Raw genomic sequence first — 56,437 nt, 5'->3', positions numbered from 1 at the left:
TATATCAATTATAAATAAAACAGGCAGACCTAAGTCTGCCTGCACAGGATAAACCTTGCCATAAAAACCAGGTCTTCCTTAAAATAAAGTTCTGCTTTTTTTGGAAATCAAAACAGTACCTCTTTTTATTCGGGGCCCTGATGGAGTCGTGCACTCACCTGAGTAATTCTCAGGGCCTTCGTTTAGTTTTGATACATCCGGCCATTTTTATTTTCATTCAGGGGTTACAAATGTAAAAGTATCACCGTCAAACAGTCCGAGGTCACTCAGCTTCAGATGTGGAATTACCAGCAAAGCCATGAAGGATAAGGTCATGAAAGGGGAAGCCAGCGGTGATCCCAGTTCTTTTGCTGCTTTGTCCAATGCCTTGTATTGTGCAGCAATCGTATGGCCGTCGAGGTTACTCATCAAGCCGGCTACAGGTAATGCCAGTACTTCCGCTTTACCGTTACGTACGAGGCTGATACCGCCTTTGGCAGCTATTACGGCATTCACTGCCGCGCAAATACTTTCATCATCAGCCCCTACTGCGATAATGTTATGGCTATCATGCGCCACCGAAGAGGCAATTGCCCCTTCCTTTAACCCGAATCCTTTTATGAAACTCAGTGCCGGTGCAGCATTACGATACCTGTTAACTACCGTGAGTTTAAGTACATCCTGGTTGATATCACCAGGGAGATGGCCATCCTCCGCTTTCAGGATAGCGCTGAGTTTATTGGTAATCAGCTCGCCTTCAATAGCACCAATTACAGGTACTTTCTGTGTGCTGTGCAGGGCAGGAATCATGAAGTCCTCCGTGGTTTTGGGGGTACAATCGAAGTTGTTGATTGTGTCCGCAGCTACTGACTGGATGAGGGTTTTACCATGCTCCGCTACTTTGATTCCGTTGATCCAGGTACCGACTATATTGAAATCTTCCAGGTTATCCACCATAATGAAATCGGCAGCGTCTTCTTCTCTCAATAACCCATTATCCAACTGATAGTGCAGTACTGGATTTACGCAGGCTGCACGCAATGTTTTGAACAGGTCCATTCCCTTTGCCAGCGAGCGTTTTACGAGCAGGTTGATGTGGCCGTCTTCGAGACTGTCAGGGTGTTTATCATCACTGCAGAACATTATTTTTTCATAATAGTCAGGTAGCAGCGGAATGAGTGCTTCAAAGTTTTTGGCAGCGCTTCCTTCGCGGATAAGTAAATGCATGCCATAGGATAATTTTTCCCTCGCTTCTTCAATGGTAAAGCACTCGTGATCAGTACTGATACCGGCGTTGATATAATTGCGGGCATCTTCGCCGCGCAGGCCTGGTGCATGGCCATCCACGGGCTTATTCATGGATTTCGCGGCAGCTATTTTGGCCATTACCTCCGGGTCATGATGCAGCACACCCGGGAAGTTCATCATTTCAGTGAGGTATTTAATATCGTTGCGAAGCAGGAGCTGCGCTACGTCGGCAGCCGTCACGGTGGCGCCGGCTGTTTCAAAAGTGGTGGCCGGTACACAGGAAGGTGCACCAAAATTAAATTTAAAAGGAACCGTTTTGCCATTTTCGAGCATATACTCCACACCTGCCACACCCAATACATTGGCTATTTCATGTGGATCACTGATGGTGGCCACGGTACCGTGCACCACCGCCATACGGGCAAATTCCGAAGGTATGAGCATGGAGCTTTCCACGTGTACGTGCGCATCTGTAAATCCCGGCATAATATAGCCATCACAGGGCTTTTCCAGGCGTGTTATCTTATTGATCCGACCGTCTTGCACCTGCAGGGTAGCAGGGTATATTTCCTGTTGAAGTACATCTACCAGGTTTCCGGTAATTTCAAATTTATTCATATTGTAAATCTAATCATTAGCACGGAGTTTGACAGAAAGGATAGGGGGAGAATTTGGTGGAAACGTTTTTATGTTATCTTTATTCGATAAATTATGATTATGAAACCAGTTAAGTATCTAAGTGTGTTGGTGTTGCTGATGGTGATGGCCGTAACGAATTCCTTTGGTCAGTCGCTCACCGACGTTTTAAATAAACACTATGCAGCAATGGGTGGAGTAGCTAAAATTTCAGGCGTAAAGACCCAGTATGTAGAAGGTGTTACCATGGCGCAAGGCCAGGAAATTCCCTTCAAAAAATGGGGACAGAATAATAAGTCAATGCGACTTGAATTTGAAGTGATGGGGACCAGCAATGTGCAGGTGCTGAATCAGAAATCCGGCTGGATCTGGATGCCGGTAATGGGCCAGCTGAGCCCGGAGGATATGGATTCTGCCACTTACAATGCAATGAAAGGTATGCTGGATATTTCCGGTAGTGAACTGTATGATTATGCAGCCAAAGGTAAACAGGTGGCGTTGGTAGGAAAAGATACCGTAGAAGGTAAGCCTGCTTATAAGCTGAAGGTTACTACCAAAGAAGGAAATGTAGGTTATGTGTTCCTGGATGCCAACTCTTACTACATTGTACGCGCTTTAAATTCTGTAAAGATTCAAGGCAAAGAGCAGGAGCTGATATCAGAATTTGCAGATTACAGCAAAAATCCGGAAGGTTATGTATATCCTGCTACCAGCACGCAAGGCGGAGGTATGATGACGCTGAAGATCAACAAAATGACGGTCAACCAGCCGGTGGCCGACAGCCTGTTTACAAAGCCGAAGCAACAGCAACAATAACATATATTGCATTAAATTTTTAAGGGGGAGAACGTAAGCTTTCGGCTTTCGTTCTCCCCCTTAAATTTGGGGCCACCTGCGGTGGTTTATTTATAATTCTTCAGCATCTGTGTTGCCTCTTCCTTCATTTTCCCGGCCAGCGATTGTGGCTGTAATACTTTCACGTTAGCGCCATAGCTCAACAGGGTCATAATCAGCTCCGGATTTACTACTACCTGCAGGGAAATATGGCATTCTTTGTCTGTGTCCTTTAACACTTTCTGCGAAGCATGTATGGGCTGTGATTTAATGTATTTGGCCTGTCGCGGCGTAAATGACAACAGCACTTCTTCCGGATCACCATCTGATACCGTGATGCCGATGGCATGTTTGAAGTAGCTGGCATCGTCGAAGTTCTTTTGATCAAAGTGTTTCATGGTGGGCCATATTTCCACTACGCGATCCAGCGCGAAGGTAAGTACTGCACCACCGCGCGTTTGCTGACTTTTACCGATGAGGTAAAACCGGTGCTGGTATTCCCGCAGGTGATAAGGTTCTACCCAGTGTTCTTTAGGCTCATCGCGCTCAAAGCTCTGGTAGGCGACGCGGATTATCTCCAGGTTTTTAATAGCATCTACGATAAAAGGTATGTGTTCGGCTCCTTTATACTGTGTGGTACGCGCAAACTTAATCAGTCCCTGGTTTTGCAGGGCTTCCCTGTTTATTTTAAGGCTGGCAGCTATTTTCAGGATGGAATCTTCAAATTGCTGTACTACAGGCAGACTTCTGAACTGTTCCAGGATACCGATAGCGATTTCGAGGCCCTGGAGGTCAGCTTCTTCAATAGGGAGCTGGCTGATGGAATAGTTTTCATCAGCATAGCGGTATGTTTTGGTGGCCCGGTCGTATACGATGGGCGCCATGTAGTTGAGTTCCGGGCCCTGCCGCATATCCTGTATATCTTTCTGTATGGTACGGGTAGACAAAACGGCATCCATTTTTTCAGAAACGTACTCTATCAGGTTTTCCAGGGTGGGCTTTGGCAGTCGTTTATTGCGTAATCGCTCATCTATCCAGCGGTATCGCGATACTGCATCTTTATTCTTTGGCACTAACAAAATAATTTGGATTAAAAATACAGAAATGTTTTCACTACGCATATCCTCTGCGTAACGGCCGGGTACTTTTGTATAGTAATTAAATCTGAAGGCAATGAACACAGCACGTACAATCAGTAGTCGGCAGCCGCTTCCAATTGGTGCTATTCTGCAGCGGGTTAACTGGCTGGAGATGGAGGAAGTTGCAGAAGAAAAAGGCAAAATAGTCGCTTTACCAGCAACGCCGCAGGAGCCGGAAAAACCCGTGCTACCGCCAGCGGCCCGCAAGGATATCAACAAGCGGATCCGGCATTGTGTCAAAGCTTTGGAACGTAATTACGACCTATACCTGGGATACCTTGAATTGGAGCTGGAAGATGCAGCTGCCCGTCAGGAGGCAGATCTGACAGATGATATGAAGTTCAGCCTGGCCTATTATGCCTGGCAGCTGCATCATGCCGCCTCCTGAAAATATTAATGATTTTTTAAGCCAGGCTGAATTCGCCGGCAGTGTACAGGCCTGACTGCAGCCAAATGTACCACCGGATCTTGTTAACCCCACTAACGGCCTGGCTGTCAAAGCTTTTATCCAGATGAATTAACCCTTATTTGTCCTTGTTTGATAACCCCTGTTTGTTAACCCCATTTGTTCCGCCCATCACAAAGGCTTGAAAAAAAAGAAAAAGTTCCCTTAAAGTCTATAACTTTTATAGGAAAATACTATTTTTGGTCAAGTAAATCGTAAAACTATGAGTTTAAGACTGGGCGATACAGCTCCCAACTTTACAGCTAGAACGACATTAGGAGAAATAAATTTTTACGATTACCTTGGAGACAGCTGGGGCGTACTTTTCTCGCATCCTGCAGATTTTACACCAGTATGTACCACCGAGCTCGGAAAAACAGCATTACTTAACGGCGAGTTTGCTAAACGCAATGTTAAAGTGCTGGCCCTCAGCGTTGATCCATTGGATAAACATCAAAGCTGGATAGGTGATATCAACGAAACACAAAACTGTGACGTTACTTTTCCTATTATCGCTGACGAAGACAAAACAGTGGCTAACCTGTATGGCATGATTCATCCTAATGCCTCAGAAACTTTTACTGTCAGATCCCTGTTTATCATCGGACCAGACAAAAAAGTTAAACTCACAATCACTTACCCTGCCTCCACTGGCAGAAACTTCTTTGAAGTACTCAGAGTGATTGACTCCCTCCAGCTCACCGCGCAGTACAGTGTTGCTACGCCTGCGGACTGGAAAGACGGTGAAGATGTTATCGTTACGGCTGCAGTGCCTACCGCCGACATCCCGGAACGTTTTCCGAAAGGCCATAAAATCATTAAGCCTTATCTGAGAACAACACCACAACCAAACAAATAATATTACCGGAATCTTTACTCCACCACCAGGTAAAGATTTTATCCGATAAAGATTTTTTAATGGTTGGTTTTTGATTTTTACGAAACGGGGATTTTTCCCCGTTTTTTTTATGCCATATAAAAGCGCATGAGTGATGCTGTCCCGCTTTATTGACGGGCCACCGGCCCGTCAATAAAGCGTAGTCCCCTGACCGCAGGCCAGGGGACTGCGCAAAAAAAAGACCGCCATCAGGCGGTCTTCTAAAAATATATAGCTCTTATACTAGCTTTTATGTTTACGTAGCTGATTGAGCAACGCCGCCATATCCTTTGGCAACGGCGCTTCCACCAGTTGTACATTCCCCTGCTGGTCCTTAAACTCCAGCTCAGCAGCATGCAATGCCAGCCTGCTCAGCAGCGGACGTTCTTCTTCCACATACTTACCCAGCTTGAACTTTTTCTTAATAGCGGAAAGCCTGATCGGCTCACCCGTGCCATACATCTCATCCACAGCCACCGGATGACCCAGGTGTTTCATATGCACCCTGATCTGATGCGTACGGCCGGTATGAATCTGTAATTTTACCAGGCTCAGTAATCCAAACTCTTCCAGTACTTTATAATCCGTCAGAGAGGCTTTACCGCGTCTGTTAGTTACCATCTTACCTTTCACCACCGGATGCTCCATAATGGCTTCATCCACACTGCCCTCCTTAGGAACCAGCTGTCCGGTAACCATCGCCAGGTAAAACTTTTTCACCTCCCTGCTCTCGAAAAGTTGGGAATAGTATTTATGTGCCGCCTCGTTACGGGCAAACAGGATAATACCACTCGTGTCACGATCCAGTCGATGTACGGTGAAAATTTCGCCATAATGCTTTCTCAACAGCCCCAGCAACGATGTTAACTCGTTATCATGGCGATCGGGTAATGTCAGCATTCCCGATGGCTTGTTGAGGATAACGAAATCCGGTGTTTCTAAAATAATATGCTCTTCTATACGCATCTGTGCCAGCCAATTATTTGAAGTGTTTCAGCAGTATGATTTCTTTCTCAGTGAGGAAACGCCACTGGCCACGGTTCAGGTTTTTCTTGGTGAGCCCCGCATACATCACGCGATCCAGTTTTTCTACGTTGTACTCCAGGTGCTCGAAAATACGGCGTACGATACGGTTCTTACCACTATGGATTTCGATACCAACCTGTTTTTTATCCTTAGGATCGATATACCCCAACGCATCTACGAAGGCAACGCCATCTTCCAGTGTCAGGCCCGCCACTATCTTTTCAGAATCAGCTTTGGTCAACGGTTTGTCGAGTTCTACCTGGTAGATTTTTTTGATGTTATGTTTAGGATGCGCCAGTTTCTGCGCCAGTTCACCATCGTTGGTGAGCAGCAGCAAACCGGAGGTATTGCGGTCCAAACGGCCCACAGGGTACACTCTTTCTTCTTCTACTGCATCTTCGATAAGATCCATTACAGTTCTGCGACCTTCCGGATCATCGGTGGTGGTGATATAACCTTTTGGTTTGTTCAGCAGGATGTAAACGAGATTTTTCTGTATCGTCAGTTTCTTGTCCAGCAGCGCTATGTTATCTTTTGCTGTTACCTTGGTAGCAGGTTCTTTTATTACCTCTCCGTTAACGGTTACTTTTCCTTCGCGGATATAGTCCACCGCCTTTCTGCGTGAGCAGAGGCCGGAATGGGCAATGAATTTATTCAGCGGCATTTCACCAGGGCCGAAAATGCTTTCCTTTTTCTCCTTTCCTTCTTTTTTAAAGGCGGGAGCAGCGCTTTCTCCTTTTTTTATCGGTGTCCTGCGGCGTTCGTGCTTATCCGTGAAACGATCGTTGGTACGATCAAAGAATTTCTTGCGGTTAAAGCCACTAGGTGTTTCTTTAGCAGATTTGTCGCCATCAAATTCACCATGGAAGCTACTTTCGCTGGAAGTTTTATAGTTGTCAGGTTTTTTGCGACCTGGTTTGTCAGACTCAAAAGAACGTTTACCACGGAAAGCAGGCTTTTCATCCTGGCCATCTTTGTTGAACGGACGTTTACCGCGGAAGGCAGGCTTTTCATCCTGGCCATCTTTGTTGAACGGACGTTTACCACGGAAAGCAGGCTTTTCATCCTGGCCATCTTTGTTGAACGGACGTTTACCGCGGAAAGCAGGCTTTTCGTCCTGGTCGTCTTTATTGAACGGACGTTTACCACGGAAGGCAGGTTTTTCGTCCTGACCATCTTTGGTAAAGGTGCGTTTACGGAAAGCAGGTTTTTCGTCCTGACCGTCTTTAGTAAAAGTGCGTTTACGAAACGCTGGTTTTTCATCCTGCGCATCTTTACCGGCGGTACGTTTGCGGAAAGGGGCGTCGCCATCTTCCGCTTTGCCGAAGCTGCGCTTGCGTGTATCATCGTTTGCAGATGCTCTTCCAGGCCTTTCACCATCGAAGGAAGGGCGGTTGCGGTTGCCTGCTGCCGGTTTTTCTGATTTGCCGGATTTGTTTTCTTTGAAAGGAGAGAACCCTTTACCAGCAGGTATTTTTTTCTTCATAAATATGTGTTGATTGAGGCCATCAGGGATGGCCGGCTTGATTGCATTGAGTTGAGAATATTATCCTTTGTTTGCCAGTTGTCCGCAGGCGGCATCGATATCTTTACCACGGCTACGGCGTAACCTTGCATTTACACGGTTTTTTGCGAGGTATTCCATAAACTGCTCGGCTTTGAGGGCGTCAGGCTTGCGGAATGTTGCATTATCGATCGGATTGTATTCGATGATGTTTACCAGGTCAGCGGGTACCTGGCGGTAAATTTTGATCAGTTCATCTGCATCTTCTTTACTATCGTTGAAGTTATCGAAGAGGATGTATTCAAAGGAGATCTCATTACCGGTGGCCTTGTAAAAATAATTCAGTGCATCTATCAGCTCTTTCAGACTATTGGTGTCGTTGATAGGCATGATTTCACTGCGTTTCTTGTCATTGGCCGCATGGAGGGACAGGGCGAGGTTAAAGCGCACTTTATCATCTCCCAGCTGGCGGATCATTTTTGCTACGCCGGCAGTGGAAACGGTAATTCTTTTGGGGGACATACCCAGTCCATCCGGAGAAGTGATTTTCTCGATGGCCTGTAATACGTTTTTATAGTTAAGCAGGGGTTCACCCATGCCCATGAATACGATATTGCTGAGTTTTTTGCCATAGGACTCCATGGCTTGCTGATTGATCAGGGCTACTTCATCATAAATTTCGTCGTAATCGAGGTTACGTTTACGGGCCATATAGCCAGTAGCACAAAACTTACAGCTGAGGCTGCAGCCCACTTGTGAGGAAACGCAGGCGGTTTGCCTGGATTCAGTAGGGATGAGTACACCTTCAACGAGGTGATTATCATGCAGTTTGAAACGACTTTTTATCGTTCCGTCGTTACTGTGCTGGGTAGCATCCACCTGAACGGCAGGGAGGACGAAGTTTTCTTCCAGCTTCTGACGTAAATCTTTGGAGATATTGGTCATAGCGTCAAAAGAGCTGGCATGACGCAGCCACAGCCATTCGTACACTTGCTTTGCACGGAAGGCCTTTTCACCTATTGCGCTAAAATATTCCTGTAATTGTGGCAAGCTAAAGTGCCGGATGTTCTTCTTGTCAGACTTCATTATTGACTATTAAATAAGCAATTGGCTGCCTTACGGCAGTCGGAAAGTATCTGCAAAGGTACTTAAATTCAGCGACAGTTAACGTTAATGCGCTGTAAATGGTTGTGTCTGTTAAGTTTTAGCCGTTTGCCACCTTTTGTTGGCGATGTTGGGGGAATTGGTTTACTTGCAGCATTACATTTTATCTTACCAAAACAAACAGTTTTATCAACATGCAGTCAGCCTATATCGTTGATGCGGTACGTACGCCTGTAGGGCGCTATGGTGGCGCATTGAGCAATACCCGTCCGGATGATATGTTTGCCCACGTAATCAAAGCTTTACTGACCAGAAATCCCGGTGTTGACCCGGCGGCCATAGAGGATGTAATTGCCGGTGCTGCCAACCAGGCTGGGGAAGATAACCGGAATGTGGCGCGTATGTCGGCCCTGCTGGCTGGTTTGCCGGTTACAGTAGCTGGCACTACGGTTAACCGCTTGTGTGCCAGTAGCTTACAGGCCATCATGGATGCGGCCAGGGGGGTAATGTGTGGAGATGGGGCTGTTTTTATTGCGGGTGGTGTCGAAAGTATGACTCGTGCCCCTTTTGTAATGCCCAAGGGAGATGCGGCTTTTCACCGCAAGCCGGAGATATATGATACTACCCTTGGCTGGCGCTTTGTCAACAAGCAGCTGGCTAATATGTACTATCCGTTTTCCATGGGAGAAACCGCTGAAAATGTAGCCCGGCAGTGGAATATCAGCCGGGAGGACCAGGACATATTTGCTCTCGGCAGTCAACGTAGGTACAAGGCTGCATTGGATGCTAATAAATGGGAGAGAGAAATAGTGCCGTTGCAGGTAGAGAAAAAGGAAGGGCCGGAGTCCTTCTCTAAAGATGAGCATCCCAGGGAGACCTCACTGGATAAATTATTCGCCCTTAAGCCTGCATTTGCCAAGGATGGCACTGTAACGGCAGGTAATTCCTCCGGCATTAACGATGGTGCAGCTGCCTTACTGATAGTATCGGAACAGGCGCTCAAAGATTTTGGCCTGAAACCTATTGCCAGAGTGGTATCCATGGGTGTTGCCGGTGTAGATCCTTCTATCATGGGGGTGGGCCCGGTGCCAGCTACCCAAAAAGCCTTGAAGCGTGGAGGTCTCACCGTGGCCGACCTGGGGCTGGCAGAGCTAAATGAAGCTTTTGCATCACAAACACTCGCCTGCATGCGTGATTTACATCTCAACGATGAAATAGTTAATGTAAACGGTGGATCAATAGCCATCGGACATCCGCTGGGTGCCAGTGGTGCGCGTATCAGCACTACGCTCCTGCATGAGATGCAACGCAGGCCGGAAGTGCGCTATGGGTTGGCTACGATGTGTATTGGTGTAGGGCAGGGAGCGGCGATTGTTTTTGAGAGATTGTAACCCAAACTGTTATAAAAAGAACGAGCGGTCGGACATTACATCCGGCCGCCCGTTGATGGCAAGCAAAAAAAGGGTCGTTCATAGACAAATTTGCTTCTCCGTCATCATTTTACGGAGATTGATCAGCCCATACCGCATACGACCGAGGGCGGTATTGATGCTAACCTGAGTAAGGTCGGCGATTTCCTTGAAGCTCAGTTCTGCGTAATGGCGAAGGATGATTACTTCCCTTTGTTCCTCAGGAAGCATATCCAGCATGCGTCTTACGCGGTCGTGGCTTTGCCGGGTGATGAGCTTCTCTTCAGCACAGCTGTCGCTGAAGCCCAGTACGTCGAAAATATCTTTATCGTCGCCCGTTTTGATCATGGGCGTCCGCTTTATCTTTCTGAAATGATCTACGCAGAGGTTATGTGCAATACGCATGGCCCAGGGAAGAAACTTCCCCTTCTCTGTGTAACGTTCTGCGCGAATAGTGTCAATAATTTTGATGAAAGTGTCCTGGAAAATGTCTTCCGCAAGGAATTGATCCTTTACCAGCAGCAGGATGGAAGTAAACACTTTATCCTTATGACGGTGCACCAGTTCTTCCAAAGCCGAAGAATGGCCTTTCTTAAAAAGGGTAATCAATTGCTCGTCGCACAATTTGTACATTATTTGCATAAACTTCTACAACTAGACGGGTTAGTAAAATGATTATCTGGACTTTACAGCCTCTTGGTTGTTGTAATTTTTGTTAAGTAGAGTTTATGCGATAGTGTGCAGTTTTAGGTTGAAAGTTGAATGAAGCCGGTACGAGAATATATCAAGTCCTATGCAAATATAATAGAATAGTTCAATAAAACAAATAATAAAAAAATCGCCTCAATATCACTGCAATAGCTCTCTCACGGCGGATTGGGGTGCGCCAAAGTTACCCAGTAAATGCCCTCTGGGAATTAGTAAAATGCTAATTACTTTAGTAACATCTTTTACCTTAAATTTGTTCTGTAATGGGAACAAAAGTAAAAAAACAAGCAAAAACCGCGGTCCCTCAGGAAGTTAGCCCTCAGGACAGCATTTTCATAAAAGGCGCCCGGGTACACAACCTTAAAAATGTGAGTGTATCCATCCCCCGTAACAAACTCGTTGTAGTAACCGGAGTTTCCGGGTCAGGAAAATCTTCCCTGACCATGGATACCCTCTACGCCGAAGGGCAGCGCCGCTACGCTGAAAGTCTGAGCTCCTACGCCAGGCAATTTCTCATGCGTATGAACAAGCCGGATGTGGATTACATCAAAGGTATCTGCCCGGCCATCGCTATCGAACAAAAAGTAATTACCCGAACGCCACGCTCCACCGTTGGCTCCATGACCGAGATATACGATTACCTCCGCCTCTTCTTTGGTCGCGTAGGTAAAACCTATTCTCCGATCTCCGGTCAGGAAGTGAAAAAGAACGAAGTGAGCGATGTGGTAGACTTCATCAGCAAGCTACCCACCGGCGCTAAAGTATTACTGCTGGTACCTTTCCGCCGCCACGCCAAACGTGATGCAAAAGAGGAACTCAATATCCTCATGCAGAAAGGTTTCTCCCGCCTGTACGTACCCGGTGGTGAAGGCAACGGTCTGCTCCGTATAGAAGAGCTGATGGAAGCCAAAAAAGTAACGGTGCCTAAAGAGGCGTGGGTACTGATCGACCGCCTTGTTGTTAAGGAATTTGATGAAGATGATAAACATCGTATAGCCGATAGCGTACAAACACAGTTTTACGAAAGTGAAGGCGATAGCTTTGTAGAAGTAGACGGTCAGGAGATGAAACATTTTTCCAACCGCTTCGAACTGGATGGTATGCAGTTCGAAGAACCGGTTCCCAACCTCTTCTCCTTCAATAATCCATACGGCGCATGTCCCACCTGTGAAGGGTTTGGGCAAGTGCTTGGTATCGATGCGGACCTCGTTATACCCGACAAACGGTTAAGCGTATACGAAAACGCCATTGCGCCATGGCGTGGTGAAAAAATGGGTGAATACAAAGAAGCGCTGATCAAAGCATCCCGCAAATTTGGATTCCCTGTTCATAAGCCCATCGCCGACCTGACAGACGAACAATACAATTTGCTGTGGACAGGTAATGAACATTTTTACGGGTTACATGAGTTCTTCAAAATGGTGGAACAAAACCTGTATAAAGTACAATACCGTGTGCTGCAATCCCGCTACCGTGGCCGTACTACCTGCCCCGATTGTGGTGGAGGCCGCCTCCGCAAGGAAGCCCTCTACATCAAAATAGGCGGAAAAAATATTGCCGAACTGGTAGATATGCCTGTTTCCGATCTGAGTAACTGGTTCAACGCGCTCGAACTGAGCGAATTTGATCAGCAAATTGCAAAACGTATACTCATAGAAATTTACCATCGACTTAAAACATTACTGGACGTAGGCCTCGGATACCTCACCCTCAACAGGGTAGCCAACACCCTCTCCGGTGGTGAAAGCCAGCGTATACAACTGACCCGCTCACTCGGCAGTAACCTCACCAACTCCATGTATATCCTCGATGAACCCAGCATTGGGTTGCATGCCCGCGATACACATCGGCTCATTGGTGTACTCAAGGAACTGCGCGATCTCGGAAATACGGTAGTAGTAGTGGAACACGATGACCTCATGATGCAGGAAGCGGACTATATCATCGATATGGGACCGCTGGCCTCACACCTGGGTGGCGAAGTGATTTTTGCAGGTACCTATCCGGAAATACTGGAAGATCCGAAAAGTCTTACCGGTCGATATCTCAACGGTACACTCACCATTGATCCGCCGGTGAAAGTGCGCAAATGGAAAAAGGCGATTACCGTTGAAGGTGCACGCCAGCATAACCTGAAAAATGTAACGGTTGATTTTCCGTTGCAGGTACTCACCGTTGTAAGCGGTGTGAGTGGCTCCGGGAAAACCACGCTGGTAAAGCAAATACTGTATCCTGCGCTAATGAAACTGAAAGGTGAATTTGCAGAGCGTGTAGGGAATCACAGGGCCATCACCGGCGCTATCGATGATATCACGCAGATTGAAATGGTGGATCAGAACCCGATTGGAAAATCTTCCCGCTCCAACCCGGTTACCTACATCAAAGCATATGACGAAATCCGCGACCTGTTTGCCAAGCAGCCGCTCAGCAAAATGCGTGGATTCCAACCTAAACATTTCTCCTTTAACGTAGACGGTGGCCGCTGCGATGCTTGTAAAGGTGAAGGTGAAGTAGTAGTGGAAATGCAATTCCTTGCAGATGTACACCTTACCTGCGAAAGCTGCAATGGTAAACGCTTTAAGGACGAAGTGCTGGAAGTAACCTACAAAGGGAAGAATATTTATGACGTGCTGGAACTTGGTGTGGATGAAGCGCTGGAGTTCTTCAAGGATGAGAAAGACGTATGTAATAAAATACGCCCGCTCAGCGAAGTAGGACTCGGCTATGTAAAACTCGGACAAAGCAGCGATACGTTGTCAGGTGGTGAGGCACAACGTGTGAAACTGGCGTCGTTCCTGGGTAAAGGGAAAGCGCAGGGGCATATCCTTTTCATCTTTGATGAGCCAACCACAGGGCTGCACTTTCATGATATCAAGAAATTGCTGGCTTCATTCAATGCATTAATAGAGCAGGGACATACAGTGCTGGTAATTGAACACAACCTGGATGTGATCAGAAGTGCCGACTGGTTAATTGACCTGGGACCTGAAGGCGGTGCCGGTGGTGGTAAGCTGCTGTATGCAGGTGTGCCGGACGGGCTTAAAAAAGTCAAGGAAAGTTATACAGGCCAATACCTTTAACATCTCCCTAAAAAAATAACAGACTAAGGCTGCACTACACCAGTGGGCAGCAATAAGTTTCTTCGCTACGGAGCAATTCCTGAAAGTACAAAAGCCGGTTCTGTGAAGTGAACCGGCTTTTGTTATAAACAGTAAGATTTATCGCTTATCTCAAACGATCCAGTGATTTGATCAGTTTCTCATCTTTATAAATACCTCTCGCAGCCAGAAATAGTAACACTACCATCACAATTGGCAGGAAGGAAGCCGGGAGATAGGACGCGTTCGCAATTACTTTTCCACTGGCAACCAATGCGTTAGCTTCTTTCTGGACCAAAGAATATTGGTAGATTATTGCACCGAGGGTCAGCAGGATGTCAATAACCGTTAAACGGAACTGTAATTTTCTCTTTTTATACAGAAAAATACATGCAAAAGCCATTAATATGATGATGATATAAAGCACATACATCAGGTAATTATTAGAGGCGTTTACGTAAGATATTTCAGGGGAATTAGAAAAAGTTGCTTTCCATAAGTTGCTGAGAAGCACTCCCACGCCAGCTCCGGCGGCTAAAAGCAAGTAAAGACTCTGGATGCGTTGTATCATATTATTTGCAAATGTTTAACGCCGTAAAAGTAAGGAAATTTAACTGTTATTTATGAGTTGCGTCGTATAAGCCCGGGGGATTAACTGGCGGTGATACTGCAATACTTCGTATATTGCACGCCCAATTACAACAATCTAAACTTGATATGGCAAAAAAACTGAACAAGCAGGATGCATTAGACTATCATGCAAAAGGCAGGCCGGGCAAAATTGAAGTAGTACCTACGAAAGATACAAAATCACAATGGGATCTCTCCCTCGCTTATTCTCCGGGTGTAGCCGAACCTTGTAAGGAGATTTACAACGATCCAGAGAATGTTTACAAATACACCGCCAAAGGAAACCTGGTAGGGGTTATCAGCAATGGTACCGCTGTATTGGGTTTGGGAGATATCGGGCCGGAAGCCAGTAAGCCGGTGATGGAAGGAAAGGGTGTATTGTTCAAAATCTTCGCAGACATTGACGTATTCGATATAGAATTAAATACAAAAGATCCGGACAGCTTCGTGGCTGCCGTGAAAGCACTGGAACCAACCTTCGGTGGTATTAACCTGGAGGATATCAAAAGTCCGGAGTGCTTTGAAATCGAGGAGAGACTGCGCAAAGAGCTGAAAATACCTGTTATGCACGACGACCAGCACGGTACGGCGATCATTTCAAGTGCAGCCCTGTTGAACGGTCTGGAGCTGGTGAAAAAGAAAGTGGATAAAGTGAAGATCGTAGTAAACGGTGCCGGCGCAGCCGCTATGGCCTGCGTTCGTTTATACCTGGCACTGGGTGCGAAACTGGAAAACTTCATCCTGTTTGATAAAGATGGTGTGCTGAATACAGAGCGTAAAGATCTTACGCCAATGCACATGCAGTTTGCTACCAAATCAAAGGTTAAGACCCTGGCAGAAGCGATGAAAGGCGCCGATGTGTTCCTGGGCCTGTCCGTTGGTAATGTGGTTACCCAAGACATGATCAAGAGCATGGCCAAAAATCCGATCGTAATGGCGATGGCAAACCCTGACCCAGAGATCGCCTATGATACCGCCGTGGCAGCACGCCCGGATGTAATCATGGCTACCGGCCGCTCCGATTATCCTAACCAGGTAAACAACGTATTAGGCTTCCCTTATATCTTCCGTGGCGCCATGGACGTGAGAGCCACTCAGATCAATGAGGAAATGAAACTGGCCGCTGTGCGCGCGCTGGCCGAACTGGCCAAATCGCCGGTGCCGGATATCGTAAACCTCGCCTACAACGAAAAGAATATTTTCTTCGGTCCAAAATATATCATTCCAAAACCACTGGACCCACGCCTGTTAAGCACCGTAGCACCAGCTGTGGCTAAAGCAGCGATGGACAGCGGTGTGGCACAGCATCCAATCAAGGACTGGGAAGCCTACAAAGTAGAGCTGAACGGCCGTCTGGGACTGGATAACCAGCTGTTCCGCGTTATTGGTACCAAAGCACGCCGTGATCCAAGGAAAGTGGTATTTGCGGAGGCTGATAACATTAAAGTCCTGAAAGCTGCACAGGTAGTGAACGACGAAGGTATCGCCATTCCTATCCTGCTGGGTAACGAAAACCGTATCCGCAACCTCGCCGCTGAACACGCGATCGATATCGAAGGTATTGAGCTGATCGATCCTAAGAGTGATGATATGCAGGAGAAACGCCACAAATTTGGTGAGCTGTTCTTTGAAAAACGTAAGCGTAAAGGCTTTAACTTATATGAGGCGAAGAAAGTAATGCGTGAGCGTAACTACTTCGGCTGTATGATGGTGGAAACCGGTGAAGCAGATGCGCTGATCTCCGGCCTTACCCGCAAATATCCTGATACCATCCGTCCGGCACTGCAGGTGATCGGTATGGAAGACGGTGTGAAGAAAGTAGCAGGTATGTACATCATCCAAACTAAGCGTGGCCCGCTGTTCCTGGCTGATACCACTGTCAACTTCAACCCTACCGCGGAAGAACTGGCAGAAATCACCCTGATGGTGGCAAAAGAAGTGCAACACTTCAATATCACGCCGCGTATCGCTATGCTGTCGTACTCCAACTTCGGTTCCAGCCCTACTCCTGAGGCACAGCTGGTAGCCAGGGCACGCGATATCGTAAAACAAAAAAATCCTTCTCTGATTGTAGACGGTGAAATTCAGGCAGCAATGGCCTTTAACAAGGAAATTCTGAAGGACAACTATCCTTTCACGGAGCTGATGGATGGGGAAGTAAACACCCTCATCTTCCCTAACCTGACGGCAGGTAACGTAGCCTATAACCTCCTGCAGGAGGTAGCAGGCTTTGATGCCATTGGTCCGGTACTGCTGGGTATGAAAAAACCTGTACACATTCTGCAACTGGGTAGTACCGTTCGGCAGATTGTGAACATGGTGAATATTGCCGTGGTAGATGCACAGGAAAAATGCTGCCGCGATAAAAAAGCGGAAGAGAAATCCAAAGGAAAGAAAAAGAAATAGTCTAGCCAGATTAATATAGCCATCAGCGTGGGGATGCGGTATAACTACTGCCATCTTCGCGCTGATGGCTTTTTTGCATGAATTGTGCTATATTTAAGTCATGCAGCAGATCTCCAGAAAAAAGATATTTTTCCCGATTAATCAGGCCTTCAGGAACTACCTGAAACTGTACGAACGGGAAATGAAATTGCCGGTGGACTACCAGGAACTGCGTTATTATGAATACGCCATTCCTGTGTATGACAAGCTGGGGAAGGATACACTCTGGGAAACAGTGTTCTATCCCCACAGCATGCAGGAGGCGATCCATGCCGGGTTAAAACGTATCTATTCCATATTGAAAGCGGGTGGTGATCAGTCGGCCGAGGAGCACCTCCACATTGAGCGCATCGATTACTGCACCTTTGGTAACAGTCATCCTTTCCGGATTAAAATCGTCAATAACTACAACGAGGTATACGATTATTTTTATGTGAAGATAGCAGATGCCTCAAGGATCTATGGCCTCGAGCTGGAGCATATTCTCTCGCCCTACTGGATGAACTTCCTCATAGACGGGAACACGCTGGTAGAAGAACATATTGCCGGCGTACCCGGGGATCAGTTTATTGAACAATACCTGCAACGGCCTGAGTTTAACCCTAAGCGTATTGCCAAAGAGTTTGTGAAGTTCAACGAGCGCTGTTTTGTGCGGCTCCTGGGGGACATGCGCAGTTACAACTTTGTATTTGATATTACGCCCGATTTCGATGACGTGCAGTTCCGCATCAGGGCGATCGACTTTGATCAGCAGTTTTATGAAGGCAAACGCACTTTGTATATGCCGCAGTTTTTCAAGGAAAACAGGGTATTTGTGGACCTGGCGATCAAGCACCTGAATGCAGAGGTGGTGAAACAATATCAGCAGGAGGAGCGTGCGCTTATAGCCCGGCGTATTAAGGTGCAGCGGCATCGCATCAAGGACCTGCGGGATGTGATCATGACGGATCGTGTATCCTTTCCCGAGAAGATACACCAGCTTGGTAGTGAGCTGGCGGAATATTATCATGACAAGGCCTTTGCCCGATGCAAGTCCATGGGGGAGATTGTGGAGCGCAGTCTGAAACGGCTGTTAGTTAGCAGTTTGAAATAGGCGGCTGAATTAATCGGAAATTCAGGCAGGTTTGACAAAATCTGTCATATCTTTGGCCGGTTATGGAATTCAGATTTTTCTATCATTTTGGAAACTATTTGCTGATGCTCAAAGGCATGTTTTCCCGCCCGGAAAACATGAAGATGTACTGGAAACAGTTTATGCAGCAGTGTGTGGATATTGGCGTAGGGTCGTTTGGGATAGTATTTATCATTTCCCTGTTTATGGGTGGGGTTACTACCTTACAAACTGCCTACCAGCTTGTAAACCCGATCATTCCCAAGAGTACTATTGCCCAGGTAGTACGGGATACCATCATTCTCGAATTTGCGCCTACCCTTACCAGCATTGTGCTGGCAGGTGTGGTGGGCTCCAAAATAGCCTCCGAACTGGGGAATATGCGTGTGTCCGAGCAAATCGATGCTTTGGAGATTATGGGTATAAACACCAAGGGTTATCTCATCTTACCAAAAATAATGGCAGCCGTGCTGATGATTCCTGTACTGGTAATGATTGCCGGGTTTCTGGGGGTTTGGGGTGGTAAAGAAGCCGGTGTATTATCCGGTATTATTTCTCCCGATGAGTTTATCCAGGGGTTACGGCAGGACTTCAAGGCATATAACGTATTTTTCGCCCTGGCTAAGTCATATACCTTTGGATTTATTATATCCAGTGTATCGGCCTATTATGGGTACAATGTGAGAGGCGGCGCCCTGGAAATCGGTAAGGCCAGCACTACCGCTGTAGTGGTGAGCTGCGTGCTGGTGTTGTTTATGGACTATGCACTGACAGCCATTTTACTGTAAGCTATTTCTACTAATCATGATCGAACTGCAAGACATAAAAAAAGGCTTTGGCGATAAGGAGATATTAAAAGGCGTTTCGGCGGTAATGGAATCCGGTAAGGTAAATCTCATTATCGGCGCCAGCGGCAGCGGAAAAACCGTGATGATGAAGTGTATAGTGGGGCTGATTGAAGTGGATGCAGGTAAAATCATCTACGATGGTAAAGACTTCACCTCCATGGATACTCATGAGCGCAAAGCTATACGACAGGAGATCGGAATGTTGTTTCAGGGGTCTGCCCTGTTTGACAGTATGACGGTAGAGCAGAATGTGATGTTTCCACTGGATATGTTCGGGAAGGGCAGCTACCGCGAGAAGAAAAAGCGGGTGGCAGAGTGCCTGGAGCGTGTGAACCTGAAGGATGCTGCTAAGAAATTCCCTGCGGAAATCTCCGGTGGGATGAAAAAGAGGGTAGGGATTGCCCGTGCCATCGTGCTGAACCCTAAATACCTGTTCTGTGATGAGCCTAACTCGGGGCTGGACCCGCAGACCTCCCTGCTGATCGACCAGCTGATCAAGGAGCTGACAGTAGAATACAATATTACCACCGTAATGAACACCCATGATATGAACACCGTGATGGAAAGCGGCGACCATATTGTATATATGTACCAGGGACAGAAGCAGTGGGAAGGCTCCAATAAAGAAATTGTGTTTAGCGACGACCAGTTGCTGAACGACTTCATTTTCGCCTCCGAATTCCTCCGTGAAGCTAAGGAAATGCGTCAGCATGAGCTGTTTAGCAGTGGTAAATGGAAGGAAGACTTGAAGAATAAAGGAGGCAATGAGGGGGGCAATGATAAAAAATAGTTAGATAAACAGTGTTTAGTACCCAGCTTTATCTGAAAGGTGCTAAATTGCAGAATTGTTTAAATCAGCTTATTTTTGCCACACCGGAAAAAATAAACATTATAAAATAAACCAATAAAACAAGCGCGATGAGTGTTTTAGTTAATAAGGATAGTAAGGTGATTGTGCAAGGATTTACCGGTACCGAAGGTACTTTCCATGCCACACAGATGATCGATTACGGAACCAATGTAGTAGGTGGTGTTACACCAGGTAAAGGTGGATCTACTCACCTGGAGCGCCCGGTATTCAATACCGTTGCGGATGCTGTAAAAGCAACCGGTGCTAACGTTTCTATCATTTTCGTACCGCCGGCATTTGCTGCTGACGCTATCATGGAAGCTGCTGAAGCAGGTGTTGCCCTGGTGGTATGTATCACTGAAGGTATCCCTGTTCAGGACATGGTGAAAGCCAAAAACTTCCTGGTAGGTACTAACACTCGCCTCATCGGACCTAACTGCCCTGGTGTTATCACTGCGGAAGAAGCAAAAGTGGGTATTATGCCAGGTTTTATCTTCAAAAAAGGTAAAATCGGTATCGTATCTAAATCCGGTACCCTCACTTACGAAGCTGCTGATCAGGTAGTTAAAGCGGGTCTGGGTGTTTCTACAGCTATCGGTATCGGTGGTGACCCAATCATTGGTACACCAACCAAAGATGCGGTAGAACTGCTGATGAACGATCCTGAAACTGAAGGTATCATCATGATCGGTGAAATCGGTGGTAGCATGGAAGCTGAAGCTGCACGCTGGATCAAAGAAAACGGTACTAAACCTGTGGTAGGTTTCATCGCTGGCCAAACTGCTCCTCCGGGCCGTCGTATGGGTCACGCAGGTGCAATCATCGGTGGTGCGGAAGATACTGCTGCTGCAAAAATGAAAATCATGGCTGAATGTGGCGTTCACGTTGTAGAAAGCCCTGCCAACATCGGTAAAACTATGGCGGAAGTGCTGAGCAAAAAAGCTGCACTGGCTTAATTTTTCCGACCAGTTAATATATTCTGAAAAGGTGGAGAGTAATGGGGATTTCCCTATACTTTTCACCTTTTCCTTTTACTCCAAATTCCAAATAAACCCAGTATGCGTACCCTGTTAGCATTATGCATTGTTTTAACCTTAACCGTTACCAACACCATGGCCCAGTCAGATAATAATAATTTATGGAGAGAAGTAGAACAGCTGGAAAAACAAGGCCTCTCCACCTCCGGCGCCAAAAAAGTGGACGAGATTTTCCGAAAAGCTGCGGCCGATAAAAACCAGGAGCAAAAAATCAAAGCCCTGGTATACCAGCTGAGATATGCGGCTGCGTTGAAGGATAGCAGCCTGGATTATGGCCTTGAAAGGCTCGATAAAGAAACTGCTGACGCACAGGGCCCCGCCAAAGCGATCCTGTACAGCATGAAGGCGGAGGTACTGTGGACCTACCTGCAATCCAACTCCTATGCTATTATGAGTCGCCTCGATGTGGTGAACGACCAAAGCAAAGATATTCGTACCTGGTCCGCGCAAAGGCTCACCACCGCTATCACCCAGGCATACGAGGCCTCTCTGACCCACCCGGAATTACTCAAAAAAGCCCCTATATCTGCCTATAGCCAGATAATAGACAAAGGGCAAAATGCAGATGGCCTGCAACCTACCGTGTACGATCTCCTGGCATATCGCGCCATTAATTATTACCGCTCCGGTTATAACAATATTAATAGACCTGCCAACCAGTTTGAACTTACTGACCCTGCCGCATTTGCCCCGGCCGGAACATTTGCCGGACATGCCTTTACATCTCCCGATACCACCAGTCTGCAATGGAAAGCCTTGTTGCTGTACCAGGACCTGATTGCTTTTCACGGGAATGATCCACAGAAAGCAGCACTGGCAGAAGCAGACGTACAGCGATTGAAATATGTAAAAGAGATCAGTGTAGCCGCCAACAAAAATGAACTATACGCCGCTGCGCTTACGCATATGCTGCAAGCCTATCGCTCCGGCCCCGCCTATGCCACTGTTGCCGCTATGAAGGCAGAAAACCTGCTGGAAGATATGCCCCTTGGCCTCTACGATATTAAAACAGTTACTCCTGCCCAACATCAGCAAATTGCCCATGTGCTGGAGATCTGTGAAGAGGCAGTGAAGGCTTTCCCCAAAGCCCCGGGCGCCGCAGAATGCCAGAACATTAAAAACCGCGTACTGTTCCCCGAACTGGAGCTGACCACCGAAAAGGTGAACGTGCCAGGGCAGGCACTCCGCATACTCACCAAATACAGGAATACCGGCACAGCATATTTTAAATTAATTCCGGTATCGCAAAGCCAATGGAGCAAGGCCCTGGCTGAAATGAAATGGTATGATGAATCTCAACTGGTACGGCAGATTATTGGGAACACGCCTGCCACCCGTACCTGGAATCAGCCACTGCCAGCCGGTACAGACCATTTCGGCCATGCTGCAGAAGTAAAGGTAGACGCGCTGCAGCCCGGCATGTACCTGCTGCTTATGAGCACCGAAGCAACCTTCGGGACCAGCGATAACCTGATGGTGGGCAAGTTTTTTGACGTGTCCGATATCGCATTCCTGACCACCGATTCTACCTTGTATGCCCTGGATCGTACTACCGGACAGCCTTTGTCAGGGGCGCGACTGGACATCCAAACCATGACACCCAACCCGGATTCAAAACAACTGGATAAGATATTTTCAGGTACTACCGATAATAACGGAAAAATAACGGTGGGGTATACCACCAAACGCTATGCAGATAAGTGGATGCTGTGGACTTACAACAATCAGCAGCTGATTGTTTCGCATATTAACGACTATAGCTTCCAGATACGCGGAGGTAAAGTTGAGCCGGTAAAAGAAGATAACCGTAAGGTATTCTTCTTTACAGACCGGGGACTGTATCGCCCAGGGCAGGTAGTGTATTTCAAAGGGATAGCGCTGGAGAAGGAGAAAAATAACGATAGTCGCGTACTGGCAGGCTTCAAAACCACCGTACAACTGCGTGATGCTAATGACGAAACAGTGGATTCCGTAGTAGTAACCGCCAATGATTTTGGTGCTTTCTCCGGTAAGTTTACTTTGCCACTTGGCCGCATTACCGGTAGTTACCGCATTACAGAAACTAACACCAACGCCAGTACGAACTTCAGTGTGGAAGAGTACAAGCGTCCTAAATTTGAAGTGAAATTTGATCCGGTGAAAATCGCTTATCGTGTAGGCGATACCGTTACTGCAAATGGTAAGGCAATTGCCTTTGCAGGTAATAATGTAGATGGTGCCGCGGTGAGTTACCGCGTAGTACGTGTGCCACGCTTCCCTTATCCGTGGCTGGCTTACAAGTATTACATGCCAAGAGGAAATAGCCAGGAAATTGTGAGTGGCAATACTACCACCGACGCGCAGGGAAAGTTCAGCATTCAGTTTACCGCCATCCCAGATAAAACAATCGACACTGCATTGGCGCCATTTTTTGTGTACCAGGTATCCGCCACGGTGACGGACATCAACGGTGAAACCCGTAGCCAGACGCAGGATATCAACGCCGGTTACAATACCATTTTATTATCCTTACAGGTGGATGCGTGGAACAAAGTAAGAATTACCACCACCAACCTGAACGGTGAATTTGAAGCAGCGAGCCTGCAACTGAAGCTACAGCCGCTGAAGCCAGCGGAACGCCTGCTGCGCACCCGCTACTGGGAACAACCAGACCAGTTTATTTACAGCGCAGAAGAATACGCCAAGCTGTTTCCACTGGACGTATATAAGGATGAAGACCAGTTGGAAAAACGGCCGCTATTGCCGGCAGTATTTGTAAAGCAGCTGAACAGTGTGAAAGAAGGAGTAACCGATCCGGGGTATTCCAAACTCAAGCCTGGCTTCTATCAACTGGAGGTAACTGCTACACCTGCTAACGGTAAGCCGGTAGTACAAAAAGAAATTTTTGAAGTGACCGAACCCGGTAAGGAAACCATGCCGTATCCGATGTACAGCTGGCACTACACCGAAAATAAATCCTATAAGCCCGGCCAGCAGGCAGTTGTAAAGATTGCCTCCGCTAAAGAGGCTTATGTATTACAGGAAGAAATGCGTGGTGAACAACCAACGGTAATATCTGTTTTTAAACTAACTGGTACGGATACACGTAAATATGATTTTACTCAGCGTGACCTTGGCGGTGCGCAGGTAAACTACAGCTGGATCAGGGATAACCGCTTTCAGCATATTGCCCTCATCTTCCCTGTAGCTACGGACGATAAATCTTTAAAAGTAGAACTGGCATCTCACCGTGATAAACTGGCCCCTGGTGAAAAGGAAAAATGGTCAGTAAAAGTCAGCGGGGAAAATGCACAGCAAGTGGAAGCCTCTTTACTGGCCGGTATGTATGATGCTTCGCTGGATGCATTGCGACCATTCTCCTGGAATCTGCCAGTGCTGGGTGTTACGAATTATATGCGCGGTGGATTGAGTATGCGTGATAACAGTGGTTCGGAAACGGCTTCTATTATCAGTTACCTGGTAGATAAAAACAGGTATACCAATATGGTGTATCCTTCCTTAAACTGGTTTGGATGGAGCCTGGATTTATCAGGTGAACAGAGAAGACATACGATGCGTGAGCAAGCTAGACCAGCGGCGGCCATGATGATAAAAGAATCAAGCAGTGCCAAACGTATGGTGACTGGCAGGGAGATGGCTAATAAAGCTAAGGCAGATGCGGACGGAGAATGGAGCATGTTGCCACCTGCGCCACCAGCACCTGAAGCACCAGCGAACTCACCTGCTGACGCTCCCGCTAAAGCACGCACCAATTTCAACGAAACTGCTTTCTTCTTCCCTGACTTAAGAACGGACGCTAACGGCAACGTATCATTTGAATTCACCATGCCGGAAGCCCTGACTAAATGGAAGTTCCAGGGCCTTGCTCATACAAAGGCAGCAGCCTTTGGTTTATTAAGTACAGAAATTGTAACGCAGAAAACACTGATGGTGCAGCCTTTTGCACCAAGGTTTATGCGTGAGGGTGATAAAATCAATTTCACTGCTAAAATCAGTAACCTGGCGGATTCACAACTCATTGGCCAGGCGCGGTTAGAACTGCTGGATGCTGCTACCATGCAGCCGGTGGATGGCTGGTTCCAGAATATATTCCCGGTGCAGCATTTTACTGCGAAAGCAGGTCAGAGCACACAGGTAGCTTTTCCATTGCAGATTCCTAACGGTTTCGGTAGTACGTTAATATATCGTATCACCGCACAAGCGGGTAACTTCAGCGATGGCGAAGAAAATGCACTGCCAGTGCTGACTAATCGTATGCTGGTAACGGAATCGGTGCCACTGTCCATGATCGGTGATGGTACCAAGGCGGTGAACTTTAAAAAACTGGAAGAGAGCGGTGCCTCTGAAACACTGCAGCAGCATGCGGTTACAGTGGAATACACCAGTAATCCTGCATGGTACGCCGTACAGGCGTTGCCGTACCTGATGGAGTTTCCGTACGATTGTGCAGAGCAGGTATTTAACCGCTACTACGCCAATGTGCTGGGTTCCTGGATTGTGACGCAGCGTCCTGCTATTCAGGAGATTTTTGAGAAATGGAAAACAACAGATACCGCTGCGCTGATGAGCAATCTGGAAAAGAACCAGGATCTAAAGTCGCTGTTGTTACAGCAAACGCCCTGGGTGCTGGATGCTAAAAATGAAAATCAGCAGAAACATAATATCGCCAAACTGTTTGATGCTGCCAATATTAAAACCGGTGCTGATGCAGCGTTGCAGCAATTAGCAGCTAAGCAAAACCACAATGGGTCTTTCTCATGGTTTGCCGGCTTGTCTGATGATCGTTTTATTACGCAGTATATTATAGCAGGTATAGGGAGATTGAATGGCCTCACGGGCAACCGCAACAGTCAGGCCAATACAATCGCGGAAAAAGCGATCAATTACCTGGACGCTAAGCTGGTAGCGGATTACAAACGAATGATGGCAAGTAAACCTAAGCCGGAAAATCAGCACGTTTACGGCATTGATATCCAGTATTTATATGCACGTAGTTTCTTTGATGTGAGTAAGAATGCGGAAGTTACTACGCTGCATAACTACATCCTGAAGCTGGCTAAGAAAGACTGGCTGAAATTTACGCTCTACGAAAAAGCGATGACGGCATTGCTGTTTCACCGGCTCAATGATAAGGTAACGGCAACGGCTATAGTGAAATCACTGAAAGAGAATGCTATCGTGTCTCCTGAAATGGGAATGTACTGGAAAGCTAATACCGGCGGATACTTCTGGAGTCAGGCACCGGTAGAAACACAGGCCATGCTGATTGATGCTTTCACTACTGTTACCGGCGACAAGCAATCAGCCGCACAAATGAAAACCTGGTTGCTGAAAAACAAACAGACCAATAACTGGAACACAACCAAAGCTACTGCTGATGGTTGCTACGCCATGCTGATTGGTGGTGATAACTGGTTGTCGGCAGCACCAACAGTAGATATTAAACTTGGTGCAGTGGATATAAGTACTGCTACAGAAAATACCGAAGCAGGTACAGGTTACATCCGTAAACAGTTTAATGGGAAAGACGTTAAACCTGCGATGGGCAAGATCGAAGTAGCTGTAAAAGGCAGTAAGGGACAGCCTTCCTGGGGAGCGGTGTACTGGCAATACTTTGAGCAACTGGATAAGATCACAGCGGCACAAACACCACTGTCAATAGAAAAACAGTTGTATAAAGAAGTGAATGCAGCGAATGGCCCGGTGCTAACGCAACTGAACAACGGTAATCAACTGCATGTAGGTGATAAACTGAAAGCCAGAATCATATTGCGGGTAGACAGGGATATGGAGTATGTACATCTGAAAGATATGCGTGCCGCGGCTTTTGAGCCACTGAATGTGCTGAGTACTGCTAAGTATCAGGGTGGCCTGGGGTATTACGAAAGTACGAAAGATGCCAGCACTGACTTCTTCTTTAGCGCATTACCGAAAGGTACCTGGGTGTTTGAATACCCGATGTATGTAACGCATGAAGGTACTTTCTCCAATGGCGTAGCTACGGTGCAATGTATGTATGCGCCTGAGTTTAATGCACATAGTGAAGGGATTAATGTGAAAGTGGTGGAGCAATAATTTTTTACTAATATATCAAATAGACAAAGGGCCGAAAGGCCCTTTGTCTATTTGATAACGCCAGATATTAATTTCCAGGCCCCGCGCGAAGCGCTGAATCAACCTCAATGACAGCGAAGCTGTCATTGAAAGAAAAGCAATCAATCAGTTTTAATACCTTCGTACCTGCATGAAACAAGTAGATTACATAATAGTAGGGCAGGGGATCGCCGGCACTATGCTCAGCTGGTTCTTAATGAAACGAGGTTTCAGTGTAGTAGTGATAGATGATGGAAAGAAGAACAGCGCATCGCGGGTAGCCGCCGGGATAATCAATCCCGTATCTGGCAGAAGATTCGAACCTGCATGGCTATACGAAGAAATTTATCCGTTTGCCAAATCGACATATGACGAATTGTCGGACCTGCTTAAAATAAATATATTAACGGAGCGTAATTTGTGGACAGTTTTCCCCTCCGCTCAAATGCGTGATGCCTTCAAAGCTAAAGCAGATAAGGAAACCAACGGGAAATACGCAGTAATTCCACAACAACTACAATATGAGGAATATCTGCAACAAGATTTTGGTGCTGCAGTCATTAAAGGGGCTACGGTTAACTTAAAAAATCTGCTGCCTGCATACCGGGAAATGTTGATTAGTAAGGAAGCCTTACTGGATGAACACTTTGAATTATCGCAATTGCAGCTGGTAAATAATGTACAAGTTACATACCATGATATAGCAGCAAAGAAAATAATATTTTGTGACGGGGCTGCTGCGGCTACAAATCCATACTTCAGTGCCATCAAATTTCTGCCGAATAAGGGCGAAGTATTATTTATCCGTGTCCCCGGATTGGAATCATCGGATATTATTAAAAAAAGTATTACGTTAGTACCCCAGCCGGACGGGCAGTTTTGGGCGGGAAGTTCCTTTGCTTGGGATTATGCCGATGAGTTGCCCACGGCAGCACAACGGGTGGTGCTGGAAGAAAAGTTACAGCAGTTGCTTAAAGTGCCCTATGAGGTAACGGACCAGCAGGCGGCAGTAAGACCTTCGGGGCATGACCGGCGGCCCATTGCCGGCTTTCATCCGGAATATCCATTAATAGGCATTTTTAATGGACTGGGAACCAAGGGGACTTCACTGGCCCCGCTGATGGCGGACCATTTCAGCCGGGTAATAGCCGGAGAAACGGAAATAATGCCCGAGATCAGCGTAAACAGATATTTTAACATGCTCCGGCAGTAAAATCCAGCGATCAAAACGTATCTTTGCCCCCCTTGCGGGCATGGCTGAATCACTGGAAGTAGTGGTAATCAACAGGGTACGGCTTTCCCGGGAATTCAACCATATAATTTTAAAAATCAACAATTTACGCATGTATAGGACGCACACTTGCGGAGAACTCAGAATGGAACAGGTTGGTCAGCAGGTTACGCTGGCCGGCTGGGTACAAACGGTTAGGAAATTTGGCAGCATCACTTTCGTGGATCTGCGCGACCGTTATGGTATTACTCAGCTGTTATTTGGTGAAAACCTCAATGCCCGACTGGATGACCAGCCTTTAGGCCGCGAATTCGTGATCCAGGCTACAGGTGTGGTTACCGAGCGTTCTAATAAAAACCCGAATATCCCTACCGGCGATGTGGAAATCACCATCGCTGACTTTAAGGTGCTCAACGCAGCTAAAACACCTCCTTTCACGTTAACAGATGATACAGATGGTGGCGATGAGCTCCGTATGAAATACCGCTACCTCGACCTGCGTAGAAATGCCGTTAAACAAAACCTGGAACTGCGCTACCGCGTAGGCCGTGCAGCACGTAATTTCCTGCACACCCAGGGCTTTATGGATATAGAAACCCCTTTCCTGATTAAATCCACTCCGGAAGGTGCCCGCGACTTCGTAGTGCCAAGCCGTATGAACGCAAACGAGTTCTACGCCCTGCCACAGTCGCCGCAAACCTTTAAGCAACTCCTCATGGTGAGCGGCTACGACCGTTACTACCAGATCGTGAAATGCTTCAGGGATGAAGACCTCCGTGCCGACCGCCAGCCGGAATTTACCCAGATCGACTGCGAAATGAGCTTCGTGGAGCAGGAAGATATCCTGAATACATTTGAAAGTATGTTCAAATTTATTTTCAAGGAGATCAAAGGGTTAGATATTGATTATGGGTTCCCTCGCATGACCTGGGACGATGCCATGGAATACTATGGTAACGATAAACCGGACATCCGATTCGATATGAAACTGGCTACCCTCACCGGTACCGTTCAAAATAAAGGCTTCAAAGTATTTGACGACGCGGAGCTGGTAGTAGGTATCGCAGCCAAAGGTTGCGCTGAATACACCCGCAAACAGCTGGATGAACTCACCGACTGGGTAAAACGCCCGCAAATCGGCATGAGCGGACTCATCTATGTTAAATATGGTGCAGACGGCAGCCTGAAAAGCTCCGTTGATAAGTTCTTTAATGAAGAAGAACTGAAAAAATGGGTGGCCGCAACCAAAGCCGAGCCAGGCGACCTGATCCTGGTACTGGCAGGTAAAGAAAGTCGCACCCGCCAGGCCATGAGCGCCCTCCGCCTTGAAATGGGCGAACGCCTCGGTTTCAGAGATAAAAATGTTTATAAACCACTGTGGGTGATCGACTTCCCACTGTTTGAATATGCGGAAGAAGAAAATCGCTGGGTAGCACGTCACCATCCGTTTACTTCTCCGAAACCAGAACATATCGCCCTGATGGATGATCTGTCGCAGTACGCCAACATCAAGGCTAACGCCTATGATATCGTACTCAACGGTACCGAAATCGGTGGTGGTTCTATCCGTATCTACCAGCGCGATCTCCAGGAAAAGATGTTCGCTGCGTTAGGTATGACCCCGGAAGAAGCAGATCACAAGTTCGGCTTCCTGCTGGGTGCATTTGAATATGGAGCGCCGCCTCACGGAGGTATCGCCTTCGGGTTCGACCGCCTCTGCTCCCTGCTGGGTGGCAGCGAAAGTATCCGCGACTTCATCGCCTTCCCGAAAAACAATTCTGGTCGCGATGTAATGCTGGATGCGCCCGCTGCTATTGATCAACACCAGCTCGATGAGTTACGGATCAGCTTGATAAAACAGGATCCGGCATAGTATTTGCAATTTCCGGGCATTCCCAAATAAAAAAATCCCCTTTGATATGGCTGAGGCCGCATCAAAGGGGATTGGTGCAAATAATAGAACAATATTTTTTAACAAGATCTTAACGGAAAAGAGTAGCGAGTAGACGAAAGAAACGTATTATCTAAATTTTTAAAGTAATATTGCGGTGTAGGGACATCGTTGATATGTGAGGTAAGAAAGTGATGCTGAAAACAAACAACAATCTATCACCTGTAACAACAACTAACACTAAGCTTATGTGTATGATTAACTCTACTATGAGCAAAGCTGCGGCTTGTATTTGTGCGGTGTTTTTATTGCTAATGCTCAGCAATGTTGGGTATGCTCAACAATCGACAAGCAATTATTTGAAAAAATTCAAACCGGTATCTGTGGAATTAATGCAGGAAACCGGAATTCCTGCCAGTGTTATTCTGGGCATTGCGATGCTGGAATCTGGCACTGGTACCAGTAAAAATGCTAAATTGCTGCATAATCATTTTGGCATCGTTGGTAAAAACAATCTGCAACAGACAAACGCAGGATACAAATCCCGCTACAAACAATATCTGTCAGATGTGGCTTCCTACGAACACTTTGTGCAGCTGTTAGCTAAAAAGAAGTGGTTCTCAGATATGAAAGGAAACATGGAATACACTACATGGCTTCATAAAATGAACCATAGCGGGTATTCAACTGCGGGCCAGGAATGGATAAGACGTGTGACTTCTATTATTAACCGTTATAAATTGTATAAGCTGGATGCGGCCATAGGCAGCGTTGCAAGCGGTTCTTAAGCATTGATGCACTATGCCACTTGTTGCCAGGCGCTCCGGTAATATGCCTGACTATACATGAATAATTTGCCTGGCAAAAATAAGGCTGCCTACCCATTTCTGATTATCGCGGGTTCATTGGCATGCCTGGTGGCTTTATCCCAGCTGAACTACAGCTTCTCCTACAAGGATTTCCAATTCAGAAAACTGGATATGCTGTCCGAAATCAGGACCTCATCTCCCGAACAAGATAAAAATAATCCCGCCCTCGCCGGTAAATCCGGCAAGGGCGGGTCTGTTACAGATACCGCCGTTACCGTGGTAGACAGCTCCGGAACAGTGACCACACTGCCTAATCCGGATGCACATCACGACTACATGGAATACTCCGGTATCATGCAATATGCCTCTGCGCAATACAGCGAAGATGCCGCCGGCATGCATAAATTCCTCCAGGCCCTGGCGGAGCTGAAAGCAGGCAAAAGAAAAAAAGTACGCATCGCCTACTTCGGCGATTCCATGATCGAAGGTGACCTGATCACCGGTGAACTGCGCGATAGTCTGCAACATTTCTTCGGCGGACAAGGCGTAGGGTTCGTGCCCATTACCTCGGTAGTGGCCAGCTTCAGAACCACCATCACCCATACCTACTCCAAGGACTGGACAGACTATTCCTATAAAAAACTGCCCCCATCCAATATTCCGCTCGGTTTATCCGGGCACACCTTTATCCCGTCAGCTAACAGCTGGGTGAGATACACACCGGTGAAAAAGCCGCGACTGGATAAGTTCAATGAAATTTCCATCCTGTATGGTCCTGCCTCCGGCACCGGCCTTACGGTAAACGATAAAAGCTATACGCTCGACGGCAATGCCGCTGTAAACAGACTCGATCTGCGTCAGGATACAGGACTGCCATCGGTAACTATCAAATACGCCGGAGGCGCCGCAGGGCCCCTCTTTGGCGTTAGCTTCGAAGACGATAACGGTATCTATGTGGACAACTACTCCTTCAGAGGTATCAGCGGTATCGAACTCGGAAAGCTGTCGGCAGATATGATCCGCCGTATGCAGCAGGAACACACTTACGACCTGGTAGTATTTCATTACGGCGCCAACGTATTATGGCGTCCGGAACTGACCGACTACAGCTGGTTTGAGCGCCCGATGAAAAAGGTGCTGGATTCGCTTCGCAACGATATCCCGGCTACCTCATTCCTTATCATCGGTACCGCCGACAAATCCTATCGTAAGGGCGACCAATACGTTACCGCGCCGGGCGTACCAGCGCTGTTAGCTGTGCAACATGATCTGGCGGCAGAACACGGAACTGCCTTCTGGAACCTCTTTGCAGCAATGGGTGGAGAAAATTCAATGGTGAAGTGGGTCGAAAGTGATACCCCAGGTGCGAACAAGGATTACACACATTTTAACAGGTTAGGAGCGTCTAAGGTAGCGTCGCTGCTATACAAAGCTATCATGAATGAATATAGGCAGACAAATACTGTTCAGTAGTTTAGCCCTGCTGTTGTTGCTGGGAGGTAAAAATGCAGTTGCACAAGGATTTAACGGTGATAATACCATCACCCAGGATACAGCACTGTACCGGTTCTTCGGTTTACTGGATCACGCGGATACCAGCGTGATCTCCATTTTACACCTCGGCGATTCACACGTGCAGGCAGGCTATTATCCACAAACCAACGGAGCCATGATGCAACAGCAGTTTGGTAACGCAGGCCGTGGATTTGTATTTCCCTATAACCTGGCAGGTACCAACGGCCCGGAAGACTACCGCTGGTCAAGCCCCATCAAATGGAATGGCGAAAGAGTAGTAGATCGATATAAATCACCTATTCTCGGTCCCGGCGGTATTGCTATTACCACCAACGCCACCACGCCATCTCTCAGCTTTATTGGCAAACAGGATTCCTTCCAGGAAACATCATTCAATGAAGCAGAATTACTGTATGATCCCGGAAACGACTCTACCACCGTTTTTGCTGCCACTGCCGATGTGATCATCACCCCGCAGCCATTTACCGGATCACCTACCATTCAGAAAGCCACGCTGAGCTTCAGGGATCAGCAACAGATATTTTCTGCCCGTTTTGATAATACCGCTAAAGGGCCATTCCGTTTCTATGGTGCGTTTTTACGTAACGGAGAGAATGGATTGATCTATAGCAGCGTAGGTGTCAATGGCGCCATGTACCAGCATTACAACGAATACAGCAACATACTGCTCGCCCAGATGTCGGTCATGAAACCGCAGCTGGTGATCATATCCCTCGGTACCAATGAAGCCTACGGCCGATTTGATGCCCTTGCCTTTAGAAATGAAATTGATAAAACCGTTTCACTTTTAAGAGAACAAAACCCAAACGTATGTATCTTGCTGACTACTCCTCCGGATTGTATGAGGGTAATCAAAAGTTCGTACCGTAAAAAAGTGAAAGGAAAATGGCGTAGATACAGCAAAACCTCCGTTACACCTAATCCATACATCGCGATGGCCACCGCCCAGATTGAAGGCTACGCCCGCGAAAAAGGATTGGCATGCTGGAATTTCAACGCAGTGAATAAAGTACAGAAAGCCCGGTTTAACCCGTTCTGGGGCGCCGATCATGTACACTTCAGTGCCAAGGGATACCAGCTGCAAGGGCAACTGCTCAACGAAGCATTAATGTCTGCCTACAAAAAATACCAGGCTGAAACCAAGAAAATATATTAACATCCAATGATCGACGTCAATAAGCTGTTTGACCTGTTGCTTTACGATCCTAATGATCCGGTGCTCTTTAACAGTGCTTTCTTTTTCTATTATTTTGCAGTATTTCTGCTCTGTTACCTGGCAGTCCACAAAAGCAAAGCAGGTAGGGTATGGGTTTATACCCTGTTTTCCCTGTTTTTCTTTTATAAGGCCTGTGGCTATTATGTAGGATTGGTCATACTTTCCGCCATTGTGGACTTCAACCTTTCCAAGTGGATTCATCGGACACCGAAAAAGTCCACCAAAAAACTGCTCCTTATTTTTAGCATCATCCTCAACATAGGATTGCTGTTCTATTTTAAGTACACCAACTTCTTCATCGGTATCATCAACGATTTTGCGGCAGGCGGTATTCCACTGCTGAAGCTGACTTTACCGATCGGGATATCCTTCTACACCTTCGAAAACCTCAGCTATACGATCGATGTATACCGGGATGAAATCGAACCCGTGGATAACTTCATGGACTACCTTTTCTTCTTGTCCTTCTTCCCGAAGCTGATGATGGGGCCGATCGTACGTGCGGCCGACTTCATTCCGCAGATTTCAAAGCCCTATGTCATTGATTCGGATGATATCGGAAAAGGGATGTACCTGATCATAAGTGGGTTGTTTAAGAAGATAGTCATATCTGACTTTATCTACCTCAACTTTGTACAATACATATTTGATGACCCGAGTAAGCACACCGGCCTGGAATGTTTGCTGGGCGTGTATGGCTATGCCCTGGTGATTTATTGCGACTTCTCCGGATATTCGGATATGGCGCTGGGTATTGCCCGCTGGACCGGCTTCAAGATTCCGCCAAACTTTAACTCTCCTTATCAAAGTAGCTCCATTACAGAGTTCTGGCGCCGCTGGCATATTTCATTGTCCAGCTGGCTGAGGGATTACCTGTATATTCCTTTGGGTGGCAACCGGAAAGGCAGGGTAAGACAATATGTAAACCTGGCCCTGACCATGCTGATCGGAGGTTTCTGGCATGGGGCGAGCTGGAACTTTATTTTCTGGGGCGGAATGCATGGTACTATGCTGGCCATTGATAAAGTAAGGCTCGATTACCTGAAGAAACGGCAAATCCAGTTTGGTGGCTTCTCTGGTGGCCTGTTGAAAGTGCTGGGCGTCCTGTTTACCTTCCACTTTGTTTGCTTCTGCTGGATCTTCTTTAAGGCGGCTACCTTCCATGATGCGTGGGCGCTCATACATCAGATTGCGTACGACTTCCAGCCTGAAATCTGGCCGGAGCTGTATACCGGTTATACCGCAGTTTTCTGGGTGATGGTGATGGGCTTTGTGCTGCATTTTATGCCGGCAAAAGCGGAGCTGTCTATGGAAAACATCTATTCAAAACTGCCCGTTGTGGCCAGTGTAGCCGTAATGGTAGCATTTGTATGGTTGCTGGCGCAGGTGAAGAGCACCCAGCCAATGATTCCGATTTACTTCCAGTTCTAACAGCCGTACCGCTTTTCACACGGAATGAATACTTCGCAGGTATTTATTCCGGTAAGGGAAATAAAAAATTGATTGCTATTCATCTTGAAATAACTCACCCTGCAACAATGGTTAATAAAATTATACATGGGCAAGCCGGCTTCGGCGAAGCCCATGTTTAGTTTAAGGTGTTTATAATTATTGGCAGGTATATGCTTTTCCAGGAGGTTCATGTCATTGAATCCGGCCCTGAGCCGCTGGTGCATAAAATTATATGCATTAGTGGTTGGTACCAACAGGCCAACATACATCATCATTTTATCGTAAGCAGTAACCGGCACCGTATCCAGGGTTCCGGTAATGATCCTTGCCTCTGGCATTAGCAAGGTAGAACGGGCTACTCTGAATTTACTGATATACGCCATCATATATTTTACCATGTTCCGTATCGGATCATGCTGGCTGGGCAAAAAGGTATAATAAAGCGTAAAGCTGCCTTCGTATATTTCAGTTGTATTATCCATACAAAAGATATCTCTCAGATCATTGGCGGATGAAGTGATCAATTTGGTGATATACAGGGTTTCCTCCTCATTTGGCAGATAGAGTTTATTCCTGTAAAATGCCGGCGTTTCACCGTATTCCAGGGCAAAAGCTTTCGTAAAAGATTGAGGGCTGGCATAGCCGCAATAGGCCGCAATCTGGCTAATGGAAAATGCCGAATGCCTTAAAAGACCACCTGCCTGTTCTAATTTCCTTCGTTTGGTAAATTGTTTGAACGATTCCTGATGAAATATTTCGAATCGCCTGCTTAGCGTTTGCGCATCCACGCATAGCATATCGGCGATGCTGATAATGGAAATATCGTCGGAAAGGTGGTTGTCACTGATCGCAATCGCATGATCCACCTTCTCTTTCCAGAAGGTATACGTATTAGCTTGCATAGTTGGGATTTATATCCAGAAGTTCGGATAAAGCGTCCGCTGAAGCCTTAATTTGTACTGTTAAGTTTTTGGATTAACGAACGATTAACATAAATATGAACAGGGGATTCTCAGGGTGTGAAATTCCCCCGCGATGCTGTACTTTTGCGCCAAATCTAGATTGCGGATGCGCTTCGATAAATTCTTACTGGTAGCCTGTGTATTGATAGTCACCTCTTTTGCCGCCCGGGCCCAGTTCCTGATGGACATGATTGATACCACCTCCAGCCTTGGAAAAGGAATGCTGTCTATGTACCGGAAATATGATGCGCTCCGCTTTAGTGGCTATATTCAGCCGCAATTTCAGATGGCCACCGCCAGAGGAATCAATACCTATGCCGGCGGTAACTTCAATAAGGAATCCGATAACCGCTGGATGCTCCGCCGTGGCCGTATCCGCGTGGATTACGAGCATTACAACGAGCAGGAGATGCCGGTACTGCAATTCGCTTTCCAGTTCGACGGAACAGAAAGAGGCGTAAATATCCGTGACTTCTATGGTCGCGTGTTCGATACCAAATACAATGTATTCGCCTTTGCCGCAGGTATGTTTGCCCGTCCGTTTGGCTGGGAGGTAAACCTCTCCTCCGGCGACCGGGAAACGCCGGAACGTGGCCGTATGTCGCAAATCCTGATGAGAACGGAGCGCGACATCGGAGGAATGCTGTCCTTCGAGCCCCGGAAAAAAGACCACCCGCTTAGTTTCCTGAAGATAGACGCCGGTGTATTCAATGGCCAGGGCCTTACCGGTCCGAGCGACTTCGACAGCCACAAGGACTTCATTGGCCGCATTTATATCAAGCCCAGAAAGCTGAATGCACAAAACTGGCGACTGTCAGGCGGTGTATCCGTGCTGATGGGAGGCATGCAGCAGTTTACCAATGTGATCTACACCATGGACGATGCCCATGCTTTTAAAGTGGATTCTACCCCCACCAATGCCGGTAAAATAGCTCCCCGCCACTACTACGGTGCGGATATGCAGTTGAAAATACCGAATGGAAAAGGAAAAGGTTTTACCCAGTTCAGGGCAGAATATATCCGTGGTAAACAAACAGCTACGGCCTTAACTACCGAAACGCCAGGAATTATTCCATTGACTCCCGATGGGAAATATGCTCCGCTATATATCCGCAAATTTGATGGCGCCTACCTGTATTTCATACAGCACCTGGGTAGTGATAAACACCAGGTAGTAGTGCGTTACGATTGGTATGACCCAAATAAAGACGTGAAAGGAAAGGAAATTGGTGCGCCGGATGCAGGGTTAACGCTGGCGGATATACGATATAATACACTGGGCTTTGGGTACCTGTATTATTTAAACGAGCACCTAAAGCTCAGTGTATACTATGACTGGGTGAAAAATGAAGCAACTGCTTTGCCTGGTTATGAGCAGGACCTGGACGATAATGTGCTGACCTGCCGCCTCCAGTACCGTTTTTAAAATTCTCCTCTGCCGGCTTCCAGTGTGAAACCGAAGGTGCTGCCTATTTCAGGCTTACTCCTAACGGTAATTGACTGGTCGTGCGCTTCCACGATGTGTTTTACAATGGCCAGTCCCAGACCGGTCCCGCCAATATCGCGGCTCCGTGCGCGATCCGTACGGTAGAAGCGCTCAAACACACGTGGCAGATGCTCTTCCGACATACCGATGCCGTCGTCGGAAATTTCGATCAGTACCCGCTTGCCATCCATATTGTAGATGCTGGCGATGGTATGCCCATCCTGCTTGCCGTACTTGATGGAGTTATCCACCAGGTTGATCAGCACCTGCCGGATCTTTTCTTTATCCGCCACCACATGTAACGGCGTTTCACAACCTTTTTTAATGCTGAATTTAATGCCTTTGGTATTGGCCTTCAGCGAAAGCGTATCGAATACATCCTTCAGCAGGTCCTGGATGACGAAATCCTCTACATTAACCGTCATTTCCCCGCTTTCGAGCTTGGATATCTCATCCAGGTCGTCCAGCAGGCGACATAGGCGATCAATATTTTTGGTGGCGTTTTTCAGGAACATTTTATTGACACTGGGATCTTCCAGCGCACCGTCCAGCAAGGTGTGGATATAGCCCTGTACCGCAAAAATGGGGGTTTTGAGTTCATGGGAGAGATTTAAGAGAAACTCTTTCCTGAACTCTTCGTTACGGCGCAGGTTATCCAGCTCTTCTTTCTTCTGGCTGGCCCACTTTTCCACATCTTCGCTTACCTCTTCAATGGTTTTCAGCGGAAGTATGTTTTTATTGAAAAACTCTTCCCGCTTAGAGGCCTTTGTCTGATAAATGAATTTGTAAATGAGTTTTATTTTCCGGTAGATGAAATTCTGCAGGGTGTACAGATACAGGTAATAGGAAACCAGAAAAGTAAGCACAAATGCGCCGGCAGTAATTTTATAGTCGCCCGATACCAGGTAACTAAACAGGGCAATCACAAAAGAGATAACCAGGGCTGTGAATCCTGCGAGTTTCTGTGGCGAAAGGTTTTTAGTTTTGAACATACTCCAGAGTGAGTAATTATTGTAATAGTGGGAAATTACTTTAAATTTTTTACTTGCCATAAAATTGTCTGGTAATGTAGGTGCCCGTTGGGCTTTAGCTGGTGATCCGTGGCCTGTGGCCGTGCTCATTTCCGGGAAATACCTTGCCGGACGACTTTAGCATCTCCCTAAAACAAAAGATAAAACAAAAAGAAAGCCGCCAGCGGCGGCTAAATAATATGGTGGGAAAAATTACATCTCAAATTTATACCCCACACCTTTAACGGTAGTAATGAGGTCAATCCCAATCTTCTGGCGGATCTTACGAATATGTACATCGATGGTCCTGTCGCCCACAATCACCTCTGTACCCCACACCTGATTCAGGATTTCATTGCGGAGAAACACGCGGCCTGGCTTGGATGCCAGCAATTGCAGCAGTTCGAATTCCTTCTTAGCAAGGATGATCTCCTGGCCTTTATAGGTAACAGTGAATTTTTCACGGTCGATGATAAGGTCGCCCAGCTGCATCTGTTGCTCTTCCGGCTTGTGCAGGCGGCGGAACAGGGCATTGATACGACTCACCAGTAATTTCGGCTTAATAGGTTTCGCGATGTAGTCATCAGCGCCCATATTCAGTCCGTCAATTTCTGACTTTTCATCATTGAGGGCCGTCAAAAAAAGAACCATGGTATCTTTGAACTCCGGGAATTTCCTGATTTCCCGGCAGGTATCGATACCGTTTTTGTTAGGCATCATGATGTCGAGCATGATCAGGTCCGGACGGAAAATTTTAGCTTTTTGGATAGCCTCATTGCCGTCTTTCGCAATTACAGTGTCATACCCGGCAGACTTGAGATTATAACTGATGATCTCAAGAATATCGATTTCGTCATCTACTACCAGTATTTTTCCAGCTACGGCTTGGTCTATCATATATTGTTGCTTTTATAAAAGACGCCACAAAATTAGATGCTGCGCGCTGTGATTAATGGAAAAATAACATTATGAAATTGTTAATTCACCATAATAGGCCATACCGGCCTACACTCCTGCAAGGTAAACTAAAATCACGGGGTAGTATTTATTAAGGTTGCTTACTATCCGTATCCTTATGGTTTTGAATAGTTTTTACTGCGGCAAGCAGCTGTTTCATCATTTCCAGTTGGGCCTGCTGGAGCTCCAGCATATCCTGCTGCTGGGTGATGATGAGGTGGTCAATTTTTTCGTGCAGAATACGTACTTCCAGCTCAGATTTCAGGTTTATCATGTAATCGTTCTTTGCTCTGCGCCGGTCTTTTTCCTCCTGGCGGTTCTGACTCATCATGATCACCGGTGCCTGCAAAGCGGCCAGGCAGGATAGAATCAGGTTCAGCAGAATGAACGGATACGGATCAAATCCTTTGTCGAGCAGAAAGAAAACATTGACCGCCATCCACACCAGGATGAAGGCCAGGAAAGAGATGATGAACGTCCAGCTACCCCCGAAGTCAGCAATTTTATCCGCCAGCTTCTGGCCATAGGAAAGGTCGGAAATCAGGTTGTCTTCCTCCAGTTTGTCGGAAAGCGTACGGTTGCTCTTGAGGTTTTCCAATACCTGGCGCTCTACTGACGATAGTTCCCCCATCTCCTCAGAAAAAAGAGATTCATAGAATTTTTGCCGATAGTGGGTAAGCTCTGAAAGCGCAATATGGCACTTGTGGTTAAAGCTGGGATGATCTGTTTTGATCATTCGCATCAACGAAGGACGGATCAGTTTAGCGCTGACTTTTTCTGTTTCCGGGAACTGTTGCCCGGATATGTCGCTGGTAAATGTTTGCATAAGTGATTTCCATTTAACAGTTATCCGTGATTATTTGTTACTCCTTTGGCGGTATTTTATACCGCACTTTATAAAGATATAGGAAAAACATATTTATTTGTGCTTAAAAGAGAGCCCCTAATGGCATTTGCACCGTTGGTTGCTAAATTGGTTGTAAATTTGCTATCAGGTTGGCTGAAAAGGAGAATTATAATGAGGAAATTTTTAATCATTTTCTTGCTGGCGGCTTCTCAAAGCAGCTGGGTATACGCACAGAGCGGACATCTGCAGATACCTATAAGCAGGCAGGGATTCCATGATAATATTGACAAAGAACAGGCAGCAGCAGCGAAGTTCGACGGCAAAGCCGATGATCTCGTGCGCGTGTCTGATGATCAAACCATCAATTTACAGGTTACCAATGCGCTCATCAAGCAGGTAGACAAAATCCAGGAAGAAATTGAACGGGACAGCTCCCTCGACCATCGCCTGAAAGTGAAATACCTCACCGGCATCTATTCTGTGCTGAAAGATTATAACTACAAAAGAGCCCGTACCCTGTTGCAGCCGGAGGAAGCACCGGCCATCATCAACGCTTACCAGGATATGATGCACGCCGATATCAAAGGCAAAAGCATCTTCCCGTATATTAAGGGCCTTTCATTCGAAGGCTCAGAAAAACTGATTGAAATCTTTAAAGATAACCCGGGCTATAAAGAGGCCAGGGGATTGGTGTTTACCAAATATGCCTTTGATAACCTGGAGACGGTAATGCCGAAGCTCAGCGATTATCTCGGATATCCTGGTACCGACTCCATAGTAGCGGCTGTGGCCCGTAAGTATCCTAACCAGGTGCTTACCTATGCTACCTCCTACACGCCGATGGCTACGGCTATCAAGCGCAATCAGGACCCGATAGTACAAACCATCGTAAGGATTGGTAAATCATCCCAAAGCACCCGTATATTGCCATTTATCGATGAGATCCTCGCCGGTACCACCACTGTGGAAGACCTGGAGAAAATCACCGAAAATGATCGCCAGTATTACCGCCAGATGGTGAAATCCACCATCAACCTGCAAAAGATGAAAAGTGAAGGCCATCAGCCGATTGGTATGAAAGCCATGATGGAAAACATGCAGGCCAAATCACTGATTTATATCCGCGATGTGAATGACCTGCACGAAGAACCTGCTACAGTGAGGTTCCGCATCGTCAACGACTTTACACCGGAAGAACTGTACTACCTGATTGTTAACGGCCAGGAGGAGTTATATACCTCCAGCTATACTAATCATGGCAACGCCGGTTTATACGATCAGATGATGATCCGTATGAAACCGCCCCGTGGGGATAGCTTGCTGATGATGGTGCACTTTGACCGTTTCAAGAAGTTTATAGCTATGGCAGCGGGTTTCAATACCCTGGACAACTTCCTGAAATCCATGGCACCGGAGAATTCCAACTACCTGATGCAGAAGTATGTACAGAACCTGGAAAAAACCGAGGATCTGGAAGATGCCGTGGATGTGGCCAACTCCTTTGGCAGTATCCGCGATCCTAAGCTGCTCGACTTCCTCCGTGCAGAGGTGAGAAAGAACCTGGCTTACGTGAAAAAGCACAGCGACCGCCGTGGTACGGTGATCTATCAGCTGCTGACCAGTTTATTTGAGACAGAAGCGGAAAATGGCAACGACTCTTCCAAGGCGACGGACATGGCCAGCAAACTGCAACTGCCTCCAATCAACTATGTCACCTTCAGCAGCCTGGAAAGCGACAGCGGGCGTATATACCAGCAGGTATTTTTCTATGGAGATAAAGATGGCCAGGAATCATACGCCAGCTTTATGAGCAACTTCCCGTCCGGCGACTGGCGGGTGGTAAAAGGCAAATACTGGACTACCATTTCCTCCCTGAAAGGCAAGCCTACTACCATTTATGCAAACCTGCCTATCGATGAGCCGGGAGATAAAGAAGCGATCAGTAAGCTCTCCGACTACCTGGATGAGCAGGATATTCATCCGTCCATCTTTATTCACCGCGGTCATAGTTACCATGTGAATACCACGCTGGATAACCTGCAAAGCTCCGCGAAGATTGTGGTGCTGGGTTCCTGTGGTGGTTATCATAACCTGGCTACGGTACTGGAGAAATCACCGGAAGCACATATCATTTCCTCTAAACAGGTGGGTACCCGCTTTGTGAATGAGCCGATTATCCGTAGTCTGGAAGACGTAGTGAGAAGTGGTAAGAATGTGGACTGGGTGATAATGTGGGCGCAGCTTACCAAGAAATTCGCCGGTGATGCCCGTAACCGCGAGCTGTTCAGCGATTATGTGCCGCCGCATAAAAATCTGGGTGCTATCTTTATCAAAGCGTACAGGCAGATTATGAAAGACGAAAAGAAATCATAGAACAACTAATAGCTAAATGAACGTGGAAAATATCGCAGTAAAGAAAGTATTCGATTCCAGTCTCTTAAGACGTATCTTCTCATTTGCTGTGCCTTATAAGCGCTCATTTATAATATCCATGCTGCTGACGGTGGTGCTGGCGGTAATTTCGCCGCTGCGGCCCTACCTGATCCAGGTAACGGTGGATAAATATATTTCCAACCAGCTGATGCAAATGCTGGTGTTGGTGACGATTATTCAGATAGCCTTACTACTGGTGGAAACGGTAGTAAGGTTTTTCTTTTCTTACCTGACCAACTGGCTGGGACAGTCGGTGGTAAAGGATTTACGGGTAACGGTATACAAGAAGATAGTGCGCCTGAACCTGGCATTTTTTGATAAAACCCCGATAGGCACGCTTACTACGCGTACTATCAATGACATTGAAGCCATCAACGATGTGTTTTCAGAAGGTATTATCAGCATTGTGGCTGATTTGCTGATGATTATTGCCATCCTCACGGTGATGTTTATTGAAGACTGGCGTTTAACGCTGGTGAGTTTATCTCCCTTCCCGATACTGATCATTGCCACTTATATTTTCAAGGAGAGTGTGAATAAGTCGTTTTACCAGGTACGTAATGCGGTATCAGCGCTGAATGCGTTTGTACAGGAGCATATCACCGGTATGGTGGTGGTGCAGGCGTTTACCGGAGAAAAGCGTGAGTTTGCAAGGTTCCGTCAGATCAACAAGGATCACCGGGATGCGAACATTCATGCGATTTTTGCGTATTCCGTGTTTTTCCCGGTGGTGGAAATTATCCTGGCCATATCGCTGGGGTTGATGGTATGGTGGGGGTCCAATAAGGTGTTGAATTACGAGGTAACGCAGGGGGTGATGATTGCGTTCATCATGTACCTGAATATGCTGTTCAGGCCGCTGCGTATGCTGGCGGATAAGTTCAATACATTGCAGATGGGGCTGGTGGCCAGTGAGCGCGTATTCAAGATTTTAGATAACCAGGATTATATTCCCGATAGGGGGCATGAGCAGGGTAAGGACATGAAGGGAGCGATCAGTTTCGATCATGTTTCCTTTGCGTATGTGGAAGACCGGTATGTGCTGAAGGACATCACATTTGATGCGAAGCCGGGGGATACGGTGGCGATTGTGGGGCATACCGGTTCCGGTAAGACTACAATTATCAGTATTCTGAACCGGCTGTATGAAGTGCAGAAGGGAAGTATTAAGATCGATGGGATTGACCTGGCGGGGTATTCCTTACAGGCGTTGCGGAGCAGGATTGGTGTGGTACTTCAGGACGTATTTCTGTTCTCAGGGTCTATTTACGACAATATTACTTTACATAACGCGGCTATTAGCAGGGAGGATGTGATATCTGCCTCCAAACTGATTGGGATACATGATTTTATCATGCAGTTACCGGGTGGGTATGACTACCAGGTGATGGAGCGGGGCAGTACGTTATCGTTGGGGCAGCGTCAGTTGATTTCTTTTGTGCGGGCGTTGTTATATAACCCGGCAATTTTGATCCTGGACGAGGCTACATCTTCCGTAGACACTGAATCAGAGCAACTTATACAAAATGCCATTGATAAACTGATAGCGGACCGTACCGCCATCATCATTGCGCACCGTTTATCCACGATTAGTAAGGCGGACAAGATCATTGTGCTGGATAAAGGGGAGATTAAGGAGATGGGTAGTCACGAGGAATTATTGAGGCTGGAGGGCTTTTATTACAAGCTGCACAGCATGCAATTCAACGCTTCGGCGGCGGGTTGAAATATGATGAAAAAATAAATATTAATTTCTTCGCATGCGACCCCTTAAAAAGCGGGGTAAATTCCAAAAAAAAATCGATCAGGATGGAGTTGTAATCGAGTGATTATCAACATCCTTATAATATACCTTCCTTTTTTTTCATCATTGCTGAATTTTTGAGATAAAAGTGGTTATCTTTGCGCAAAATTTCAGAAAGCGGTGATTTCATTCAGTCGGTTCAAACATAGTATGGTAGCACTTGTGATGGTTTTAGGCCTTCACGGTTTTAGTAATTCTTCTTTTGCAGCTGCAAACAATGAAGGTGGCCATGGCGCTGAGCATCAGGAAGCTGGTGCACCGGCGGCTAAAAAACCTTTCGATGCGAAGGAAGTAATCCTGGGTCACGTGAAGGATGCCCACGATTGGCATATTATGGATCTCAATGAGCATACTCCTGTAACTATTCCGTTACCTGTGATCATTTACAATCCGGTTCGTGGTACTTCATCTTTTATGTCTTCTGCTTTCGAGCATGGTCATAAATCCCATGATGGTTATCAACTGGTTACCAAGCACTACCTGGAAGAGAAGGGTCTGGGCGAGAAATTCGCTACCGGAACTATCATTGCGGTGGATGCGAATGACAATCCAACCGGTGAAAAAATCTACGATTTCTCTATTACCAAGAATATCACTTCCATGATCATTGCGGCTATCCTGTTAGTATGGATGATGCTGAGTGTGGCGAAGGCCTATAAAACCCGTGGCAGCAAGAAAGCGCCTAAAGGTTTCCAAGGTCTGATTGAGCCGGTAATCATTTTCATGAGAGATGAGGTGGTGAAACCTAACATTCCTGGTAAAGCGGCGGACAAATACACGCCATTTATTCTGACTGTATTCTTCTTTATATTGATTAACAACCTGTTGGGTCTGTTACCAGGTTCTGCCAACGTAACCGGTAACATTGCAGTAACTGCGGCGCTGGCTATCATTGCCTTCATTGCGATTCTGTTTGCTTCCAACAAGCACTACTGGGGTCACATTATTAACCCTCCGGTTCCTGGTGGTGTGAAAATCATCCTGGCTCCCGTGGAGCTGATTGGTGTGTTCACCAAGCCGGTATCCCTGGCTATCCGACTTTTTGCCAACATCCTGGCGGGTCACATTATCATTCTGAGCATTATCTCTCTGGTATTTATATTTGGAGGCATCAGCGCAGTGGCTGGTTATGGCTTCCTGCCTATCACTATTCTGTTCAACATCGTAATGATGATGCTGGAATTGCTGGTAGCGTTTATCCAGGCGTTCATCTTCGCTACGCTGACATCAGTATTCATTGGTCAGGCGATGGAAGGTGGTCATGATGATGCACATGGTGCACACCACTAATCAATTAGTTAATTTTTAATTCAAATACATATTCATTATGGCACTTTTGACTGTTTTATTGCAGGCTGCTAACGAAGCTGCTGCGTCTGCTTCAGGTTTAGCTAAAGCTGGTGGTGCAATCGGCGCTGGTATCGCTGCTATCGCGGCTGGTATGGGTGTTGGTAACATCGGTAAGAGCGCGCTGGAATCTATCGCTCGTCAACCAGAAGCTGCAAACGACATCCGTGCAAACATGATCCTGGCTGCTGCGCTGGTTGAGGGTGTTGCTCTCTTCGGTGTAATCGCTGGTCTGTTGGCTGTTGTGATGTAGGCCAAACTCTTTACTGCATCCGGCGCACAGGGCAATGGATGCAGTAATCTTTACAAACACAAAAAAATTAAATCCTCGTAATATGGATCTGTTGATACCAGCGGTCGGCTTATTTATCATCTCCTTTGTAATCTTCGTTATTGTATTCCTCATCCTGAAGAAATTTGCCTGGACTCCAATCCTGGCGGTGCTGAAAGAAAGGGAAGGATCTATTGCTGATTCTATCGCTTCTGCAGAAAGAGTGAAAGAAGAAATGGCGCAGATGAAGGCAGAACATGAACATGTACTGGCTGAAGCAAAAGCAGAAAGAAGTAAAATCCTGAAAGAAGCTAAGGATGCAAAAGATATGATCATCGGCGAAGCTAAGACCCAAGCACAGGCGGAAGCTAAAAAGATCATCTCTGAAGCATATGCCGCTATCGAAAGTCAGAAAATGGCTGCGTTAACGGAAGTGAAAAACCAGGTGGGTAACCTTGCTATCGAAGTAGCTGAGAAAATCCTGAGAAAAGAACTCTCTGATAAATCAGCACAGGAAGGTTATGTAAAAGAACTGGCACAGGAAATCAAATTGAATTAAGAATAAGGCAGTTCATCAGTCCAAACAGCTGGTGGAAGGCTAAAAGCTATAAGCGATATGCAGAATCCCCGTTTAGCATCCCGGTATGCAAAATCATTGATTGACCTGGTTCTGGAAAAGAATCAGCTCGAAGAAGTGCATAACGATATGCTGTTTTTACAACAGGTGATGAAAACAAACCGCGACCTGGTGCTGTTACTCAAAAGCCCGATCATTAAGGCGGATGCGAAACTGAAAATCCTGGACGCAGTGCTGAATGGCCGTGTATCTTCAACTACACAGCTGTTCATCAAATTGCTGGTAAATAAAGGCCGCGAAAGCAACCTGCCTGAAATTGCCGCGGAATTTGGAAAACAGTACAATGTGATCAAAAACATTGCTACTGTAAAAATCACTACCGCCGTTCCTATGGAACAAGCAACGCTGGATATGATCAAACAGCGCGTGGCTGACGGTACACAGCAGGTACAGCTGGAAGCAAAGGTTAAACCTGAGCTGATCGGTGGTTTCGTACTGGAAGCTGGAGATCAGTTGTATGATGCTTCTATTCAGAACGAACTGAATGGCCTCAGACAACAATTCACAAAGAACATTTACGTATCAGAGATACGCTAATAATACAGCAGCCGCTGCGTACACGCAAAGCTGTTGTCGTTACAATCAATTACTCTAACGACTCTTTTTAAAAAGCATAATTATGGTTGATATTAAACCTGATGAAATTTCGGCGATATTACGCCAGCAGTTAAGCAACTTCAATGCTGATGCGAGCCTGGAAGAGGTAGGTACAGTATTGCAGGTGGGTGATGGTATTGCCCGCATTTACGGTTTGGGTAACGTAGGTTACGGTGAGCTGGTTGAATTCAGTAACGGTGTTCAGGCAATCGCTTTGAACCTGGAAGAAGACAACGTAGGTGTGGTATTGATGGGTGAATCAACAGGTATTAAAGAAGGTGATAAAGTACGTCGTACCAAAAAAATCGCATCTATCAACGTAGGTGAAGGTATGGTTGGTCGCGTAGTAAATACCCTGGGTCAGCCAATCGATGGTAAAGGCCCTATCACTGGTGAACTGTACGAAATGCCACTGGAGCGTAAAGCACCGGGCGTTCTGTTCCGTGAACCAGTAAAAGAACCACTGCAAACAGGTGTTAAAGCGATCGACGCTATGATTCCTATCGGCCGTGGTCAGCGTGAGCTGGTAATCGGTGACCGTCAGACTGGTAAAACTGCCATCTGTATCGATACCATCATCAATCAGAAAGAATTCTACGAAGCTGGTAAGCCAGTATATTGCATCTACGTAGCAATCGGTCAGAAAGCATCTACCGTTGCCGGTGTGATGAAAACTTTACAGGAAGCAGGCGCTATGGCTTACACTACCATCGTAGCTGCTAACGCTGCTGATCCTGCTCCGCTGCAGTTCTACGCTCCATTCGCTGGTGCTGCTATCGGTGAGTTCTTCCGTGATAGCGGTCGCCCTGCACTGATCGTATACGATGATCTGTCTAAACAAGCCGTGGCTTACCGTGAGGTGTCCCTGCTGCTGAAACGCCCTCCAGGTCGTGAAGCATACCCTGGTGACGTATTCTACCTGCATAGCCGTCTGCTCGAGCGTGCTGCGAAAATCATCAACAAAGATGAAATCGCCCGCCAGATGAACGACCTGCCAGAATCAATCAAACACCTGGTAAAAGGTGGTGGTTCCCTGACAGCACTCCCGATCATCGAAACTCAGGCGTCTGACGTATCGGCATACATCCCTACCAACGTAATCTCCATCACCGATGGTCAGATCTTCCTGGAAGGTAACCTGTTCAACGCCGGTATCCGTCCTGCGATCAACGTAGGTATCTCCGTATCCCGCGTAGGTGGTAACGCGCAGATCAAATCCATGAAAAAAGTATCCGGTACCCTGAAACTGGACCAGGCACAATATCGCGAGATGGAAGCCTTCTCCAAATTCGGTGGTGACCTCGATGCTGCTACCAAAGCGGTAATCGACAAAGGTCAGCGTAACGTGGAAATCCTGAAACAGGCACAGTACAGCCCTTACTCTGTAGAAAAGCAAGTGGCTATGATTTACCTGGGTACCAACGGTCTGCTCCGCGAAGTGCCAGTTAAACAAGTACGCGCTTTCGAAGAAGCTTTTCTGAACGAAATGGATGTTCGCCTGCCAGATGTACTCCTCGAGTTCAAAAAAGGTAACCTGCCAGAAGATGGTATCAAGAAAATGGTTACACTCGCAAATGAACTGAAACCAAGATTCGCATAAGCGAATAAAATAATATAGAAAAGGCTCTCCGGTATCCGGAGAGCCTTTTTTCGTTTTACTGCCCTTCTCCACTCAGCCGCGTGGAGAAGGGCAGTTTACGTTCCGGAACCTTCGGTTCAGGAACGTAAACTGCGAAATATCAACGGAATTTGAACCCAAGCCCCTGCTAAATGGTTAAAGATCAACTGACCTGTTTGCTCCCATACCAGCATCATCTGCCTCCCTAAAAACCAATTTATGGGTAAGTTTATACTGCGTTACACTATTCTATTGTTCTGTACTATTCTTGTAGCTTCCGGACAAGCCACCATGGCTCAAAACCCGGATATGACGATCACAAAAACAAATTCCGGCAATCTCCGTAAGAGCCTAACGGGTACGTATACCCTAACCGTAAGAAATGTAGGTACCTCCAAACAAGGCGGCAACCTGGTAACGGTAACGGATGTACTGCCCACCGGCCTTATCCCCGGTACACCTACCGGTAACGGATGGACGATTACCACCACCGGCAATACCATCACCGCCACCAGGTCAGACGTGATCGGCGGCGGCGGTGACAACTACCCCGCTATCACCATACCGGTAAAAGTAGCCTCCGATGCACCCAATACCATCAGCAATACCGCCACTGTTGTCACTCCTAACGATAATAATACTGCCAACAACTCCACCACCGATGTGATAGACACCCGCCGGCAGATGGATATGGAGGTGACATTCATTGAAACCCCCACCAACGCCTGCGTCAACAGTGCCTATACGATACAGGTAGGTATCCGGAATAATGGCCCGGATTCCGCTGTCAACGCTAAATTACAAGTGGGTGTTACCACTACGGTCAATAACATCTCCCTGGTAAGTAAAAATATAACTGCCGGTGGTGGCTCCTTTGGCACCGGTAGCGTGGTAAACAGCATTTATATTGACTCCATAACCCTGACACCTAATGGGATGGCCACTTTTGTGTTTAATGTGCTGGTCACCCAGCCCGCACCGGCAAACCTTGGCATCGTGGAAGTAGCCGTGATAAGATCTGGTACCGACCTGGATACGGACGCTTCCAACCCAAATAACCAGGTGCCCGGCAACGAGCAGGAAGAATGTAATGCGGCCCCTTCGGGCGGCGGTTGTAATAATATAAAGAGAGATACAACCCTCGTGGCGAACGCCGTTACGGCTAATGCAGGACCCGATCAGAATAATTGTGAAAACAGTGGGGCTAACCTCCAGGGAAATAACGTTACCGGCGTATGGACACAGGCCTATGGCCCTACTACCGCTACCATCAACAATCCTACCTTCCCAAATACCAATGTGAATAACTTACAGTATGGTACCTACGCTTTTGTATGGACCGTATCCAACGGTGGTTGTGGCAACGCGTCGGACACAGTGCTGATCACTAACTGGCAGCAACCTACGCCTTCCCGCCCGGGTGGCGATGCTACCATCTGCGGCACCTCGTATACCCTGCAGGCAGAACGCCCTACTGCCGGAACCGGCGTGTGGACCCAGTCCTCAGGACCCAATACCGCTATTTTCGATAATGCTTCAAATCCTAATGCCACCGTTTCAGGGTTGATCGAAGGCGCCTACGTGTTTGTATGGACCACCTCGAACGGACCCGTATGTCAGCCCAACTCACAACAGGTAACCATCCGCGTAAATCGCGGTACCACCACCGCCGATGCCGGCCCGGATCAACAGATCTGTAACGCCACCTCCACCACCATGCAGGCCAATACCCCCGGCCAGAATGAAAATGGTAACTGGGCGCAGATAGCCGGCCCGGGTCAGGCCAACATCCTGAATAATGGCAGCCCTACCACAGAGATACAGAACCTGCAAACAGGCACCTACTCCTTTGTATGGCGTATCCAGGGCGGTAGCTGCCCCTCCTCCCAGGATACGGTGAACATCACCGTGGTTACCGGCGGTGGTACCGCCACCGCAGGTCCGGACCAAACTAAATACAACAGTGGTGTTTTTGTGATGAATGCCAACAGCCCCGCAACCGGTACCGGAACCTGGGCAGTGATCGCCGGCAGCGCCAACATCTCCAATATAACAGACCCCAATACCACCGTAACGCTGCAGCCCAATACCAGCGCCACGCTTACGTGGACAATCAATACCGGCGCCTGCGGCAATGCCGTAGTTACTGTAGTACTGCAATATATTTCCCAGGCGGATGTGCGAATCAGTAAAACCGCAGCCGGAACTTATCGTACAGGCACTACCGTTACCTACCGCCTGCTGGTGGAAAACCTGGGCCCATCTGATGCGCAGGGAGTTACCATTACGGATGTAGTACCTGCCCAACTCAGCAATGTTACCTGGAATGCGACTACCACCGTGGCAAATGTGCTCATTACACCTGTTGCTGGCAATGGTAATAATATCAGTGCGGTAGCCAATATTCCGTTTGTTCCCGGAAATCAGATATCCATTACCGTTAGAGGTACGGTAGACTCCTCCGCAGTTGGTGGTACGGTCATTACTAATACCGCTACCGCCAGCGCCGCCACAGGCGTGCCTGATCCGGATATGACCAATAATACCTCTACCGTCAACGGCACTGTACCCAATAATCCGCCGATTGCAGTGGACGACCTTTACGCAACACCCAGAGATGTTCCGGTTTCCGGCAATGTAGTTGCCAATGATTATGACCTCGAAAATGATCCACTAACGGTAACGACTACACCGGTTTCCATGCCATTACATGGCACCGTGCAATTGAATGCGGACGGTACTTTCACCTATACACCATCACCGGGTTACCAGGGTACCGACCAGTTTACCTACCAGGTATGTGATTCCCACGGTGCCTGCGATAATGCCGTTGTGTACATCAGTGTGACCCCACCGGTGCTGAATATGGCAGTGGATAAATCGGCCAACGTGGCTACAGTAGCAGCGGGTGGAGCACTCACTTACACTGCCGTGGTTACCAACAACGGTCCTTCTACTATCTACCCCAATGAAACATTTATAGTCAGAGATACCTTGCCTACCGGCTTCATCCTGCAAAGCAGCAGCATTTCCCAGGGTACTTTTGACCAGGCCAGCGGCAACGTAACGGGCGTAACACTGGCACCACGACAAAGTGTAACCATCACTGCTGTGGGGGCCATAGCACCAACTTACCAGCAACCATCCATTACCAACAGGGTTACGGTGTATCCGCCGGCTGGTTCAGTAAACAATGGTAACCCAAGAGATTCGGTTACTACACCTGTAACCAAGGCAGTGGAAGTAGTAGTTACTAAAACGGATAACAAACTCACCTATACCCCGGGTACTGCTAACAGCTATACAATCACAGTTACCAACAACGGGCCTTCTGACCTGATTGGCGCTACCATTACAGACCCTTTCCCTCCAGGCATCACACTGGGATTATGGACCATCACCTCCAGTGCCACTATCCTCCAAAATTCTTCGGGTTTGGGGCAGATCAACCAGCAGGTTGATATTCCGGCAGGAACCACGCTAACGATCAGGTATACACTTTTTATCCCGTCTGACTATACCGGGCAGTTGGTAAACACTGCAACCGTTACTATCCCTGACGGCTATACGAATATTAACCCTGGTGGCAATACCGCTACGGATATTGATAACCAGGAAAGCCGCGTGGATATTACCACACAAAAGACTGGTCCGGCCTCAGTGGCTGCAGGTGAGCCAATGAGTTACACGCTGGTGATCAGCAATGCCGGTCCTTCTGATCTGGTGAATGCCACCGTGCAGGATCTGCTGCCAGCGGTGCTTACCTCTCCAAGCTGGACAGTTACCTCTGCAGGCAGCGCTACTGCTACACCTGCGAGCGGTACGGGTAATGTGAACTTTAATGCCAATATTCCATATGGCTCGGGCAATACCTTAACAGTATTGATATCAGGAACAGTAGCAGCCGATGCTACGGGTACGCTTACCAATACAGCCACCGTTACACCTCCCGGAGGCATCGCAGATTCCTCCAACCAGGTAAACACAGTGATCACCAGTAAAACCGGTATTAACATACTTAAAACCGGTCCTGCCTCCGGGCATATAGTGGCAGGTGATCCTATCAGTTACACCGTTACGGTCACCAACAGTGGTCCTTCCGATGCTACAAATGTAGTATTGAGAGATACAGTGCCTGCCGGCATCACTAATGTATCGTGGCGCATTACTGGCAGCGGAGGCGCAGCAGTAGCCGCCGGTGGAGCAGCTTCCGGTACAGGAAACATCATAGGCTCCACGGTGGATATTCCAGCCGGCACCGGTAGCCAGATTGTGTTGACAATAAATGGTACCGTAAACCCGGATGCAGCGGGCATCCTGAGCAATACGGCTTATGCCACAGCAAACGGCACTACTAAAGAGGCGAATAACAAAACTATCGTAGAAAATGAACCTGCGCTAAGCATTGTGAAGGCCGGCCCGGCCACCGCAGATGCAGGTGCGGTGATTACATACACGCTCAATGTCACTAACAGCGGACCTTCCAATGCGGTTAATGCATTGATTGCAGATGATTTGCCGACGTCACTGACTAACGTATCCTGGACAGCCACAGCTGTAGGTGCAGCTGCTATTAAATCAGGAGCCGCTGGTACCGGCAACACGCTCAATGTAATAGCAGATATTCCTGCAGGTACAAATAATATCGTTACCATCACAATTACTGCTACCATCAGGCCATCAGTGATGGGAGTGATCGCCAATGAGGGCCGCGTAACAGTGAACAATGACCAAACCAGCTCTAACAGGGTAGAAACTATTGTTAACAGCAATTCGCAGTTACAGGTAGTAAAAGCCGGTCCTGCCACCATAGCAGCCGGTGGTACAATCACCTATAACCTCACCATCCTGAACCCGGGTCCCTCAGATGCGGCTGTTGTTATGCTAAAAGATACATTCCCTGCCATGTTAAGTAACATGGTAGTCAAAACCTCTACGGAAGGTAGTGCAGCCGTTACCAACGTAATTACCAATGGGAATGTGCTGGAAGTGGTAGGTAATATTAAGGCCGGAGCGGGTAATGCCATACATGTTACAGTGAACCTCCTGGTAGACCCGACATTTAGCGGTACTATCACCAACCAGGCAACGGCTGCAACCGGCAATGGCACCAGCTATCCATCCAATGTGGTCACTACGGATGTATTGAGTCAACCTAAACTGCAGGTAGTAAAAAGTGGTCCTGATACTGCCACAGCGGGCCTGGTACTAAATTACCTGGTTCGTGTTTCCAATTCGGGGCTTTCTGATGCGCAACAGGTAGTTATCAGCGATGTAGTGCCGGCAACACTCACCGGCGTATACTGGACTACAGCTGTTGCTGGTGCAGCCACCATTACCAGCGGCGCCACCGGCACCGGTAATAATGTAAGCCTCATCGCTAACATCCCTCATGGCGCCGGCAACCTGGTCGATATATTTATCTTTGGGAAGTCCGCACCAGGATTCCAGGGCACCATACAAAACGTAGCTATGGCCACACCTGGCGGTGGTACCGCTGTTCCGAGCGATACGATTGCTACCACGATTGTGAGTCGCCCGCAACTGCTGATTCAGAAATCAGGACCACAGCAGGTAGTAGCCGGTGGTAAAGTGGTGTACACAATTGATGTAACCAACCAGGGGCCATCAGATGCAGCAGATGTGGATATCTCCGACATGGTACCAAAAGAAATGATCAATGTAACGTGGACAACCTTTACCAGTGGCGGCGCCACCATTATTTCAGGTGCTACCGGCACAGGTAACAATGTGGTTACGCACGCCAGTATTCCTGCATCTAACGGCAATGTACGGATCACAATAAATGCTACTGCTGATCCTTCCGCAGCCGGAACGGTATTAAACCTAGCAGCCGAAACTATTGATCATATCGATTCTGTGAAATCCACCGTACAAACGCTGATCCTGAATAATCCGGCATTGGTACTACAGAAAACGGGTCCTGATACCATCAGTGCCGGTAAAGTGATCAATTACACATTGATAGCTACCAACCTCTCCACTGCAAACGCTAATAATATCACCTTGCAGGATGTGGTGCCGCAGGAAATCACTAATGTCACCTGGACCGCCAGTATTACCGGCAATGCTACTATTGCTACAGGCCAAACAGGCACGGGCAATAATGTGTTGATCACCGGGAATATCCCCGGTAATACAGGTAACCATATATTCGTGAATGTGGCGGGTACGGTACGTCCTGATTTTACGGGTACATTCCGTAACATTGGCGCCATATTTACCCCAGGCAATGCCATTAACTACAGTGATACCATTGTAACTACGGTAACGAATAAGCCCAATGTAAAAATTGTTAAAACAGCACCCGACTCAGTGGCCGCAGGCGGTATAATCAATTTCTCTTTGTTGGTGACCAACAGTGGTCCTTCTGATGCTACTAATCTTAATATTACCGACCCCTTACCTGCTACCCTGCAAAATGTAACGTGGACCTCTGTTTCATCGGGAAATGCGAGTGTGGTATCAGGTGGTGGCAGCGGAAATAATTTGCTGGTAACAGGAAATATTGGTGCTGGCGCTAATAACTATATCCGCATTAATATCAGTGCCACAGTAGATCCTGCCTTTACCGGAATTATTACCAACAGCGCGCTGGTAAATATGACCGGCTTACCGGTGGTAAGCTCTAATGAAACACAAACGGTAGTATACCGTAAACCTGGATTGTCAATGGCCAAAATAGGCCAAACCAGAGCCAATATAGGGGGGCAAATCAACTATAGCATCGTGGTGCGAAACACCGGGCCAAGTAACGCAACTGGCGTCACTATCTCCGATATTGTGCCTGCGGATATTATCAATGTAACGTGGAATGCATTGGTAACAGGCAATGCACAAATTACCTCTGCATCTTCCGGAACGGGTAATTCTGTTAACATTACCGGGAATATCAATGCCGGTGGTACCAATGCTATTTATGTGTCGGTACGTGGTACTGTAAAACCGGATGCCACTCCGTCTACCCTACAAAATATTGGACGAGCCAGCTCACCGGACCAGGCCGAAATAACCGATACGGTAAACACCAGCCTGATATATAGTCCGGGCCTGCAATTACAAAAATCAGGTCCTGCTGCTCTGCATCCGGGTGATGCGGTAACTTATACCATTAATGTGAGTAACTCAGGACCATCTGATATTCCAACCATGAATATCGGTGACGTAATAAATCCGGGTATCCTTAACCCGGTTTGGAACGTTACCACCACTGGTAATGCTACTGTGAGTGCCACATCAGGCACAGGTGATATTAATCTTACTGCTGGTATTGCTGCCGGTAATGGCAACC

At 47.2% G+C, this 56,437-nt stretch carries 37 protein-coding genes and 1 pseudogene (1 of these 38 running past the window's edge); 27 read left to right on the top strand and 11 right to left on the bottom strand.

Annotation, left to right across the window (positions count from 1 at the left end):
* Positions 1-213: 213 nt before the first annotated feature.
* The gene (gene ade, locus KW844_RS21685) at positions 214-1,845 is read right to left on the bottom strand and encodes an adenine deaminase (RefSeq protein WP_218378878.1); all 1,632 of its coding nucleotides are present in this window, start codon (positions 1,843-1,845) and stop codon (positions 214-216) included.
* A 99-nt stretch (positions 1,846-1,944) separates the two neighbouring features.
* Between ade and KW844_RS21680 the strand changes: the two genes are divergently transcribed.
* On the top strand, positions 1,945-2,679 hold the full coding sequence (locus KW844_RS21680) for an outer membrane lipoprotein-sorting protein (RefSeq protein ID WP_218378877.1): 735 nt from the start codon (positions 1,945-1,947) through the stop codon (positions 2,677-2,679).
* A gap of 86 nt (positions 2,680-2,765) precedes the next feature.
* Here KW844_RS21680 and KW844_RS21675 read toward each other — a convergent pair whose 3' ends face one another.
* Positions 2,766-3,770, bottom strand: coding sequence for a WYL domain-containing protein (locus tag KW844_RS21675; protein WP_218378876.1), 1,005 nt, complete (start codon positions 3,768-3,770; stop codon positions 2,766-2,768).
* Positions 3,771-3,870: 100 nt separating this feature from the next.
* Between KW844_RS21675 and KW844_RS21670 the strand changes: the two genes are divergently transcribed.
* Complete coding sequence (locus KW844_RS21670; RefSeq protein ID WP_218378875.1) at positions 3,871-4,224, top strand: hypothetical protein; 354 nt, start codon at positions 3,871-3,873, stop codon at positions 4,222-4,224.
* Between the two features lie 280 nt (positions 4,225-4,504).
* Positions 4,505-5,140: a peroxiredoxin gene (locus tag KW844_RS21665; protein ID WP_073084090.1), complete on the top strand. Its 636-nt coding sequence runs from the start codon at positions 4,505-4,507 to the stop codon at positions 5,138-5,140.
* Positions 5,141-5,401: 261 nt separating this feature from the next.
* Here KW844_RS21665 and KW844_RS21660 read toward each other — a convergent pair whose 3' ends face one another.
* From KW844_RS21660 to rlmN, 3 genes are read right to left on the bottom strand one after another with little or no spacing between them, the layout of a single operon-like run.
* Positions 5,402-6,124, bottom strand: coding sequence for an RluA family pseudouridine synthase (locus KW844_RS21660; protein ID WP_218378874.1), 723 nt, complete (start codon positions 6,122-6,124; stop codon positions 5,402-5,404).
* A 13-nt stretch (positions 6,125-6,137) separates the two neighbouring features.
* Entirely contained in the window at positions 6,138-7,670 is a 1,533-nt protein-coding gene (locus KW844_RS29145; RefSeq protein WP_255578570.1) for a pseudouridine synthase, read from the bottom strand.
* A 60-nt stretch (positions 7,671-7,730) separates the two neighbouring features.
* A complete protein-coding gene (gene rlmN / locus KW844_RS21650) occupies positions 7,731-8,774 on the bottom strand; it encodes a 23S rRNA (adenine(2503)-C(2))-methyltransferase RlmN (RefSeq protein WP_218378873.1) in 1,044 nt (347 codons plus the stop codon).
* Between the two features lie 212 nt (positions 8,775-8,986).
* Between rlmN and KW844_RS21645 the strand changes: the two genes are divergently transcribed.
* A complete protein-coding gene (locus KW844_RS21645; RefSeq protein WP_218378872.1) occupies positions 8,987-10,183 on the top strand; it encodes an acetyl-CoA C-acyltransferase in 1,197 nt (398 codons plus the stop codon).
* Between the two features lie 78 nt (positions 10,184-10,261).
* Here KW844_RS21645 and KW844_RS21640 read toward each other — a convergent pair whose 3' ends face one another.
* Complete coding sequence (locus tag KW844_RS21640) at positions 10,262-10,834, bottom strand: RNA polymerase sigma factor (RefSeq protein WP_218378871.1); 573 nt, start codon at positions 10,832-10,834, stop codon at positions 10,262-10,264.
* A 338-nt stretch (positions 10,835-11,172) separates the two neighbouring features.
* Here KW844_RS21640 and uvrA point away from each other — a divergent pair, with 338 nt between their 5' ends.
* Positions 11,173-13,989, top strand: coding sequence for an excinuclease ABC subunit UvrA (gene uvrA, locus KW844_RS21635; RefSeq protein ID WP_218378870.1), 2,817 nt, complete (start codon positions 11,173-11,175; stop codon positions 13,987-13,989).
* Positions 13,990-14,134: 145 nt separating this feature from the next.
* On the opposite strand, the gene KW844_RS21630 is transcribed toward uvrA, so the two are convergent.
* The gene (locus KW844_RS21630) at positions 14,135-14,578 is read right to left on the bottom strand and encodes a DUF4293 domain-containing protein (protein ID WP_218378869.1); all 444 of its coding nucleotides are present in this window, start codon (positions 14,576-14,578) and stop codon (positions 14,135-14,137) included.
* A 146-nt stretch (positions 14,579-14,724) separates the two neighbouring features.
* Here KW844_RS21630 and KW844_RS29465 point away from each other — a divergent pair.
* The 13 genes and pseudogenes from KW844_RS29465 to KW844_RS21570 all read left to right on the top strand — a co-directional run.
* A pseudogene (locus KW844_RS29465) lies at positions 14,725-15,951 on the top strand (malic enzyme-like NAD(P)-binding protein); the annotation flags it as partial.
* A complete protein-coding gene (locus KW844_RS29460) occupies positions 15,934-17,043 on the top strand; it encodes a phosphate acyltransferase (RefSeq protein WP_370626508.1) in 1,110 nt (369 codons plus the stop codon). The pseudogene KW844_RS29465 and the gene KW844_RS29460, both read left to right, overlap by 18 nt.
* 100 nt (positions 17,044-17,143) lie before the next feature.
* A complete protein-coding gene (locus tag KW844_RS21620) occupies positions 17,144-18,175 on the top strand; it encodes a hypothetical protein (RefSeq protein WP_218378867.1) in 1,032 nt (343 codons plus the stop codon).
* Between the two features lie 62 nt (positions 18,176-18,237).
* Positions 18,238-18,981, top strand: coding sequence for an ABC transporter permease (locus KW844_RS21615; RefSeq protein WP_218378866.1), 744 nt, complete (start codon positions 18,238-18,240; stop codon positions 18,979-18,981).
* Between the two features lie 16 nt (positions 18,982-18,997).
* Entirely contained in the window at positions 18,998-19,831 is an 834-nt protein-coding gene (locus KW844_RS21610) for an ABC transporter ATP-binding protein (RefSeq protein WP_218378865.1), read from the top strand.
* Between the two features lie 128 nt (positions 19,832-19,959).
* Entirely contained in the window at positions 19,960-20,847 is an 888-nt protein-coding gene (gene sucD, locus KW844_RS21605; protein WP_218378864.1) for a succinate--CoA ligase subunit alpha, read from the top strand.
* A gap of 102 nt (positions 20,848-20,949) precedes the next feature.
* Positions 20,950-27,003 (top strand): alpha-2-macroglobulin, encoded by a 6,054-nt coding sequence (locus tag KW844_RS21600; RefSeq protein WP_218378863.1) that lies wholly within the window; start codon positions 20,950-20,952, stop codon positions 27,001-27,003.
* Positions 27,004-27,172: 169 nt separating this feature from the next.
* On the top strand, positions 27,173-28,234 hold the full coding sequence (locus KW844_RS21595) for an FAD-binding oxidoreductase (RefSeq protein WP_218378862.1): 1,062 nt from the start codon (positions 27,173-27,175) through the stop codon (positions 28,232-28,234).
* 130 nt (positions 28,235-28,364) lie between these two features.
* Positions 28,365-30,125, top strand: a complete 1,761-nt coding sequence (gene aspS, locus KW844_RS21590; RefSeq protein ID WP_218378861.1) for an aspartate--tRNA ligase — start codon at positions 28,365-28,367, stop codon at positions 30,123-30,125.
* A 287-nt stretch (positions 30,126-30,412) separates the two neighbouring features.
* Positions 30,413-30,931, top strand: coding sequence for a glucosaminidase domain-containing protein (locus tag KW844_RS21585; RefSeq protein WP_218378860.1), 519 nt, complete (start codon positions 30,413-30,415; stop codon positions 30,929-30,931).
* A gap of 57 nt (positions 30,932-30,988) precedes the next feature.
* Complete coding sequence (locus KW844_RS21580) at positions 30,989-32,425, top strand: hypothetical protein (RefSeq protein ID WP_218378859.1); 1,437 nt, start codon at positions 30,989-30,991, stop codon at positions 32,423-32,425.
* A complete protein-coding gene (locus KW844_RS21575; RefSeq protein WP_218378858.1) occupies positions 32,394-33,644 on the top strand; it encodes a GDSL-type esterase/lipase family protein in 1,251 nt (416 codons plus the stop codon). The genes KW844_RS21580 and KW844_RS21575 overlap by 32 nt, the downstream gene beginning before the upstream one ends.
* Positions 33,645-33,650: 6 nt before the next feature.
* The gene (locus KW844_RS21570) at positions 33,651-35,135 is read left to right on the top strand and encodes an MBOAT family protein (RefSeq protein WP_218378857.1); all 1,485 of its coding nucleotides are present in this window, start codon (positions 33,651-33,653) and stop codon (positions 35,133-35,135) included.
* Here KW844_RS21570 and KW844_RS21565 read toward each other — a convergent pair.
* Positions 35,132-36,058 (bottom strand): AraC family transcriptional regulator, encoded by a 927-nt coding sequence (locus KW844_RS21565; RefSeq protein ID WP_218378856.1) that lies wholly within the window; start codon positions 36,056-36,058, stop codon positions 35,132-35,134. The two genes, KW844_RS21570 and KW844_RS21565, sit on opposite strands and share 4 nt — an antisense overlap.
* Positions 36,059-36,224: 166 nt before the next feature.
* On the opposite strand from KW844_RS21565, the gene KW844_RS21560 reads away from it, so the two are divergent.
* Positions 36,225-37,544, top strand: coding sequence for a porin (locus KW844_RS21560; protein ID WP_218378855.1), 1,320 nt, complete (start codon positions 36,225-36,227; stop codon positions 37,542-37,544).
* Here KW844_RS21560 and KW844_RS21555 read toward each other — a convergent pair.
* The 3 genes from KW844_RS21555 to KW844_RS21545 all read right to left on the bottom strand — a co-directional run bounded on the left by KW844_RS21555 (position 37,541) and on the right by KW844_RS21545 (position 40,397).
* Positions 37,541-38,656, bottom strand: coding sequence for a cell wall metabolism sensor histidine kinase WalK (locus tag KW844_RS21555; protein ID WP_218378854.1), 1,116 nt, complete (start codon positions 38,654-38,656; stop codon positions 37,541-37,543). The genes KW844_RS21560 and KW844_RS21555 overlap by 4 nt on opposite strands.
* Before the next feature lie 171 nt (positions 38,657-38,827).
* Positions 38,828-39,511 carry a response regulator transcription factor gene (locus tag KW844_RS21550; RefSeq protein ID WP_218378853.1) on the bottom strand — a complete coding sequence of 228 codons (684 nt, stop codon included), beginning with the start codon at positions 39,509-39,511 and terminating at the stop codon, positions 38,828-38,830.
* Positions 39,512-39,662: 151 nt separating this feature from the next.
* Positions 39,663-40,397: a DUF1003 domain-containing protein gene (locus KW844_RS21545; protein ID WP_218378852.1), complete on the bottom strand. Its 735-nt coding sequence runs from the start codon at positions 40,395-40,397 to the stop codon at positions 39,663-39,665.
* A gap of 192 nt (positions 40,398-40,589) precedes the next feature.
* Between KW844_RS21545 and KW844_RS21540 the strand changes: the two genes are divergently transcribed.
* The 8 genes from KW844_RS21540 to KW844_RS21505 all read left to right on the top strand — a co-directional run.
* Complete coding sequence (locus tag KW844_RS21540; protein ID WP_218378851.1) at positions 40,590-42,791, top strand: hypothetical protein; 2,202 nt, start codon at positions 40,590-40,592, stop codon at positions 42,789-42,791.
* A 16-nt stretch (positions 42,792-42,807) separates the two neighbouring features.
* Positions 42,808-44,577, top strand: coding sequence for an ABC transporter ATP-binding protein (locus KW844_RS21535; RefSeq protein WP_218378850.1), 1,770 nt, complete (start codon positions 42,808-42,810; stop codon positions 44,575-44,577).
* 228 nt (positions 44,578-44,805) lie between these two features.
* On the top strand, positions 44,806-45,945 hold the full coding sequence (gene atpB, locus KW844_RS21530) for a F0F1 ATP synthase subunit A (protein WP_255578569.1): 1,140 nt from the start codon (positions 44,806-44,808) through the stop codon (positions 45,943-45,945).
* Between the two features lie 37 nt (positions 45,946-45,982).
* Positions 45,983-46,255 carry an ATP synthase F0 subunit C gene (gene atpE, locus KW844_RS21525; protein WP_073084048.1) on the top strand — a complete coding sequence of 91 codons (273 nt, stop codon included), beginning with the start codon at positions 45,983-45,985 and terminating at the stop codon, positions 46,253-46,255.
* Positions 46,256-46,337: 82 nt separating this feature from the next.
* Entirely contained in the window at positions 46,338-46,832 is a 495-nt protein-coding gene (atpF, locus tag KW844_RS21520; protein WP_218378848.1) for a F0F1 ATP synthase subunit B, read from the top strand.
* A 57-nt stretch (positions 46,833-46,889) separates the two neighbouring features.
* The gene (gene atpH, locus KW844_RS21515; protein WP_218378847.1) at positions 46,890-47,447 is read left to right on the top strand and encodes an ATP synthase F1 subunit delta; all 558 of its coding nucleotides are present in this window, start codon (positions 46,890-46,892) and stop codon (positions 47,445-47,447) included.
* 82 nt (positions 47,448-47,529) lie between these two features.
* On the top strand, positions 47,530-49,107 hold the full coding sequence (gene atpA, locus KW844_RS21510; protein ID WP_218378846.1) for a F0F1 ATP synthase subunit alpha: 1,578 nt from the start codon (positions 47,530-47,532) through the stop codon (positions 49,105-49,107).
* Between the two features lie 237 nt (positions 49,108-49,344).
* Positions 49,345-56,437, top strand: partial view of a gliding motility-associated C-terminal domain-containing protein gene (locus KW844_RS21505; RefSeq protein WP_218378845.1) — the 5' portion only. It continues 5,750 nt past the right edge of the window; 7,093 of the gene's 12,843 nt are visible here — the first part of the coding sequence; it begins with the start codon at positions 49,345-49,347; its stop codon lies off the right edge, out of view.

This window comes from Chitinophaga sp. sic0106 (assembly GCF_019219075.1).
In the GTDB taxonomy this organism is placed as follows: Bacteria; Bacteroidota; Bacteroidia; order Chitinophagales; family Chitinophagaceae; genus Chitinophaga.
Note: the sequence above shows the minus strand (reverse complement) of the source record. Positions and strands in the feature narration are given on the sequence as shown.

Coding starts and splice junctions, on each gene's coding strand:
- ade (WP_218378878.1), bottom strand. CDS start 1,845: ATGAATAAATTTGAAATTACCGGAAACCTGGTAGATGTACTTCAACAG.
- KW844_RS21680 (WP_218378877.1), top strand. CDS start 1,945: ATGAAACCAGTTAAGTATCTAAGTGTGTTGGTGTTGCTGATGGTGATG.
- KW844_RS21670 (WP_218378875.1), top strand. CDS start 3,871: ATGAACACAGCACGTACAATCAGTAGTCGGCAGCCGCTTCCAATTGGT.
- KW844_RS21665 (WP_073084090.1), top strand. CDS start 4,505: ATGAGTTTAAGACTGGGCGATACAGCTCCCAACTTTACAGCTAGAACG.
- KW844_RS21660 (WP_218378874.1), bottom strand. CDS start 6,124: ATGCGTATAGAAGAGCATATTATTTTAGAAACACCGGATTTCGTTATC.
- KW844_RS29145 (WP_255578570.1), bottom strand. CDS start 7,670: ATGAAGAAAAAAATACCTGCTGGTAAAGGGTTCTCTCCTTTCAAAGAA.
- rlmN (WP_218378873.1), bottom strand. CDS start 8,774: ATGAAGTCTGACAAGAAGAACATCCGGCACTTTAGCTTGCCACAATTA.
- KW844_RS21645 (WP_218378872.1), top strand. CDS start 8,987: ATGCAGTCAGCCTATATCGTTGATGCGGTACGTACGCCTGTAGGGCGC.
- KW844_RS21640 (WP_218378871.1), bottom strand. CDS start 10,834: ATGTACAAATTGTGCGACGAGCAATTGATTACCCTTTTTAAGAAAGGC.
- uvrA (WP_218378870.1), top strand. CDS start 11,173: ATGGGAACAAAAGTAAAAAAACAAGCAAAAACCGCGGTCCCTCAGGAA.
- KW844_RS21630 (WP_218378869.1), bottom strand. CDS start 14,578: ATGATACAACGCATCCAGAGTCTTTACTTGCTTTTAGCCGCCGGAGCT.
- KW844_RS21620 (WP_218378867.1), top strand. CDS start 17,144: ATGCAGCAGATCTCCAGAAAAAAGATATTTTTCCCGATTAATCAGGCC.
- KW844_RS21615 (WP_218378866.1), top strand. CDS start 18,238: ATGGAATTCAGATTTTTCTATCATTTTGGAAACTATTTGCTGATGCTC.
- KW844_RS21610 (WP_218378865.1), top strand. CDS start 18,998: ATGATCGAACTGCAAGACATAAAAAAAGGCTTTGGCGATAAGGAGATA.
- sucD (WP_218378864.1), top strand. CDS start 19,960: ATGAGTGTTTTAGTTAATAAGGATAGTAAGGTGATTGTGCAAGGATTT.
- KW844_RS21600 (WP_218378863.1), top strand. CDS start 20,950: ATGCGTACCCTGTTAGCATTATGCATTGTTTTAACCTTAACCGTTACC.
- KW844_RS21595 (WP_218378862.1), top strand. CDS start 27,173: ATGAAACAAGTAGATTACATAATAGTAGGGCAGGGGATCGCCGGCACT.
- aspS (WP_218378861.1), top strand. CDS start 28,365: ATGTATAGGACGCACACTTGCGGAGAACTCAGAATGGAACAGGTTGGT.
- KW844_RS21585 (WP_218378860.1), top strand. CDS start 30,413: ATGAGCAAAGCTGCGGCTTGTATTTGTGCGGTGTTTTTATTGCTAATG.
- KW844_RS21580 (WP_218378859.1), top strand. CDS start 30,989: ATGAATAATTTGCCTGGCAAAAATAAGGCTGCCTACCCATTTCTGATT.
- KW844_RS21575 (WP_218378858.1), top strand. CDS start 32,394: ATGAATATAGGCAGACAAATACTGTTCAGTAGTTTAGCCCTGCTGTTG.
- KW844_RS21570 (WP_218378857.1), top strand. CDS start 33,651: ATGATCGACGTCAATAAGCTGTTTGACCTGTTGCTTTACGATCCTAAT.
- KW844_RS21565 (WP_218378856.1), bottom strand. CDS start 36,058: ATGCAAGCTAATACGTATACCTTCTGGAAAGAGAAGGTGGATCATGCG.
- KW844_RS21560 (WP_218378855.1), top strand. CDS start 36,225: ATGCGCTTCGATAAATTCTTACTGGTAGCCTGTGTATTGATAGTCACC.
- KW844_RS21555 (WP_218378854.1), bottom strand. CDS start 38,656: ATGGCAAGTAAAAAATTTAAAGTAATTTCCCACTATTACAATAATTAC.
- KW844_RS21550 (WP_218378853.1), bottom strand. CDS start 39,511: ATGATAGACCAAGCCGTAGCTGGAAAAATACTGGTAGTAGATGACGAA.
- KW844_RS21545 (WP_218378852.1), bottom strand. CDS start 40,397: ATGCAAACATTTACCAGCGACATATCCGGGCAACAGTTCCCGGAAACA.
- KW844_RS21540 (WP_218378851.1), top strand. CDS start 40,590: ATGAGGAAATTTTTAATCATTTTCTTGCTGGCGGCTTCTCAAAGCAGC.
- KW844_RS21535 (WP_218378850.1), top strand. CDS start 42,808: ATGAACGTGGAAAATATCGCAGTAAAGAAAGTATTCGATTCCAGTCTC.
- atpB (WP_255578569.1), top strand. CDS start 44,806: ATGGTAGCACTTGTGATGGTTTTAGGCCTTCACGGTTTTAGTAATTCT.
- atpE (WP_073084048.1), top strand. CDS start 45,983: ATGGCACTTTTGACTGTTTTATTGCAGGCTGCTAACGAAGCTGCTGCG.
- atpF (WP_218378848.1), top strand. CDS start 46,338: ATGGATCTGTTGATACCAGCGGTCGGCTTATTTATCATCTCCTTTGTA.
- atpH (WP_218378847.1), top strand. CDS start 46,890: ATGCAGAATCCCCGTTTAGCATCCCGGTATGCAAAATCATTGATTGAC.
- atpA (WP_218378846.1), top strand. CDS start 47,530: ATGGTTGATATTAAACCTGATGAAATTTCGGCGATATTACGCCAGCAG.